The organism is Streptomyces sp. NPDC058308 (assembly GCF_042880275.1).
Classification (GTDB): Bacteria; Actinomycetota; Actinomycetes; order Streptomycetales; family Streptomycetaceae; genus Streptomyces.
Genome location: NZ_JBHVZA010000041.1, coordinates 1 through 53843, shown reverse-complemented (window position 1 = coordinate 53843; position 53843 = coordinate 1). Strand labels below are relative to the sequence as shown.

Sequence of the window (53843 nt, the reverse complement as noted above, 5' to 3'; positions counted from 1 at the left end):
TTGGCACGCTGTTGAGTTCTCAAGGAACGGACGCTTCCTTTGTACTCACCCGCAGAACAGTGTCTGGGGTTTTCCTCCGGGCGCTTCCCTTCGGTGTTTCTTTTTGTTCTTCGTTCTTGCGTTTCCGACTCTATCAGACTCTTTCGTGTCCGACTCCCTCGGTGCCTTTCCGGTTCCCGCTCCGGCCTTTCGGCTTTCGCGTTTCCCTTTCCGGCGGTTCCGACTTTATCAGGTCTTATTCGACTCTCTGACCACGTCCACCGCAGACATGCGGGAACGGACTCAGAGATAGGATCTGACGTGAAGGTTGCCGCCGGGACCGGGCGCTTACCGCGCCCCACGGCCTCAGGCAGGAGTCCGACTCTACATCGGGCATCGAGCAGGCGCAAATCGTTTGTGCACCTCCTCTACGTCCGCCAACCGGGACCTCTCATGCGGAACCGGGACTTCTTATGACTTACCCTTCTGAACAGTGCGTCGTCCATGACAGGTAGTGGCGGCGGCTGTGATTCTCCACCCCCTGGGAGGCATGCCATGACCAGTGTTTCGTCCCCGCTTGCAGGACGCGCCATCGGGCTCTCTGCTGTACCTGATCCCGTGTTCTCGGGTGCGATGGTCGGGCCTGGCACGGCTATCGATCCCGTGCGCGAGCCTTCCGAGGCCGTCTCTCCCGTGGACGGCATCGTCGTCTCTCTCCACCCCCACGCGTTCGTGGTGGTCGATGATCAGGGTCATGGCGTACTGACGCACCTCGGCATCGACACCGTGCAGCTCAATGGTGAGGGCTTCGAGCTCCTCGTCAACAAGGGCGACACCGTGCAGCGCGGCCAGGCCGTCGTGCGCTGGGACCCGGCCGCCGTCGAGGCCGCCGGCAAGTCCCCGGTGTGCCCGATCGTGGCGCTCGAGGCCACGGCGGAGTCCCTCTCCGAGCTCGTCGAGGACGGCGAAGTAAAGGCCGGCGACGCACTCTTCAGCTGGAAGTGACGTCATCGCCGTCGCTGACGGCAGGTACGACAACCACCGCGGCGGCTGGGCCCGCCGCACAACCGGAGACGGTGAGATGGAGACAACGCTGCGAGGCGTCGGTGTGAGCCACGGTGTGGCGATCGGCGAGGTTCGGCACATGGGTACGGCGGTTCTCGAGCCGCCGGCCAAGCAGATTCCCGCGGAGGAGGCCGAGCGCGAACAGGGGCGTGCTCGCCAGGCCGTGGAAGCTGTGGCGGCCGACCTGAACGCCCGCGGTCAGCTGGCCGGTGGCGAGGCCCAGGCGGTGCTCGAAGCGCAGGCCATGATCGCTCAGGACCCGGAGCTCATGTCCGACGTCGACCGGCGCATCACCGTCGGCAGCACGGCCGAGCGCGCCGTCTACGACGCCTTCTCCCACTACCGCGAACTGCTGGCCGGTGCCGGTGAGTACATGGCCGGCCGGGTGGCGGACCTCGACGACGTGCGGAACCGCATCGTCGCGCGGCTGCTGGGCGTGCCGATGCCGGGCGTCCCGGACAGCGACGAGCCGTACGTGCTGATCGCGCGTGACCTCGCGCCCGCGGACACCGCGCTGCTCGACCCGGCTCTCGTCCTCGGCTTCGTCACCGAGGAGGGCGGGCCCACCAGTCACAGCGCGATTCTCGCGCGGGCGCTCGGAGTGCCGGCCGTCGTCGCGCTGCCGGGAGCGGGTGAGCTCGTCGAGGGCACCGTCGTGGCCGTGGACGGCAGCACCGGTGAGATCTTCGTGGACCCGAGCGCCGAGAAGAAGGAGCAGCTCGAGGCTGCCGCCGCCGAGCGCAAGGCCGCGCTGGCCGCCGCGACCGGGCCCGGCGCCACGTCCGACGGGCACAAGGTGCCGCTGCTCGCCAATGTCGGCGGTCCCGCCGACGTGCCGGCCGCCGTCGAGGCGGGGGCCGAGGGTGTCGGTCTGTTCCGTACCGAGTTCCTCTTCCTGGACGACAGCACGAAGGCGCCGTCCGAGGAGAAGCAGGTCGACGCGTACCGCACGGTGCTGGAGGCCTTCCCCGAGGGCCGTGTCGTCGTGCGTGTGCTGGATGCCGGTGCGGACAAGCCGCTGGACTTCCTGACGCCGGCCGACGAGCCGAACCCGGCGCTGGGCGTGCGCGGGCTGCGGTCGCTGCTCGACCACCCCGACGTGCTGCGCACGCAGCTGACCGCGCTGGCCAAGGCCGCCGAGGGGCTGCCCGTCTACCTCGAGGTCATGGCCCCGATGGTGGCGGACCGCGCCGACGCCAAGGCGTTCGCGGACGCGTGCCGTGAGGCGGGGCTGCAGGCGAAGTTCGGTGCGATGGTCGAGATTCCGTCGGCCGCGCTGCGGGCGCGCTCGATCCTGCAGGAGGTCGAGTTCCTGTCGCTGGGCACCAATGACCTCGCGCAGTACGCCTTCGCCGCCGACCGGCAGGTGGGCGCTGTGTCCCGGCTGCAGGACCCGTGGCAGCCCGCGCTGCTCGACCTGGTCTCGCTGTCCGCCGAGGCGGCGAGGGCCGAGGGCAAGAGCTGTGGCGTGTGTGGCGAGGCGGCTTCCGACCCGCTGCTCGCGTGTGTGCTGACCGGTCTCGGTGTCACCTCTCTGTCGATGGGTGCGGCGTCCATTCCTTACGTGCGGGCGACGCTCGGCAAGTACACGCTGGCGCAGTGCGAGCGTGCCGCGTCGGCCGCGCGTGCCGCGGACAGTGCCGAAGAGGCCCGCAAGGCCGCGCAGGCGGTGCTTTCGGGCGAGTAACCGACCGCTCGGCTCTTTCGAGGGGCGCCCCACCAAGTCGGTGGGGCGCCCCTCGGCGTTCAGTGGGTGTGGCCCCCTTCGGGATCGCCTTCCTCGAGGTCGGGTGCCGCGCAGTAGTCGACGCCGGATTCCGGGGAGACGAGCTCTCCCGAGAGGGCGTCGGTGCAGTAGGCGTCGAAGACCTCGGCCGCGGTGAGGGGCTGGAGCCGTCCGCCGTTCATGCGCCAGCCCTGGACACGGTCGCGTGCGCCTTCGGCGCTGGAGCGCAGCACCATGCCGGCCGCGCGGTGGGTGGCGATGCCGACGGCCAGGACCGTGGCGAACTCCAGGGCTTCGGTGTCGTCGAGCAGGGCCCGGCCGTCGGCGGCGATCTCGACATGCAGTGCGGCGAGGAGTGTCTCGGGGTCGGAGGGCACGCTGCACACGAGATGCCGGGTGCCCGGGCCCGACGTGTCGAGGGCCCTGGTGATCAGTTCGGAGGCGCGGGCGAAGGCCGCTCGTCCGATGTCCTCGCCGCAGGTCGCGCAGGGACCCGTGCGGGCGAGCACCACCGTCGCGTACTCCCAGGTGGCTTGGCGGACCGCTTCGTCGACGAGGTCGGGGACGAGATCGGTGAGTGGCTGGCCCTCGTACGGAATGGAGGGGCCGTCCGAGGCCAGTTCCGCGGTGAAGCGGGTGCGGCTGGCCGGGGTGTCGGGGTTCAGGCCGCTCTCCGCGCAGAACTGTGCGTAGTCCTCGGGGTCGAAGAGGGCGACGGTGGTGTGCCTGCCCTGGGACGCGAGGGTCCTGAGGAGGCCCTCGACCTGTTGGAGGTAGGTCTCGTGGTCGTCGAAGGTGAAGGTGCGGTAGCGGCGCATGGCCGCGAAGTCCTCCTCGTCGGCCAGCAGGCCGATGGTTCCGGCGACTTCGCGGCGCAGTGCGCGTCGCATGGTGTCCTGCCGAGCGTGCGTCATGCTTCCCCCTGCATTCGGTCGATCAATGCTCACTCACAGTAACGAGGGGCACTGACAATCGCCGCTGAGCTGGGGAAAGGCCTGACGCTCAGGCGCGTTTGCGGGCCAGGTCCGCGTAGAAGTCGAGGAGTTCGATGCGGTCGACAGAGCCCGGGTTGACTGCTTTGTCCAGAGGTGTGCCCTGCAGGAGGCGCTTGACGGGGACCTCGATGCGCTTGCCCGTGAGGGTGTGCGGGATGCCGGGGACCTCGATGACCTCGTCGGGGACGTGGCGCGGCGAGAGCTGCTCGCGGATCGTCCGCTTGATGCAGTCGCGCAGGGTGTCGTCGAGGGCGGCGCCGTCGGCGAGATGGACGAAGAGCGGCATCCAGTAGCCGCCGTCGGGCTGTTCGACGCCGATGACGAGGGTCTCGCGGATCTCCGGGAGCCGTTCGACGGCTTCGTAGATGTCGGCCGAACCCATGCGTACGCCCTGGCGGTTGAGGGTGGAGTCGGAGCGGCCGTGGATGACGACCGAGCCCCGTGAGGTGAGGGTGATCCAGTCGCCGTGCCGCCAGACGCCGGGGTAGGTGTCGAAGTAGCTGTCGTGGTAGCGGGTGCCGTCCGGGTCGTTCCAGAAGTGGATGGGCATGGACGGCATGGGGTTGGTGACGACCAGTTCGCCGACCTCGTCGATGAGCGGTTTGCCCTGGGGGTCCCAGGACTGCAGGTCCGTGCCCAGGCAAGGAGCCTGGAGTTCGCCGATGTGGACGGGGAGGGTGGGCACGGCTCCGGCGAAGCAGGAGCAGACGTCCGTGCCGCCGCTGACCGATGCCGTCCACAGGCCGCCCGGGGTGTCGGCGAATTCGTCGTGCAGCCAGCGGAAGCCGTCGGGAGGCAGCGGGGACCCGGTCGTGGCGACGCACGCGACGCGGGAGAGGTCGAAGTCACGGGCGGGGTGGACGTCCGCCTTGCGGCAGGCCATCACGTACGCGGCGGAAGTGCCGAAGAGGGTGGCTCCGGTGCGCTCGGCGATGCGCCACTGGGCGCCGGTGTCGGGGTGGCCGGGGCTGCCGTCGTACAGGACGATCGTGGTGCCCGTCAGGAGGCCGGAGACGAGGAAGTTCCACATCATCCAGCCGGTCGAGGTGTACCAGAAGAAGCGGTCGTCGGGGCCGAGGTCGCAGTGCAGGCCGAGTTGCTTGAGGTGTTCGACGAGGATGCCGCCCTGGGACTGGACGATCGCCTTGGGCAGGCCGGTGGTGCCGGAGGAGTAGAGCACCCACAGGGGGTGGTCGAACGGCACCGCTTCGAAGGTGGGGGCCACGTCCGCCGAAGTGAGGGCCGACCATTCCAGGGCGCCTTCGGGTGCGTCCGTGCCGAGCAGCGGGATGTGGACGACGGCGCGGAGGCTGGGCAGTTCGGCGCGGAGCTCGGCGACGGTCTCGCGGCGGTCGTGCTGCTTGCCTCCGTAGCGGTAGCCGTCGACGGTGAACAGGACGACCGGTTCGACCTGCTGGAAGCGGTCCAGGACGCTGCGAGCACCAAAGTCGGGGGCGCAGGAGGTCCAGACGGCGCCGACGGCGGCGCTGGCAAGGAGGGCGACGACGGCCTGGGGGATGTTCGGCAGGTAGCCACTGACGCGGTCTCCGGGGCGTACGCCGAGGTCGCGCAGCTCCGCGGTCAGGGAGCCGACCTGGCGGCGCAGCTCGGCCCAGGTGACGGACTGCGGGTCGTGGCTCTCATCCACGTGGAGGAGGGCGGGGGTGCCCGCGCGCGCGGGGTCGTCGGCGGCTCGCAGTGCGTGCTCGGCGTAGTTGAGGGTCGCTCCGGGGAACCACTGGGCGCCCGGCATGGAGCGGTCGCCCAGCACGCGCGCGTAGGGCGTGGTGAAGCGGACGTCGAACCAGTCGGTGACGGCCTTCCAGAACGTCTCGAGCTCGGTCACCGACCAGCGGTGCAGCGCTTCGTAGCCCCCGTCGGCGGGGGCTCCGTAGTGCTCGGCCGCCCAGGCCTGGAAGCGGGTGACCTGCGCGGCGGCGATCCTCTCCGGGCTCGGCTGCCAGAGCGGCGCAGGGTTCGCTGAGGACGTCATGGGGCGGCTCCCGGACTGTACGCGTCGTATGCGTGGAGTGCGCACGTGCTGGGTGTGCGCGTGAACACGGCTGAAAGGGACGATGCCACGTGATCGACTTCCGCACCAGGGTGTTCCCCACACAGCCGACCCCGCGGGTATGTGTCGTCGCCCCAGGTGAACGGCAGTTGAACGCGGCACACACATGGCTTCTTCGGTGACAGGGTGAGCAGCATGAACGGTCATGACCTGGTGCGTTCGGTGAAGGCGGTCGGCATGGTCGGCACGGCGCAGGGATTGCGCACGGTGCGCTCCTCCTGGCGCAGGTGGCGGGCGGACTCGAAGGGGCTGGCGCCCCGGGGCACGGAACGGGCCCGGGTGCCGGGTGCTGTGACGGGGATGGAGCCGGCGCCCGGTGGTGGTGTGGTGCGTTTCGCGCGCTCGGAGCTGCGGGTGCGGGTGACGTCCGGCGGGGCGGTCTTCCTGGGCTGGGACGGGGCGGAGCCCGACCCGTCGTACGCGCTGTCGTGCCGGAGCCCCGAGCCGGATCCGCGGGCCGTCCTGGAGCCCGACAAGGAGGGTGGCTGGCGGGTCGTGTCGGAGCGGGCGACGGTCGTCGTCTCGCGGCACGGGGCGGTCGAGCTGCGCACGCCGGGCGGTGTGATGTTGCGGCGGGATCTGCCGCCGCGCTGGTGGGAGCCTGCCGAGGGGGGCGCGGGGCGCTGGCTGCAGCGGTCCGAGGTGGCGGCGGACGCACGGTTCTTCGGCCTGGGCGGGCGGTCCGGCGGCCCGCGGTTGCGGAACGGGACGTACCGGCTGTGGAACACCGATCCGGGCGGTTCCTTCGGGCCGGGCGACGATCCTCTGTACATCACGATGCCGGTGCAGATGGTCGTGGCCGACGCCGGCACGCACCTGGTCTTCCACGACAACTCGTGGGAGGGCGAGGTGTCGGTGCACGAGGGCGTGGAGGGTGCCGGTTCCGGTCACGACCGGGCTGGTGTGTGCGAGGTGCGGATGAGCGGCGGTCCGCTGCGGTCCTGGACGATGGTCGGTACTCCCGCGCGCGTGCTGCACTCCTGGGCGTCGCTCACCGGTCCGCCGGCGCTGCCGCCGTCGTGGGCGCTCGGGCACCATCACGCGCGATGGGGCTTCGGCAGCGAGCAGGAGGTGCGCCGGGTCGTGGCGGGCTATCAGGGACGCGGGCTGCCGTTGGACGCCGTCCATCTGGACATCGACCACTACGACGCGCACCAGGTGTTCACCGTCGACAAGGAGCGTTTCCCGAAACTGCCGCAGTTCGCGGACGAGTTGGGCAGGAGCGGGATCCGGCTGGTCTCGATCGTCGACCCCGCGGTGAAGTGCGAACCGGGCGTCGAGGTGTACGACAGCGGGACGGCGGCCGACGCGTTCGTGCGGGATGCCGCGGGGCGCCCGGTGCGCGGTGTCGTATGGCCTGGAGAGGCGGTATACCCGGATTTCACCGACCCGCGCGCGCGGGAGTGGTGGGGCACGCTCTACGAGGAGCGGCTCGAGCAGGGGTTCTCGGGGTTCTGGCACGACATGAACGAGCCGGTGTCGTTCGCCGCGTTCGGGGAGGCGACGCTGCCGCGGTCGGCACGGCACTCCATGGAGGGGCGCGGCGGTGACCATCGCGAGGCCCACAACGTGTACGGACTGGCGATGGCGCGCGCCGGGTACGAGGCGCTGCGCAGGCTGCATCCCGAAGAGCGCCCCTTCTTGTTCTCGCGTTCCGGGTGGGCGGGGATGCAGCGCTACGGAGGGACGTGGTCCGGCGATGTGTCCACGGGCTGGCCGGGGTTGCGGGCGTCACTGTCGCTGGTCCTTGGGCTCGGGCTGTGCGGTGTGCCGTATTCGGGTCCGGATGTGGGCGGGTTCGACGGCAGTCCGTCGCCGGAGCTGTATCTGCGGTGGTTCCAGCTGGGGGCTTATCTCCCGCTCTTCCGTACGCACGCGGCGATCACGGCGGGGCGGCGCGAGCCGTGGGAGTTCGGCGACGAGGTGCTCGGGCACGCGCGCGAGGTGCTGGTCGAACGCCGGCGCCTGCTGCCGTACTTCGTGACGCTGGCCCATCTCGCGCGGCGTACGGGTGCTCCGTATGTGCGGCCCCTGTGGTGGGGCTCTCCCGAGGACCGGGCGTTGCGGGACTGTGAGGACGCGTTTCTGCTCGGGGACTCGTTGCTGGTGGCGCCGGTGCTGGAGAGCGGTGCGGCGTGCAGGGCGGTCAGGCTGCCGAGGGGGCGCTGGTACGACACGGCGACCGGTATGGCGTACGAGGGGCCGGGGACGGTGCTCGTGGAGGCTCCGTTGGCGCGCATTCCGGTGTTCGCGCGCGCGGGCACGGTGCTGCCGGTGCGGGGGTGTGAAGGGGGTCTGGAGCTGGAGGCGTGGGCGCCCGCCCAGGGCGGCACGGGCGGCGGCCTCGTGGTCGCCGACGCCGGTGACGGGTGGGCGGAAGCGGAGCTGGAGCGGTTCACGACACGGTGGAGCGGGGGGAGTGTCGTGGTGGAGCGGGACGGCGACGCCGGGCCCGCACCGGGCCGTCCGGTGCGGGTGCGGGGCCTCGGCGGCGCGGCTGAGGTGTGATGGCGGCCCTCCGGAAGGCGGGCCGGGGCCCCGCAGGAGGGTCAGTAGCGGCCCTCGAACCACGCGCTTGCCGCCACCGTGTGCAGCGGGAAGGCGAGTTCGTCCGGTCGGCGCAGCACGTCCCAGCCTTCGGTCTCGTCGGTCGCCACGGACGCCGGCAGGTCGGCGGCGGGGCGTTCGGGGAGGAGGCCGAAGAGGAGCAGGTAGCCGTCGGGGGCGCTCATGGCGTCGGCGAGGCGGACGTCGCGGCTGTCCGCGCCGATGCCGGTCTCCTCCTTGAGCTCGCGGACGACGGCGTGGCGCCAGTCCTCCCTGTCGTCGATGAACCCGCCGGGCAGAGCGATGCCTCCGCGCGCGGGGGCGATGGTGCGGGTGATGACGACCAGGCCGGTGCCCTGGGTGTCGTAGACGGGCTGCAGGGCGACCGCCACGGGCAGCGGGTTGCGGTACGTCACCGCGCCGCAGGCGGCGCAGGTGCGGGCCCGGCCGGAGGGCTGGTCTTCGAAGAGGGCTCCACAGCGTGAACAGTGGGTGTTCGGAGGGGAGTTGGTGTGGTGTGGGGATGCGGACACGCCGCGGACTGTATCCGATCGCCGACGCGCCGGTCTTTCGCGGGTGCCCGGGGTCCTGGTAGACGCAGGGAGCATGACAGGACTTCTCCCCGCCTCGCGGAATCTCCCCTCTCTCCCGAAGCTCCCCGCCCTGCGGAATCTCGCCGTCTGCGCCGCCGCTCTGCTGGCCGTGGCCGCCGCCCCCTCCCCCGCGCACGCGAAGCCCGAGCCGAAGGCGCCCGAGGAGTTCGTCGCGCTGCGCGACGTGGACCCGACGATCATCCAGGAGATGCGCTACTTCACGCCGCACAACTTCGTGGGTGAGCCCATCGAGGGCTACCGGAAGCCGATGTGCATCCTCACCGAGCCCGCCGCGAAGGCGTTGCACAGGGCGCAGCGTGCTCTTCTGCGCAAGGGCTACTCCCTGAAGGTGTACGACTGCTACCGGCCACAGCGGGCCGTCGACCACTTCGTGCGCTGGGGCAAGGACCTCGGCGACGAGCGCATGAAGGCCGAGTTCTATCCGCGTGTCGACAAGTCGCGGCTGTTCGCGGACGGGTACATCGCCGAGAAGTCCGGGCACAGCAGGGGTTCGACGGTGGATCTGACCGTGGTGCGGCTTCCTGCGGTGCCGACCCGTCCGTACATCCCTGGTGAGCGGCTCACGCCGTGCTTCGGGCCGCGGAGCGAGCGCTTCCCGGACAACTCCGTGGACATGGGGACGGGCTACGACTGCTTCGACACGCTCTCGCACACCGACGATCCCCGGATCGCCGGAAAGCAGCGCGCCAACCGCGATGTCCTGCGGAACGTGCTCTCCAAGGAGGGCTTCGCCAATCTCCCCGAGGAGTGGTGGCACTTCACGCACAAGCCGGAGCTGTTCCCCGACACCTACTTCGACTTCCCCGTCTCGCGGAGCTCGCTGCGGGGGAAGTGAGGGCAGCTGCGGAGAGGGCGTCCGGGGCACCCCCGTCGGTCCCGGACACCCTCCCCCGGTACTCGGACGCAGGAGAGGGCTGTCCGGTTCACCGCGGCTCGGCCCCGTACCCCCTGACGGAATACGGTTGCCCGTGGCACACTTCTGACGTTCCGTCAGATCTGCTGCCTGGAGGAGCCTTGTCGCGTACGCACACACCCGTGGTGGCCAACTGGTTCACCGGGCAGGGTGACGACTTCCGTCTTCTGGGCACGCGCTGCTCGGCGTGCGCCTGCGTCTTCTTCCCCCGCGAGGACGGGTACTGCCGCAACCCCGGCTGCCGGGGCGGGGAGCTGGCCGAGGTGCCACTGTCGCGGCGCGGGCGTGTCTGGTCGTACACCGACGGCCGCTACCGGCCGCCCGCACCCTATGTCTCCGACCCGGAACTTCCCTGGCAGCCCTACACGTTGATCGCAGTGGAGCTGGCGGCGGAGCGCATGGTGGTGCTCGGGCAGTCGGTTCCCGGGGTCTCCGTGGCCGACCTGGAGGTCGGCATGGAGGTGGAGGTCGTGCCCGGCGTGCTGAACGAGGACGACGAGACGACGTGGACGACGTGGCACTGGCGGCCCGTGGGGGTGGGCGCATGACCGGCGAGGTGGCGGTGCTCGGCGCGGGCATGCACCCCTGGGGCAAATGGGGGCGCTCGTTCGTCGAGTACGGGGTGACGGCCGCGCGCGCGGCGCTCGTGGACGCCGGGATCGAGTGGCGGGACGTGCGCTCGGTCGTCGGCGCGGACACCGTGCGCGGCGGCTATCCCGGGTACGTGGCAGGGGCGACCTTCGCCAAGGCGCTCGGCTGGCAGGGCGCGCGCGTCGCGAGCGTGTACGCGGCCTGCGCGTCCGGCGCCCAGGCCATCAGCACGGCGCGTACGCAGATCCTCGCGGGCATGGCCGACGTGGTCCTGGTGGTCGGCGCCGACGCGGCCCCCAAGGGGTTCTTCCGGCCCGCAGGCGGGGACCGGGCGGACGACCCCGACTGGCTGCGCTTCCGGCTCCTCGGAGCGACCAACCCCGCCTACTTCGGGCTCTACGCACGCCGCCGGATGGCCGTGCACGGGGACACCCTTGAGGACTTCGCCCAGGTCAAGGTGAAGAACGCGGCCGCGGGCGCACTCAACGCGAACGCGCGCTACCGCAAGACCGTCACCACGCAGGAGGTCGCCGCCTCGGCCGTCGTGGCCGACCCGCTGCGGCTGCTCGACATCTGCGCCACCTCGGACGGCGCCGCGGCCCTGGTGCTCACCAGCATGGAGTTCGCGCGGCGGCACGGAGCGGCCGATCCGGTGCGGATCCGCGCGGTGTCCACGGTCTCGCCGACGTATCCGACCACGGTGCTCGATCTGCCGGACATCGCCACCGACTCGGCGGCGGTCGTGCCCCCGGCCGACGGCACGTTCCGCGCGTCCATCGCGCGGGCGGCGTACGACGAAGCGGGCATCGGCCCCGAGGACATATCGCTGGCCGAGGTCTACGACCTGTCGACCGCGCTGGAACTGCAGTGGTACGAGGACCTGGGGCTGTGCGGCGAGGGCGAGGGGGCCAAACTGCTGCGGGACGGGGCGACGGCGCCGGGCGGGCGCGTGCCGGTGAACACCAGCGGGGGCCTCGCATCCTTCGGTGAGGCCGTGCCCGCGCAGGCCATCGCTCAAGTCTGCGAGATCACCTGGCAGTTGAGGGGAGCCGCGGGGGCACGGCAGATCGAAGGGGCGCGCGTGGGGATCACCGCGAACCAGGGTCTGTTCGGCCATGGTTCCTCGGTCGTCGCGGTGCGCTGAGACCCGACGGCGGGGGCCGCGTCACCCCGGTCAACCGGTGCCGTCCGCGACCTTGACGCTCCATCACCATCGGTGAACACTTCCGGGTGTCAGTCGGCGTCGCCACTCCTCGGCCCCCCGGCGCCCAGAGCCTCTGTGCGCGCGAAGGGCCCGTGCGAAGGGCCTGGTCAACAGGTCATCCCCCATGGGCGGTACGGCTGTGACGGCACACTCGCCATGGGCGCCGGGCGGGGCGCGGGAGACTCCCTGCCTCCGGCTGCATCAGCCGGACGTATCCAGGCAGTAGTCGTGGGAAACGCACCCTGCACGGAGGACCGGGGCGCACCGCCCCGGGCGAGGGCCTAGGAGCCGCCATGTACTCGAACGGGGACGTCTTCGTCGGTGAGGTCATCGGCACCGCGATTCTGATTCTTCTCGGCGCGGGCGTGTGCGCCGCCGTCACGCTCAGCCATTCGAAGGCGAAGGCCTCCGGGTGGGTCGTCATCGCCTTCGGATGGGGCTTCGGTGTGCTCGCCGGCGCCTACACCGCGGGGCCGCTCTCCGGTGGCCATCTCAATCCCGCCGTCACGCTCGGCATCGCCATCGACACCGGCGACTGGGACCAGGTCTGGGTCTACGTGCTCGGGCAGATGGCGGGCGCGATGCTCGGCGCCGTCCTGGCGTACCTCGTCTACTTCGCCCAGTTCCAGGCCAACGTCACGCGCGGCGCGAAGGGCGACTCCGAAGGCGTGCACCAGCCGACGCCGACGCTCGGCGTCTTCTCCACCGTCCCGGAGATCCGGAACCCGGTCGCCAACATCATCACCGAGGTCATCGCGACCGTCGCGCTGGTGCTGCCGATCCTCGCCTTCGGCCTGACCAAGGGGCTCGGCGAGTCCGGCACGCAGACGCTCATCGTGGCCTTCCTCGTCGTCGGCATCGGTCTCTCGCTCGGCGGCCCCACGGGCTACGCCATCAACCCGGCGCGCGACCTCGGTCCGCGCATCGTGCACACGTTCCTGCCGATCCCCAACAAGGGCACGTCCGACTGGGGTTACTCCTGGATTCCGGTGGCCGGACCGCTGATCGGCGGAGCCCTCGCGGGCCTCATCTACAACGCAGCCTTCTGAGTCTTCTCACCAAGGGTCATCAAGGGGTAGCCATGCCGGACAGCTCCGAGAAATTCGTCGCCGCCATCGACCAGGGCACCACCTCGAGCCGCTGCATCATCTTCGACCAGGACGGCGCGATCGTCGCCGTGGACCAGCGTGAGCACCGCCAGATCTTCCCCAAGCCGGGGTGGGTGGAGCACGACGCCACCGAGATCTGGTCCAAGGTGCAGGCGGTGGTCGCGGGGGCGATCGCCAAAGCCGGGCTCCGAGCCGACCAGCTGAGCGCGCTCGGCATCACCAACCAGCGCGAGACCACGGTCCTGTGGGACCGCGCCACCGGCAAGCCCGTGCACAACGCGATCGTGTGGCAGGACACCCGCACCGCGGCGCTCTGCAACGAACTGGGCGGCGCGGACGGCCAGGACCGCTTCCGTGAACAGACGGGGCTGCCCCTCGCGAGCTACTTCTCCGGGCCCAAGGCCGCCTGGCTGCTCGACAACGTGCCGGGGCTCAGGGCGCGCGCCGAGCGCGGCGAGATCGCCTTCGGCACGATCGACTCCTGGCTGATCTGGAACCTCACGGGCGGCACCGACGGCGGCAAGCACGTCACCGACGTCACCAACGCGGGCCGCACCATGCTGATGAACCTGCAGACGCTCCAGTGGGACCAGTCGATCCTGTCGGCGATGAACGTGCCTGAGGCGGTCCTGCCGGAGATCAGGTCGTCGGCCGAGGTGTACGGGACGGCCGTGGGCCAGCTCTCCGGAGTGCCCGTCGCCTCCGCCCTCGGCGACCAGCAGGCAGCCGTCTTCGGGCAGGCCTGCTACGACACGGGGACGGCCAAGAACACGTACGGAACAGGCAGCTTCCTGCTGCTCAACACCGGCAACCGGCCCGTCGCGTCGAAGAGCGGGCTGCTCACGACGATGGGGTACAAGATCGGCTCCGAGGCGCCCGTGTACTGCCTGGAGGGGTCCATCGCCATCACCGGCGCCCTGGTGCAGTGGTTCCGCGACCAGCTCGGCATCATCCGCTCGGCCGACGAGATCGAGCCGCTCGCGGCGAGCGTGGAGGACAACGGCGGGGCGTACATCGTGCCGGCCTTCTCCGGCCTCTACGCCCCGTACTGGCGCTCCGACGCGCGCGGCGTCGTGACGGGACTGACCCGGTACGTCACCAAGGCGCACCTCGCGCGTGCGGTCCTTGAGGCGACCAGCTGGCAGACCCGCGAGGTCGTGGACGCCATGTACCAGGACTCCGGGGTGCGGATCACCACCCTCAAGGTGGACGGCGGCATGACCAAGAACAACCTGCTGATGCAGCACCAGGCGGACGTCCTCGGGGTGCCCGTGATCCGGCCCAAGGTCTCCGAGACGACGTGTCTGGGCGCCGCGTACGCGGCCGGTCTCGCAACCGGCGTGTGGAACGACCTCGACCAGCTCAAGACGCACTGGCAGCAGGACGTGGAGTGGACACCGCGGATGGATGCCGAGTCACGCGACCGTGAGTTCCACAACTGGCACAAGGCGGTGGAGCGGAGCTTCGGCTGGCTGGAGGACGGCGCGGGCTGACGGGCCGGGCCGAACGGACCTGCGGCCCGTACCCCGGTCGGCGGGGGTACGGGCCGCAGCGGTGGCCGCATGCTGACCGCGCGCTACGTAGTGGCCGGTTCCCGGGCCGCCGCGGCCAGCGCCATCGCGTGTTCGACGACGTCGATGAGGACCTCTTTGACGGTCTCGCGGTCGCGCGCGTCGCACATCACGACGGGCACTTCGGGGTCGAGGTCGAGCGCCTGGCGCACGGTCTCCGCAGGGTAACGGGAGGCGCCATCGAAGCAGTTGACGCCGACGACGAAGGGTATGGAGCGCCGCTCGAAGTAGTCGACGGCGGCGAAGCAGTCCTCCAGGCGGCGGGTGTCGGCGAGGACGACGGCGCCCAGCGCGCCGGTGGCCAGCTCGTCCCAGAGGAACCAGAAGCGGTCCTGCCCCGGCGTGCCGAAGAGGTAGAGGACCAGGTCCTCCCGGAGGGTGATGCGGCCGAAGTCCATGGCCACCGTGGTGGTGTGCTTGCCGGCGACACCGCTCGTGTCGTCGACGGGGCGGCCGGCCTCGCTGAGGGTCTCCTCCGTGCGCAGCGGCTTGATCTCGCTGACCGCGCCGACCAGCGTCGTCTTGCCGACGCCGAAGCCGCCCGCCACGAGGATCTTCAGCGTGACAGGCTCGACGGGGGCCTTGCCGCGCTCAGAACGCCTGAAGATCATCGCTCACTTCTCCTGGATCATTGGTGTCGCGAGGCGACGGTCCGTATCCGCCGCCGCCGGGGGTTTCGATCACGAGTACGTCGCCGGGGCCCAGGTCGGCACAGTCGCTGCCGGCGAGCTCCTCGACGGTGCCGTCCGCGCGTTCCACGCGGTTGGCGCCGAGCGCTCCGGGGGCGCCGCCCGCCATGCCGTACGGCGCGACCCTGCGGTGCTGCGACAGAGTGGAGACCGTCATCGGCTCGCGGAAGCGGATGCGACGCACGGCGCCGTCCCCGCCGCGCTGTTTGCCGCTGCCCCCGCTGCCCTCGCGTACGGCGAACTCCTCCAGGAGGACGGGCAGCCGCCACTCAAGGACTTCGGGGTCGGTGAGCCGTGAGTTGGTCATGTGGGTCTGGACGACGGACGCGCCGTCGAAGCCGTCGCCCGCGCCGGAGCCGGAGGCCACCGTCTCGTAGTACTGGTGGTGGTCGTTGCCGAAGGTGACGTTGTTCATCGTGCCGGAGCCCTCGGCCTGGACGCCCAGGGCGGCGTAGAGCGCGCCGGTGATGGCCTGGGAGGTTTCCACGTTCCCGGCGACGACGGCCGCGGGCGGCTCGGGCGAGAGCATCGAGCCGGGCGGCACGATGATGCGCAGGGGGCGCAGGCAGCCGTCGTTGAGCGGGATGTCGTCGGCGACGAGGGTGCGGAAGACGTACAGGACGGCGGCGTTGACCACCGCGAAGGGGGCGTTGAAGTTCGTGGCGAGCTGCGGTGACGTACCGCTGAAGTCGATGGTCGCCGAGCGTTCCCCGCGGTCCACGGTGACACGGACGTGGATCGTGGCACCCGAGTCGGTTTGATAGGCGAACTCGCCCTCTTCCAGGACGTCGATGACGCGTCGGACGGATTCCTCGGCGTTGTCCTGGACGTGCCGCATGTAGGCCTGGACCACGTCGAGGCCGAAGTCGTCGACCATGCGCATGACTTCGTCGACGCCCTTGCGGTTGGCGGCGATCTGGGCGCGCAGGTCGGCGAGGTTGGTGTCCGGGTTGCGCGAGGGGTGGGGGGCGTCGGTGAGCAGGGCACGGGTCTCGGCCTCGCGGAAACGGCCCTCTTCCACAAGAAGCCAGTTGTCGAAGAGGACGCCCTCTTCTTCGATGGTGCGGCTGTTGGCGGGCATGGAGCCGGGGGCGATGCCGCCGATCTCGGCGTGGTGGCCGCGCGAGGCGACGTAGAAGAGGATGCGCTCCCCCGAAGTGCCGTGCTCCCCCGGCCTGTCGAACACCGGTGTGATGACCGTGACGTCGGGCAGGTGGGTGCCGCCGTGGTACGGGTCGTTGACGGCGTAGGTGTCTCCGGGGCGCATGTTTGTGCCGCGCCGCTCGATGACCTCCTTCACGCTGGTGCCCATCGAGCCCAGGTGGACGGGGATGTGCGGAGCGTTGGCGACGAGGTTGCCGTCGGGGTCGAACAGCGCGCAGGAGAAGTCGAGCCGCTCCTTGATGTTCACCGACTGGGAGGTGGACTCCAGGCGGGCGCCCATCTGTTCGGCGATGGACACGAAGAGGTTGTTGAAGACTTCGAGGAGGACGGGGTCCGCGGTGGTGCTCGCGGTGGAACTCTCCGGTTCCGCGACGCGTTCCATGACCAGATGTCCCGCGTCCGTGGTCGCCGCCCGCCAGCCGTCGTCCACGACGGTCGTGGCACCGTCCTCGACGATGACCGCCGGCCCGGTGACCGTGTCGCCGGGCGGCAGTTCCGCACGGCGATGCAGGGGTACGTCGCGCCAGGCGCCGCCGGTGTGCAGGCGGACCCGGAGCGGGGCGCCGCGGGTCACCGTGCCCGCGAGGGCCGAGAGGTCGGGCGGTTCGGTGACCCCGGTGGCCTCCACGGAGAGGGACTCGACGACGACGGGCCGGTCGAGGGTGAAGGAGTAGGTGGCGCGGTGACGGTTCTCGAAGTCCCGGGTCATGGCGTCCGGGCCGGTGAGCTCCACGGTCAGGGCGGTGTCCGTGCCGTCGTAGCGGAGCTGGGCGCGGCGGGTGACGCGGATGCGGTCGGCCGGCACGTCCTCGGCGAGGAGTTCGTCGCGGGCGGCGCTCTCCAGGGCGTCGGCGGTCTTCAGGACGTGCGGCATCGAGGACGACGTCAGGGGCGCCTCCACGGACTGCTCGCGCATCGCCGTGGTGTCGGCGAGTCCGATGCCGAGGGCGGAGAGCACCCCGGCCATCGGCGGTACGAGGACGGTGCGGATGCCGAGCGAGTCGGCGACCATGCAGGCGTGCTGGCCGCCCGCGCCGCCGAACGTGGTGAGGGCGTAGCGCGTGACGTCGTGGCCCTTCTGGACCGAGATGCGCTTGACGGCGCCCGCGATGTTCGCCACCGCGACGCGCAGGTACCCCTCGGCGACCTGCTCGGGGGTGCGGTCGTCGCCCGTCGCCGCGCGGATCTCGTCGGCCAGGGCCGTGAAGCGCTCCCGGACGAGTTCGCTGTCGAGGGGCTGGTTCCCCTCGGGGCCGAACACCCGTGGGAAGTGGTCGGGTTGCACGCGCCCCAGGGCGATGTTGGCGTCGGTGACGGTGAGCGGTCCGCCGCCGCGGTAACTCGCCGGGCCGGGGGCCGCGCCCGCCGAGTCGGGGCCCACGCGGTAGCGGCTGCCGTCGAAGTGGAGCACGGATCCGCCGCCCGCCGCGACGGTGTGGATGTCGAGCATCGGGGCGCGCAGCCGGACCCCGGCGATCTGTGTGGTGAAGACCCGCTCGTACGCGCCGGCGTAGTGCGACACGTCCGTCGACGTGCCGCCCATGTCGAAGCCGATGACGCGGTCGAAACCGGCCAGGTGCGACATGCGGGCCATGCCCACGATGCCGCCCGCCGGGCCCGAGAGGATCGCGTCCTTGCCGCGGAACTGGCCGGCCTCGGCGAGCCCGCCGTTCGACTGCATGAACATCAGCCGTACACCGTCGAGTTCGTCGGCGACGTGCTGGACGTAGCGGCGCAGGACCGGCGACAGATAGGCGTCGACGACCGCGGTGTCCCCGCGCGGGACGAGCTTCATGAGCGGGCTGACCTCGCTGGAGAGCGAGACCTGGGGGAAGCCGGTACGGGCGGCGAGTTCGCCGACGGCCTGTTCGTGGGCGGGGTACAGGTGGCTGTGCACGCAGACCACCGCCACGGAGCGGATCCCGGCGTCGTACGCCTCCCGCAGTGGTCCCGCCAGGCCGTCCAGGTCGGGGGCGCGCAGGACGTCGCCTTCGGCGGTGACCCGCTCGTCGACCTCGATGACCCGGTCGTAGAGGAGTTCGGGCAGGACGATCTCGCGGGCGAAGATCTGCGGGCGGTTCTGGTAGGCGATGCGCAGGGCGTCGCGGAAGCCCCGGGTGATGACCAGGGCCGTGGGCTCGCCCTTGCGCTCCAGGAGGGCGTTGGTGGCGACGGTGGTGCCCATGCGGACGGCGTCGAGGTCCGCGGGGCCGCCGGCCCCGGCGCCGTCGAGCAGCTCACGGATGCCGGCGACCGCCGCGTCCCGATAGCGCGCGGGGTTGTCGGAGAGGAGCTTGTGCGTGCGGAGGCCGCCGTCCGGGCGGCGCGCGACGATGTCGGTGAAGGTGCCGCCCCTGTCGACCCAGAACTGCCAGCCAGTCACGTTCCCACTCCCGCTTCCGCGCTGCTCAGAGCGCCCGGAGGCCGCTGATCACGTCGCGCAGAATACTCTCGTCGGGCAGCTCGGCGGGGGGCACGGGGCGGGTCACGTGCACCAGTTCGTCCTCGACGAGGTCCCCGATGAGAACACGCACCACACCGATGGGCAGATCGAGCTCGGCCGCCAGCTCGGCGACCGACTGGGGCGTGTCGCGGCAGAGCTCGACGATGTGCACGTGCTCCGGAGACAGCGTCTGGTCGGCCTCCGGGACACCGGACGCCGCCCATGCCTCGGTGATGACGACCGCGATCAGGTCGAGCCGGTGCTGCCCGGTGCTCGTGGTGCGGCCGCGTGTCATCGCGTACGGCCGCACCACGGGGCCGGCGTCGTCGTCGAACCAGCGGGCCGTCTCCTGCGCTCCCGCTAATCTCCGCTTGGCCTCTGTCGTTCTCTGCGTCCCTCGACCGTCGTCAGTCATGACCTCCCACTACCCCCCGGCGGGCAGATCCGTGCGCGGAGCCGTCCCCAGATGCACGCCCACCCGCTTGACCAGCAACGTCATTTCGTACGCCACCAGGCCGACGTCGGAGTCCGCGTCGGCGAGGACCGCGAGACAGCTGCCGTCGCCCGCCGCCGTGACGAAGAGGAACGCGTCGTCGAGCTCGACCACGGTCTGGCGGACCCTGCCCGCCTCGAAGTGCCGCCCGACTCCCTTGGCGAGGCTGTGGAACCCGGAGGCGACGGCCGCGAGGTGCTCGCTGTCCTCCCTGGTCAGGTTCTTCGACAGGCCGGTCGGCAGGCCGTCGCCGGAGAGCACGAGTGCCTTGCGGATGCTGGCGACGCGCTGGACCAGATCATCGAGGAGCCAGTTCAGCTCTCCCCGCCCGCCGGTTGTCGTGGTGCGTGCGTCGGCATTCGGTGCGGTCATCGACCGTCCCCCTCGGATGTCGTTCCTGGTGCTGTGCCGTTCGTGGCATCGTCGCCCGCGGCGTTCTCGTCGCGGCCGCGCTGCCAGCCCCGCTGGAGCGAGGCCATGCGGCTGCGGACCTCTTCCGCGTCACGCTCCTCCGGCCGGGTCTCGGCGCGTTCGGGGCTGCGGTCGGGTCCGGCCTTCAACTGCGGGGCGAGACTGGCCTGCCGGACACGGCGGGGCAGTCCGCCCGGGGCGGTCGTGGGGGTGCTCCGGTCCTGCGGCGCGGAGCGGTGGCCGCGACGAGGGGGCTCGGGCGACGGGTCGTCGGCGGCCGTGACGTCCCGGTGCGGCGGGGACAGGTCGGGCCAGGCCGGCTGCTGCGGGCGCTCCGGGAGCTCGTCCTCGGCGGCCGGGGCCAGGGGCCTGTCCGCCGGGAACCGGCTGTCCTGGGTCCTGCCCTCCGGGAACCGGCTGTCCTGCGGCCTGCTGTGCGTCACCGGGCGGCCGTTCGAGCGGACCAGCTTCGGGGTCCTGCGGCGCGGCAGCGGCACGGGACCGCCGTGGGCCTCGTCGTCAGCGTCGTCGGCGTCGTCCAGGTGAGTGGGACCGGCGTCCAGCCGCGTCGGCTCCGCGCGGCCCGCCTCGCGGTCGTCGCGGGCCTGCTGGTGCTGTTCGCCCGGTGTGCCCGCCACCCGGCGGCGCGGCCGGAAGAGACCGCCGCGCTCGCTGTCCTCGTCGTCGAGGGCGCCGGGGAAGCGGTCCAGGTCCGCGAGGCCGACGGGCGCCTCCAGTTCGACGGGGCCGTCGATGACGGAGGCGGGCAGCCCCGGGAGCTGCACGGGCACCTGGGCGAGTGCCGCCGTGCGCTCGGCCGCCTTGTCGGGGCCCGCCACGGCGCCCTTGCTCTGCGGGCGGTCGAGCCGGTAGCCGCCGGTGTCGGGCGCGTCGTCGGTGAGCAGGGACTCGGGGATGAAGACGACGGCCGTCGTGCCGCCGTACGGAGAGGGCTGCAGCGAGACGCGGACGCGCTGGCGCTGCGCGAGCCTGCTGACCACGAACAGGCCGAGCCGGTCGGTGTCCGACAGCTCGAACTCGGGGGTCTCCGCGAGCCGCAGGTTGGCGTCGAGGAGTGCGTCGGGCGTCATGCCGAGGCCCCGGTCGTGGATCTCCAGGGTGAAGCCGTTGGCGACGTGCTCGCCGAGGACCTGCACCCCCGTGTGCGGGGGCGAGAACACCGTGGCGTTCTCCAGGAGTTCGGCGAGGAGGTGCGTGAGGTCGGCGACCGCGGGGCCGGTGACCGCGATGCGGGGCAGCCGGCGCACTTCGATGCGTTCGTAGTCCTCGACCTCGGCGACGGCGGCGCGGACGACGTCCATGAGCTGGACGGGCTTGCGCCACTGCCGCGAAGGGGCGGCTCCGGAGAGGATCACCAGGCCTTCGGCGTGCCGCCGCATGCGGGTGGTCAGGTGGTCGAGGCGGAAGAGGTCGGCGAGTTCGTCGGTGTCCTCGGTCCTGCGCTCCATGGTGTCCAGGAGGGTCAGCTGCTTGTGCAGCAGCACCTGGCTGCGGCGGGCGAGGTTGACGAAGACCTCGGAGACGCCGCGGCGCAGGTCCGCCTGTTTGACGGTGGCCTCGACGGCGGCGCGCTGCAGGGTGTTGAGCGCCTGCCCGACCTGCCCGATCTCGTCCTTGCCGAAGGTCAGCCTGGGCGCCTCGGTCTCCACGTCGACCTGCTCGCCGGCCGCCAGCCTGCGCAGCACGCCCGGCAGCCGGACGCCGGACGCCTCGTGGGCCTCCAGGCGCAGGCGGCGCAGGTCGCGGATGAGGCCGCGGCCGATGCGTACGGAGAGGAAGAGCGAGAACAGCAGCGCGAGCAGACCGAGCACACCGGCCGCGATGACCCGCACGATCACGCCGACGGCAGCGGGCTCGACGCGGTCCTGGAAGTTGTCGGTCGCCTCGATGTTCCGTTCGGAGAGCTGCTTGAGGACCCGGCCCGCCGTCTCGTCCCAGTGGCCGGACGTCACCACGTCCGGAGCGCGGGTACCGGCCTCGATGACATCGTTCTCGGCCTTGTTCAGCTGCTGGGCCTCGGTGCCGTTCCAGTAACGCTCGTAGCGGCCGCGGTCCTCCTCGGAGAGCTGCGCGAAGTTGACCTCGAAGAGGAGGGTGCGCTGCGCGCGGAGCTCGGTGACCTGCCGGATCTCCGCCTTGGTGATCCGGCCCGCGACGAGCGCCGAACCGATCACCGCGTCCTCGCGGGAGAGCAGTTCCCGCGCGCGGGTCGCGCCGACGAGCGCGCGGCCCTGCTGGTCGTACTCCATGTCGTCGAGACCGGAGTAGCCGTTCAGGGTGCTGAGCAGGTCGAAGTACGGGTCGATCAGCTTGGTGTACATGTTCAGGGCGCCGGCCCTGGTGATCGTGCCCTCCGCGACGCTCCTGCGCAGCGGCTGGATGCCGTCGAAGGCTTCCACGAGCTCGTCGAGCCGTTTCCGCGAGTCCCCGCCGACCCCGTCACGGACGTCCGGATCCTCGGCGTTGGCCCGGATCTTGGCGATCATTTTGTCGGTCGCCGTACGGCTGCGGCGCAACCCGGCCAGGGCGTCCGAGGCCCGCGGGTCGGCGAGATAGACCAGAGTCTGGCGGCGCTCCTGCTGGATGACGCGCGCTGTGTCCTCGACCGGGAAGGCGAGCTTGTCGACGACGTTCACCGTGTCGATCAGGCTCAGCGCCTGGCGCCCCGTGATGACGGTGGCGAAACCCCAGATGGCGGTCAGGGAGAGCAGCGGCACGAGCAGCAGCGCCACGATCTTCCGGCGGATGGACTTCCCGCGAAAGCGCATGGCCTCCCCCAGATCGGCCCCCTGAGGCCGTTGCACGGGCCAGGGGCACACATGTGCGTCAACAAACGGCGCGAGCCTACTACTGACTCACGGGCAACTCGAAGGCACATCCGAACGCTTTTCAGCCGTGACGCGAAAGAGGCGTCCCCAGTTGTCCCTCCATTACGGGAGATTGCGACCCAGCATGTGGCACGTATTGCCCGGGCCCATCCGCCTTTCCCCGCAGGCCAGTTGGCCGGTTTTCTTCGCTCCGCGGAACCGGGGCGGGAATCTTTCGGATCTCCCGTTCGTCCAAGAGGAAGAGAGTCGCGGTGCACGGGACACGTCGTCGGACAGCCGACATAAAGGGCAGTAAAACGGGCAGCCACTGGTGAGTTGGGTCCGGTGGACGGCCAGAGGATGTGTCCCGCGTGTTCCATGAACGGCCGCGAAGCAGTGGGGGGAGTGACGAAATGAAGGGCACGGCGGAGCGCCAAAGGGTTCAGCGGACTCCGGCTCAGCAGGCTCCGGTTCAGCGAGGCCCGGCTCAGCAGGGGCCGACTTCTCAGCGGACGGCTGACCAGCGTCCGGTTCCGCAGGGACAGGGGTACGAACAGGCGGCGCAGCGGCCGCCGTTGTGGGTCGAGGAGCCCGCCCGCAAGAGGCGGCTGCCTGATCCGGTACGGACGGCGGCGGTGCGGGCCGTGATCATAGTGGCGGTCACCCTCGTGCAGGCGATGATCGCCGTCCTGGCCGCCCTCGCGGGTTCCTGGCTCTCCTTCCCCATGGCCCTTAGCAGCGTGGTCAGCACGGTCGTGGCGACCTGGGGCGTGCTCGACGTGTGGGTGACCCGCCAGGTGTGGAACCAACGGCACGGAGTGGTGTCGGTGCCGAGCAGCACGGCGCGGCGGCTGCGTCGTGAGCGGCGCCGGGCGCGCCGTCAGACCAGAGCGGCGGCGCGCGGCAAGGAGCGCATACCAGGGCGCGGCGGATCGGGGCAGTTGTCGCACCCCTGAGAGCGTGTGGGGAACGGCGCGGGCTTCGGCTGCCCTGAGAGTCCGTGGGGAACGGCGCGGGCTTCGGTTGCCCTCAGACCCCCGCGGGCTCCGTCGCGCGTCCCGCAGGATCCGGCGTCCGGGCGGCCGCGAGTTCCCGCCGCTTCTTCATGAAGGACCGGGCCCGGTCGACCGCGAGGACCGCCGTGGTCCGGCCCGCGCGCTCGTAGACGGCGAGGAATCCGCCCTCCTCCAGGACGTCCGGCGAGCCCTCGACGACGCGTACGGTGTCGCCGTCGCCGCGCCGCCCCGCGCACTGCACACGGGAGCCGTACTGATCCGACCAGAAGTACGGCAGGGGGCGCACCGCCTGCGCCGTGCGCCCGGCGAGCAGGTTCGCCACGGCGACGCGGGGCTGTTCGGTGGCGCTCGTCCAGTGTTCGGCACGGACCCCGCCCACCCGGGCCACGTCCCCCACCGCGACGACCTGGGGCAGCGCGGTGGCACAGCCGTCGTCGCACAGGACGCCGGCGTCCACGGCGAGCGGCGAGCCCGCGAGCCAGCCGGTGTTGGGGGCCGCCCCGATGCCGACGACGACCACATCCGCGGGCAGCAGCCGGCCGTCGGACAGCTCCACGGCGGTGACGGCGCTTCCCGTGGACCGCAGCCCTCTCACGCCCACGCCCGAAAGGAGGCGTACGCCGCCGCGGGCATGGAGCCGTGCGCACACCGAGGCCATCTCCGGACCGAGTTGGGCCGCGAGCGGCAGCGGCGCGGCCTCGACGACCGTGACCTCGTGGCCGAGCACCACGCACGAGGACGCCGTCTCGGCCCCGATGAAGCCCCCGCCGATCACCACGACGCGCCGCGGTCCACGGGTCAGCTCCGCCCGCAGGGCGCGGGCGTCGTCCAGGGTGCGCAGACTGTGGACGCCCGCGAGCGAGGGCCCGGGCAGGCGCCGCGCCGACGCGCCGGTGGCGATGACGACACCGTCGCCCGCCAGGGTGCGGCCGTCGTCGAGGACGACCGTGCGGCCGCGCGCGTCGAGGGCGCGCGCACGGGTGCCGAGGACCCACTCGGCGGCGAGCTCCGCCGTCTCCTCCTCGTCACAGAGGGCGAGTTGGTGCTCGTCCCCGCCGCCGGTGAGGAAGTCCTTGGACAGGGGCGGCCGGTCGTACGGGGGATACTGTTCCGCGCCGACGACGGTCAGGTTGCCGTCGAACCCCTGGGCGCGCAGTTCCCGCGCCGCGTACAGTCCGGCGAGCGAGGCACCCACCACGATGACGGTCCTCATGCCGCGGATCCCTTCTCGGCGGCTCCCGCTTCGGTGGCGATGCGGACGTCGGTGTCGAGGCTGACATGGACCACGCCGTCCTCGACGTACACCTGGTGGGTGCGTACCGGACGGCGCGCGGGCAGGCACGTGGGCCTGCCGGTCCGGAGATCGAATGACGCGGCGTGCAGCGGGCATTCGACCAGGCAGCCCTCCAGCCACCCCTCCGACAGGGAGGCGTTCTGGTGGCTGCACGTGTCATCGATGGCGAAGAGCTCGCCGTCGGCGTTGAACACCGCGACGGGCGGCGTGGTGTCGAGGCGGACGGACTCGCCCGCGGGGAGGTCTGCAAGGCGGCATACGGGGATCATGGGCCCCCCTCTGGTGTCGTTCGGCCCGGTCCCGGCCCCTCTGGGGGCCACGACCCTTCGGTAACATGATGTTTCGCATGGCGCACGAGGGAGCGCTATGCGCAACAGAATCCGGGTGGGGTGCCCATCGCGTCAAGGGCTTCCCGACAACGCGGCTTCAACAGGCCGCCAGGTGGTGAGAGTTCAGATATGACGGGCGAGCGGAAACAGGCTGATCAGAACAGGGCGCCGGACGGGAAACCGCGGGAGAGGCAGCCGAAGGGGGCGGCCGGATCCGTCCAGTCCGTGGACCGCGCGGTGAGTGTTCTGGAGATCCTCGCGCGGCACGGGGAGGCCGGAGTCACCGAGATCGCCGACGAGTTGGGCGTCCACAAGTCGACGGCCTTCCGGCTCCTCGGGGTGCTGGAGAACCGCGGCCTGGTCGGCCAGGCGAAGGACCGCGGGAAGTACTTCCTGGGTGCGGGTGTACTCCGCCTCGCGGGGGCGGCGGCAGTGCGCATGGACATCTCGCAGGAGGGCGGCCCGGTCTGCCGCGAACTGGCGGACGAGGTGGGCGAGACGGTCAACATCGCGGTCCTGGACGACGACGCAGCGGTCAACATCATGCAGGCCCGGGGGCCCGCCTCGGTGACCGCGCAGAACTGGCTGGGCCGACGCACCCCGCTGCACGCGACGTCCAGCGGAAAGGTGCTGCTCGCGCACCTGCCGACGACGCTGCGCGAGGGCCTGATGGCCCGCGCCCTGCCGCGCCTGACCGACCGCACGGTGACCGGCACGGCGGCGTTGCGCGGCGAGCTGGAGACGGTGGCCGAGCAGGGCTTCGCCGTCGCCGTCGAGGAGTTGGAGGTGGGCCTCGCCGCCGTGGCCGCGCCGGTGCGCGCGCACGACGGCAAGGTGATCGGGGCGCTCAGCGCGTCGGGCCCGGTCTACCGGCTGACCGAGGAGCGGCTCACCGAACTCGCCAAGCGCACCGTAGCGGCGTCCGTCGAGCTCTCCCGACGGATGGGGTACGGCTTCTGAGCATCGGCCCGCCGCCGGTCCGCGACCCGGGGCGCGGGCGCCCGGAGGCATCCGCCGGGAGAGCGCCGCAGCGTACGGACGTCTGAGGGCGGGGCCGGGAAGTTCCGGCCCCGCCCTCCTGTGCGCCGCCTGCTCCCCGGGCGCTCCCACGGAATTGCGAAGGCTTGACTCCACCCTCTTGACGGCCTCTTGATGGCATTCCCAGTATGTCTCCCATAGCGCAACCGAACGTGCAGTACGCAACAACACAGCCACGCCGTGCGCAACAGCAGAGGAGTCTGGCCGTGCCCCACGAGGTCCGTGCCGTCGTCGCCCCGAAGAAGGGCGCACCCGTCGAGGTGCAGACGATCGTCGTGCCAGATCCCGGCCCCGGAGAGGTGCTCGTCTCCGTGCAGGCCTGCGGGGTCTGCCACACGGATCTGCACTACCGGGAGGGCGCGATCAACGACGACTTCCCGTTCCTGCTCGGCCATGAGGCGGCCGGCACCGTCGAGGCGGCCGGCGCCGACGTCGAGGGCCTCGTCCCCGGCGACTGCGTCGTGATCGCCTGGCGCGCGCCCTGCGGGGCCTGCCGGTCCTGTCTGCGCGGCCGCCCCTGGTACTGCTTCGACTCGCGCAACGCCGCGCAGCCCATGACGCTCCTGGACGGCACGCCACTGAGCCCCGCCCTCGGCATCGGCGCCTTCGCCGAGAAGACGCTGGTCGCCGCCGGACAGGCGGTGAAGGTCGACCCGGCGGCCCGCCCCGAGGCCGTCGCCCTGATCGGCTGCGGTGTGATGGCCGGGTACGGGGCCGCGGTGAACACCGGCGGCGCGGGCCGCGGCGACACCGTCGCCGTCATCGGCTGCGGCGGCGTCGGGAACGCCGCGGTCGCCGGGGCGTCCCTGGCCGGAGCCCGCCGGATCATCGCCGTCGACATCGACGACGCGAAACTGGACGGGGCGACCCGGTTCGGCGCGACGCACACCGTCAACTCCCGCGGCACGGACCCGGTCGAGGCGGTCCGGCACCTGACCGGCGGCCACGGCGTCGACATCGCGATCGACGCGGTCGGTACCCCGGCCACGTACAAGCAGGCCTTCTACATGCGTGACCACGCGGGCGTGCTGGTCCAGGTCGGGGTGCCCGGCCCGGAGATGTCGGTCGATCTGCCGCTGATCGACCTCTTCTCGCGCGGCGGCGCCCTCAAGTCGTCCTGGTACGGGGACTGCCTGCCCACCCGGGACTTCCCGATCCTCGTCGACCAGTACCTCAGCCGCCGCCTGGACCTCGGCGGATTCGTCTCCGAGACCATCGCGCTCGACCGGGTGGAGGAGGCGTTCGCGAGGATGCGGCGGGGCGAAGTGCTGCGGTCGGTGGTGGTCCTGTGAGCCCCGGCCGCGCCGTTGGGCCCCGCGTGGTCGTCATCGGAGCGGGCATCGTCGGCTGCTCGCTCGCCGACGAGCTGACCGCCCGCGGCTGGAGCGACGTCACCGTCCTCGACCAGGGCCCGCTGCCCGCGCCGGGCGGCTCCACCTCGCACGCACCGGGCCTGGTCTTCCGGACGGGCCCCTCCAAGACGCTGACCGCGTTCGCCGCGTACACCGTGGAGAAGTTCAACTCCCTTGCGATGGACGGCCTCCCGTGCTTCGCCCCGGTCGGCGGCCTGGAGCTCGCCACCACGCCGGAGCGCTGGGCCGACCTGCACCGCAAGGCCGGTCTCGCCGCGTCCTGGGGCGTCCGCGCCGAGCTCGTCGGCCCCGCGCGCTGCAAGGAGCTGTGGCCCCTCGTCGACGAGAGCCAGGTGTACGGAGGGCTGTACACGCCCGAGGACGGTCTGGCCCGCGCCGTGCCCGCCTGCCGGGCGCAGCGGGAACGGGCACGCGCGCGTGGAGCACGCTTTCTCGAACGGCACACCGTGACGGGCATCGAGCGGGACGGCGGCCGCGTCACCGCCGTCGTCACCGACCGCGGCACGTTCCCCGCCGACCACGTCGTCTCGGCGGCCGGGTTCTGGGGGCCGGTGATCGGGCGGCTGGCGGGTGTCGGCATACCCCTGCTGCCGCTCGCCCACCAGTACGTGAAGACGTCGCCCCTGCCCGAGCTCGCCGGGCAGGGCGGCCCGCGGCCGGAGGCCTCCCTGCCGATCCTCCGCCACCAGGACCGCGACCTGTACTTCCGTGAGCACCACGACCGGATCGGCATCGGCTCCTACGCCCATCGCCCGCTGCCCGTCGACCCGTTCACCGTCCCCGCGTACGACGACGCCGAGGACATGCCGTCCTCCTGCCCCTTCACCGAGGAGGACTTCGCGCCGAGCTGGCAGGACTGCCAGAAGCTGCTTCCCGCGCTGAAGGGTGCGGAGATCGCGGAGGGCTTCAACGGCGTCTTCTCCTTCACGCCCGACGGCATGCCGGTGCTGGGCGAGTCCCGTGCGCTGCGCGGCTTCTGGCTGGCCGAGGCCGTCTGGGTCACGCACTCCGCGGGGGTCGCCAAGGCGGTCGCCGAGTGGATGGTCGAGGGACGGCCCTCGCTCGACCTGCACGAGTGCGAGCTGACGCGCTTCGAGGACGCGCAGCGCTCCCCCGCGTACGTGGCCGAGCGCGGGGCGCGGCAGTTCGTCGAGGTCTACGACGTCATCCACCCGCTCCAGCCGATGGACGGGCCGCGGCCCCTACGGGTCAGCCCCTTCCACGCCCGCCAGCAGGAGCTGGGCGCGGTCTTCCTGGAGGGCGGCGGCTGGGAGCGCCCGCACTGGTACGAGGCCAACGCGCCGCTGACCGAGGGCATCGAGGTGCCGGAGCGCGACGCCTGGTCGGCCCGCCACTGGTCCCCCGTCGCGGCGGCCGAGGCGCGCGCCACCCGCGAGCGGGTCGCCCTTTACGACATGACGCCGCTGCGCCGCCTGGAGGTCACGGGCCCCGGCTCCCTGGCCTTCCTCCAGCGCATGACCTCCAACAACCTGGCCAAGAGGCCGGGTTCGGTCACGTACACGCTGCTCCTCGACGAGGCGGGCGGCATCCGTTCCGATCTGACCGTGGCGCGGCTCGCCCCGGACCGCTTCCAGATGGGCGCCAACTCGCCGGCCGACCTCGACTGGCTGCTCCGCCATGCCCCCGACACGGTCCACGTCAGGGACATCACCTCGGGGACCTGCTGTATCGGCGTCTGGGGGCCGCTGGCCCGCGCGCTCGTCCAGCCGCTCACCCGTGCCGACTTCTCGCACGAGGCGTTCGGCTACTTCCGGGCGAGGGAGACATACATCGGGCACGTCCCGGTGACCGCCCTGCGCCTGTCGTACGTCGGTGAGCTGGGCTGGGAGCTGTACACCACCGCCGATCTCGGGCTCCGCCTCTGGGACACGCTGTGGGAAGCGGGCCGCGCGCTCGGGGTGATCGCGGCGGGGCGCTCCGCCTTCAACAGCCTGCGGCTCGAGAAGGGCTACCGCGCGTGGGGCCACGACATGACCACCGAACACAACCCCTACGAGGCGGGCGTCGGCTTCGCGGTCCGCATGAACAAGGGTGATTTCGTGGGGCGTTCGGCGCTCGAAGAGGTCGGGGAGCCGACCCGCAAGCTCACGGCTCTGCTCCTCGACGATCCCGCCGCCGTCGTCCTCGGCAAGGAACCCGTGTATGCCGACGGCGCCCCGGCCGGGTACGTCACCAGCGCCTCCTACGGGTACACCCTGGGCCGCTGCGTCGCGTACGCCTGGCTGCCGCCCCTGGCGGCGGGCGCCGGCGTGCACGTCGAGTACTTCGGCGAGAAAGTGCCCGCGACGGTCACCGAGGAGCCCCTGTTCGACCCGGAGATGACCCGCATCCGCCGCTAGCCGCCTGGAGGCACCGGTGTCCCCCACCTACGACGTGATCGTGATCGGCCTCGGCGGCATGGGCAGTGCCGCCGCGCACCACCTGTCCGCACGCGGGGCCCGCGTCCTCGGCCTGGAGAAGTTCGGCCCGGTGCACAACCGCGGCTCCAGCCACGGCGGTTCCCGCATCACCCGGCAGTCCTACTTCGAGGACCCCGCGTACGTACCGCTGCTGCTGCGCGCGTACGAGCTCTACGACCGCCTCGAACGCGACACCGGCCGCGCCGTCGCGACCCTGTGCGGCGGCGTGATGCTCGGCCGGCCGGACAGCCGCACCGTCTCCGGTTCACGCCTCTCCGCCGAACAGTGGGACCTGCCCCACGAGATGCTCGACGCCAAGGAAATCCGCCGCCGCTTCCCCACCCTCACCCCACGGGATGACGAGGTGGCCCTCTACGAAGCGCGGGCCGGTCTCGTCCGCCCCGAGAACACCGTGGCCGCGCATCTCCAGCTGGCCGCGCGGCAGGGGGCCGACCTGCACTTCCAGGAGCCGATGACACGCTGGGAGCCGTACCGGGGCGGGGTCCGCGTGCACACCGCCGAGAACACCTACACCGCGGGCCAGTTGGTGATCTGCCCGGGCGCCTGGGCCCCCGGGCTCCTGACCGACCTAGGGGTGCCGTTCACCATCGAGCGGCAGGTCATGTACTGGTTCCGGCCGACCGGCGGCGAGCGCCCCTTCACCGCGCAGAACCATCCGGTCTACATCTGGGAGGACGCGGAGGGCGTCCAGGTGTACGGCTTCCCCGCCATCGACGGGCCCGGCCTCGGCGCGAAGGTGGCCTTCTTCCGCAAGGGCACACCCTGCACTCCGGAGACCATCGAACGGACCGTCCACGACCAGGAGGTCGCCGCCATGGCCGAGCAGGTGGGGCGGCTGATCCCGGACCTGCCCGGCCGCTTCCTCAAGGCCGCCACCTGCATGTACTCCAACAGCCCCGACGAGCACTTCGTCATCACTCGCCATCCGGCGCACCCCGGATCGGTCACCGTCGCGGCCGGGTTCTCCGGGCACGGCTTCAAGTTCGTACCGGTGGTCGGGGAAATCCTCGCCGACCTGGCGCTCGACGGCGTCACCGGGCATCCCATCGACCTCTTCGACCCCAGCCGCCTCACCGCCACGCCCGCCTGAGGGGTACGAGACCCGCCTGAGGAGTACGAGAACCGTGCCGACGACCCCCTTGCCGCCGAGTCTCATCGCGACCCTCCCCGGCCACTACTACACCGACCCCGGGATCTTCCGGCAGGAGCAGGAACGCGTCTTCGAAGCGCTCTGGTTCTGCGCCGTGCGCGCCGCCGACCTCGACCGGCCGGGCGCGTTCCGCACCGTGCAGGTCGGCCGCGAGAGCGTCCTTGTCACCCGCTCCCGCACCGGTGAGCTGCGGGCGTTCCTCAACGTCTGCAGGCACCGCGGCGCCCGCCTGTGCACCGAGGAGTCCGGCCAGGTGCGCCGCGCCCTCCGATGCCCGTACCACGCCTGGACGTACGACCTGGAAGGACGACTGATCGCCGCGCCCGACCTGGTGACCATGGAGGGCGTGGACCGCGAGGCGTACGGCTTGGTGAAGGTGGCCCTGCGGGAGTGGCTCGGCTACGCCTGGGTGTGCCTGGCCGACGAACCGCCGTCCTTCGAGGAGACCGTCATGGGCGCCGCGGTCGAACGGCTCGGTGACGCCGCCTCCATCGAGCGCTACGGCACGGAGAAGCTCGCGCTCGGCAGACGCGTCACCTACGACGTGCGCGCCAACTGGAAGCTGATCGTCGAGAACTTCATGGAGTGCTACCACTGCGCGACCATCCACCCCGAACTGACCGACGTCCTGCCGGAGTTCGCCGACGGGTTCGCCGCGCAGTACTACGTGGGGCACGGCGCCGCGTTCGGCGAGGACGTCGGCGGGTTCACGGTGGACGGCAGCGCGGGCTTCGGCCGGCTCCCCGAGGTCCGCGACGACCAGGACCGCCGCTACTACGCGATCACCGTGAAGCCGACGGTGTTCGTCAACCTCGTCCCCGACCACGTGATCCTGCACCGGATGTTCCCGATGGCCGAGGACCGCACCGTCGTCGAGTGCGACTGGCTGTACGCACCCGACGTCGTCGCGTCCGGCGCCGACCTGTCGCACTCCGTGGAGCTCTTCCACCGCGTCAACACGCAGGACTTCGCGGCCTGCGAGCGCACCCAGCCCGCGATGGCGTCACGCGCCTACCGCGCGGGCGGGGTGCTTGTGCCGACCGAGCACCACATCGGGCTCTTCCACGAGTGGCTGACGAAGCAGCTCGCTACGGAGTGACCGGGTCGGCCTGAGGGGCGGGCCGCTTGTACATCCGTGTTGCGGTGATCTCCCCATGGACCGTCTCGCCGGCTGGGTCGTCGGGGTCTCGCTGCGGCAGCCCCGGGCGCAGGTGCTCCTCGACGCTGATGTACTTCAGGCCCGCCCGTAGGTCCGCGTCGTTCCGCAGGCGGATGACCAGCGGGAACTCGGCGAGCGCCGTGGTGTCGAAGAGGCCGGTCGTGTAGAGCAGCTGCACGCCGAGCGCGTCGGAGACGGCCCGCTGGAGCTCCAGGAGGTACGTCGCGTTGGCACGGCCGATGGGGTTGTCGAGGAAGAGCGTGCCGGCGTGCCGGTGCTTGTCGCGGCCCCGGTCGTTGCTGCGCAGCGCGGCCATCGTGCAGTACAGGGCGATGGCCGCGGTCAGCAGCTGGCCGCCGGAGAACACGTCGCCCATCTGTCCCACCGGGACGCGCTCGGCGCGCAGCACGGCGTCCGGCTTGAGGATCTCGACGGCGATACCGCGCGGCTCCAGGGCGGCCTGGACTCCGCGCAGCAGCAGGGTCATGCCGTCGCGCCGCATGTCGGAGTTCTTCTTCACGGCGGCGCGGGTGGCCTCGTCGATGACCTCGCCGAGCCGTTCCACGAGTGTGGCCTGGTCGGGCTCGTCGAAGCGGACCCGCAGGAACTCCTGGCCCGACCACTCCCCGAGCCCCTCGGGCAGGCGGGAGAGGCGCTGGGCGGACCTCAGGGTGGCGAGGGCGGACTCGACGAGGCCACGGAGGCGGTCGACGATGCTGTCGCGGTTGCGCTCAAGCTGCTCCAGCTCGTCGGTGAGGACGCGGAGCCGGGGCGCGAACGCGTCGGCCCACTTCTTGGCGTGCTCGGGGAGCGCGGACGCGGGCAGCTCACGGATCTGCTGGCGGGCGGGGGTGCGCACCTGCTCGTACCGGGTCGAGTTCGCGTGGCGCACGAGGATGTCGCTCGCCTCGCGGACGGCGGACTCGGCCGTCGACAGGTCGGCGGCGCAACCGCGCAGGGAGCGGCGAGCCTCCGCTGCGGAGTGGCGCGCCTCTTCGAGGGAGCCGGGGTAGCTCTCGGGGGCGTCTTCGGACTCCTCCTCCTGGTGCTCGCGCAGCAGGTCCCGCAGCTGAGCGGCGGTCTCGTCGAAGCCGCCGGCCGCGTCCTCGGTGACGCGGTGGGTGTGCAGCAGGGCGGCGTGGGCCTCCTTGGCGCGGCTGAGCGCCTCGGTGTGCGCGGCCAGTTCGCCGTTGGCGGTGCGCAGGAGCGCCTGGGCCTGCTCGGCGTCGGCGGGGACGAGCTCCTCGGGGAGCTCGGTGTGGGCGCCGCCGTCCTCGGGGGCGAGCCGCTCGGCCTCGCCGCGCAGTCGGCCGAGTGTCTCGCTGGCGGTGGCCGCCCGGGCCTCGAGGAGCTGGACCTGGGCCTCCGCGCGCGCGGCGGCCGCCTGCCGGGACGGGCCGTCGGAGCCGTCGGTGCCTTCGAGGAGCAGGGCCGCGCGGGTGCGGACCTTGTTGCTGAGCCGGTCGAGCTCGGCGAGGGCGGCGCTCTCGTCGCTCTCGGCGTGGGCCTGCTCGGCGCGGAGGTCGGCGCCGACGCCCACCTTCTCGTAGAGCTGGGAGGCCGCGCGGTAGGCCTCGCGCAGGGCGGGCAGCGACGCCTTCGGGGTGTCGCTCTCCTCCGGTACCTCCTCGGGGGCGCCGGCGATCTCGGCGCGCTCGGCGCGCAGCGCGCGGGCGGTGCGGCGGGCGTCGTCGGCGGCGCGCTGGGCGGCGCGCCGGTCCTCGTCGGCGGCGCGGGCACGGTCCAGGCAGGTCTGGGCGCGGGCCTCGGACTCGACGGCGTCGTCGGCCAGTTCGCGCAGCTTGGCCTGCCAGCCGGCCCGCTCCCGGAGCCGGAAGGCGAGGCCCGCGAGGGCGTCGGCGGCGCGCCGGGCGCGCTGGGCGGCCTCCTGGCGCTCGTCACGCACGCGTGCCGCCTCGCCCGCCGCCTCGTCGGCCTCGGCGCGCGCGGTGCGGGCCTCGGCGAGCTCGGCCTCGGCCTCCTCGGCGAAGGCGCGCGCTTCCGCGGCCGCGGTGGCGAGCTCGTCGAGGCGGCCGCTCGGGCAGCCGCCTCGCCAGGAGGCGAGCCGCGCGGCCAGCTCGCGGTCCTTGGCGAGCCGGACGGCGAGCGCCCGGATCTCCTCGTCGCGCTGTGCGGCCCGCGCGCGCAGCGCCTGGCGCTCCTCGTCGGCGGCGTGTTCGTCGTGCATGGCCGGGTTCGGCGGTACGAGGAAGACGCCGCTGTCCGTGCTCTGCTCGCTCGGGGTGGGGGCGAGGAGGGCGGCGGCGGTGCCCACGGCCACGGCGGAGCGGGGCAGCAGTGCGGCGTCCGCGAGGGCCTCGCGGGCGCGTGCGTGCGTGTCGGGCTCGGTGATGACCACGCCGTCGACCAGCTCGGGGCGGGCGGCGAGCACGCGTGCGTGGTCGGCGGGGTCGACGGCCTGTGCCAGGTAGCGCCAGCCGGGCAGCGCGGGGATGCCGTGCTCGCCGAGGAACTCGACGGTGGCGAGGACGTCGGGACCCGGCGGAAGGAGTCCGCCGTCGCCGAGGGCGCCGAGGATGCGGGAGTCGTCGGCGGCGGCGGTGCGCAGGTCGAACAGCTGCCGCTCGGCGGAGGCGACGCCCTCTTCGAGGAGGGCCCGCAGGTCGTCCGCCGAGCGGTCGAGCTCCGCGACGGTGAGGGCGCCGTCCGCACCGGTCTCGGCGGGCTCGGCCCCCCGGCGGGGCCGCGGCACCCCGCCGCCTCCGGTCGGCAGGCTCAGGAGCTCGGCAAGCCGCTGGTCCCCGGCGATGGACTCGGCGGCGCGGCGCTCCGCGTCGTGGGCGGCCTCGGCGGCGGTCGCGGCGTCCGAGGCACGGGCCGCGGTCAGCTCGGCGCGGGCCTCGGCGGCGGCCGTCTCCTTGGCGTGGTCGGCGGCCCGGCGGGCGACCTCGCGGGCGGTGTCCCAGGCGGCGACGGTGGTCTTCTCGGCGTCGCTCGCGGCGAGGGCGGAGCGGGCCGGGTCGGCGTCGGGGGCGGTGTCGTCGAGCCAGCCCGCGCGGACGGCCTCCGCGGTCTCCTGCTCGACCTCGGCGAGCCGCTGCTTCAGGTGGCCCGCCTCGCTGCGGGCACGCTGTGCCTCGGTGGCGGCGGCGGTGGCGTCGCGGTGCGCGCTCTCGCCGCTCTCCTGGAGGGCGGCGGAGCGTTCCTCCTCTTCGTTCGCGTGGTTCTCGGCCCCTTCGGCGGCGGCGTGCAGGGCGCGCACCAGGTCCGAGGCGGCCTGCGCGCGGGCGGCGAGCGCGGGCGCCGCGTCGCGCTCGGCCTCGCGGATCGCGACGGCCACGCGTGCGGAGCGGTCGGCGGCCGCGCGGTGCCGCAGGACGGCTTCGGCGGCCTGCCAGGCGGCGTGCAGGGTGCGGGCGTCGGCGAGCTCGCGGCGCTGCGCGGCGGCGGCCTTCTCGGCGACGGTGAGCGCCAAGGAGGCGTTGCGGTAGGCCAGTTCGGCGGAGATCAGGGCGCTTTTGCCGCGCGCCTGTTCGGCCTCGGTGACGGTGTGGGCGGCGCCGGTGACCCGCTCGGCGAGTTCGGCGGCGCGGCCCCGCTCCTCGACGGCGCGCGCGGAGAGCCTGCGCGCCAGGGTCCTCGTGCGGCGCTCGGCTCCCGCGTGCACGTCACGCGCGCGTGCCCGGGCGTCGGCGGCGTCGACGATGCGGCCGAGCAGGTCGACGGAGCCCGCGGTGAAGTCCCGTTCGGCGATCAGTTCGGCGCGGCGGCCGAGCTTGTTGCCGAAGCCGTGGACGAGGTCGGCGAGGCCGTCCGTGTCGCGGGTGTCGGTGACGGCGCGCAGCAGCAGGTCGGTGAAGTCGGAGTCCTTCTTGACGGCGAAGAGGCCCGCGGCCTCGCCTTCGTCGGCGTTCATCTCCCGCTGGTAGCGGAAGAGTTCGGGGTCGAGGCCGAGGTCGCCGAGGTGTTCGTTCCAGCGGTCGTGGATCTCTTCCCAGTGCACTTCGAGGTGGGGGTAGGCCTTCACCGCCTCGGTCATGGCGTCGCGGAAGCCCTTCATGGTGCGCCGCCGGCCCTGCGCGCCCGAGGCGCCCTCCACCGAGGGACGCACGGCGGTGGACTCGGCGACGGGCAGCGAGTCCAGGCTCAGGCCGGGGCCGGGCCGGAAGGAGTACCAGGCCTCGGCGAACTTCCGCGGGTCGTTGGAGACCTGCCGCCCGCGCCACTCGCTGACCTTGCCGACGACGACGCACTCGCCGGTCAGGGTGTGCTGCCACTCCAGGGCGACGTGCCCGCAGTCGTCGGCGAGCAGGAACTTGCGCAGCACGCCGGAGCTGGCGCCGCCGAGGGTGTTGCGGTGGCCCGGCAGCATCACCGAGAAGATCAGCTTGAGCAGGACGGACTTGCCGCCGCCGTTCTCCAGGAAGAGCACTCCGGCGGGCGCGGGGCGGCGCGGCGGGCCGACCGGCTCGTCCTCGAAGAACTCCGCCTGGGTGGGCGCGGGGTCGGGCACCTCCGCGCCGACGCCGCGCAGGTCGAGCACCGTGTCGGCGTAGCGCGCACCGGCCGGACCGATGGAGTAGAGGCGGACCCGGGACAGCTCGTACATGGCGGCGGACTCTCGTCGTAAGTCGTGGAACGGCAGGAAGGTGGCGGGGCGGGGCGGGGTCAGGAGTGGAACGGCAGCCCCGCGTCGGCGGCCAGCTCCAGGTCGTCGGTGTCTTCGGGGGGCAGCAGGGTCGCCGAGCCATCCGTGACCGGCACGACGCCGAGCTCCAGGAGCTCCGCCATGGCCGCGCTGCCCGCCATGTCGCGGACCTGGAGCTGATAGCGGGCGGTGGTGCGGTACGTGCCTCCGGAGTCGTCGCCCGTGCGCTGCAGGAAGCCGGATTCGGTGAGGAAGGCGGCGGCCTTGCCGACGATGCCGGTGGTCGAACCGGCGAGGCGGCGGGCGTCCTTGGTGGCGCCGGTCGAGCTGCGGCGCGCCCAGATCCGCCAGGCGGCTTCGAGGCCCGGGGCGTCGGTGGCGGGGTCGGTGTTCTCGCCGTGTTCCTCGGCGCGCTCCTCCAGGCGGTGGCAGGCCTGGCGTACGAACGCGTCGACGCCGTTGACCGTGACCCGGCCGACGTAGCCGTCGTCGGCGAGGTCCTCGGGGCGCGGGAACGCCATGGCGGCGACGGCGAGATGGGCGAGGCCGTGCAGGAAGCGGTCGGTGGAGTCGGTCGCCGCGCGGCGGGCGTAGTCACCCATGCGGACGGCGAAGACGGAGTCCTCCGCGGCGGTCACGGCCATCCCCGCGCGCGGGGACACCTCCAGGACGACGAGCCCGAGTCCGGTGGCGACGGCGTCGGCGAGCCGGGCGAAGGGCGGGTCCTCGCGGTAGCGGCGGAGCAGTTCGGCGTACTCCTGGTCGCGGGCGGGCTGCAGCTTGGGCTGCAGCCCGAACGAGACGAGCCGCGCGGCGTCGGCGGCGTCGGCCGGGGTGACGGGCGCGGGGGCGGCGGGCGCCGCCGTGGGGTCCGGCTCGCCCCACGCGGCGTGCTCTGCGGGGTGGTCGGTCACGGCGTGTGCTCCTTGTGGGGGTGGTGCGGGTGGGCGCCGGTGCGGCGCGTGGGGGTCTCGGTCATGGTCACGCCGCTTCCGTCCGTCCGGCCGCCATGCCGACGGCGTCCAGGAGGGCCGTACCGACGATGAGGTCGGCGCCGCCGAACTCCTCGTCGTCGAGCTCAGTACCGTCGTCGACGGCGAAGAGGAGCTTCTCCTCGCCCTGGCGGTAGGCGGTGCCGACCGGCGGGCTGGCCGCGTGCACGGCCAACAGGGCGACCAGGTAGGGCAGTTCGGGGTCGCGGCGGCGGGCGTCGGCGAGGAGGCCGGAGAGCCGGCGCGGCGCGTCTGCGGGCAGGTCGAGCAGTTCCATGGCGCTCGCGAGCTGCTCCTCGCTGAAGCGGCTGTCGTCCGGGGTGGCGATGAGCTCGGGCTCGGGCATCTCCGCGCCGAGGTGCTCGCGCTCCATGGGCGGCGTGAGCAGTATGTCGACGAGGTCGCCCACGCGGACGGAGACGGGCGTGCGCAGCCCGGTGCCGCGCGCGAAGAAGGCGTCCGTCACGCGGATCGCCTGCTCGGCGGGGAGCGGCAGGAGGGGCGCGACCAGCTGCCCGTACAGGTCGAGACCCGAGCGCGCGGTGGGGGCGGCGAAGGCCTGCCGGTCCTGCTCGGCGCGGAACAGCGGGCCCGCTTCGAGGAGTCGGGACTGGAGCTGCGTGTGGCGGCGGATGCAGTCCTTGACGATGTCGACCAGCTCGGCGGCGCGGCGCTTCTGCTCGGGGTCCTCGGACTCGTCACGGGCCTTGCGGATGTTGGTCAGGATGGCATTCTCGTGGCGGTAGCGGTCGGCGACGTGGTCGAGCGCCTCCGCGATCATGTCGGGGACGGCGCGGAGCCAGTCCACCGCGCGGACGTTGCGCCGGGTCGCGTCGAGGGCCTTGCGCAGGGTCTCCGAGTACTGCACGGTGCGGTAGCGCGCCTGCTCCGCGGCGAGCTGGGCGTCGGCGAGGCGGCCGCGGCTGATCAGGACCTCCAGCTTCACCTCGGCGGCGATCTGGGCGCTGGTGACGTCGGTGTCCAGGGCGCCGACCAGGACGTTGACCGCTTCGTCGGTCGTGCGCAGGTAGACACCGCCGCCGTAGCCCGCGACCTCTTCGAGGAGCTTGAAGTCGTAGTCCCTGCGGACATACGTGCCGTCGGGCGCGAAGGTGCCGTACACCGCGCGGAAGCCGCGGTCGACGCTCCCTACGTTGATCAGGTTCTCCAGGACCCAGCGGGCCACCCGCTCGTGCTCGGCGGCCGGGCGCCGGGGGGCCTGGGCGGCGACGCGCGGGAGCAGCCTGGCGACGATCTGCTCGTGGTCGGCGCCGGTGTCGAAGTCCATGTTCAGTGTGACGAGGTCGATGGCGGACAGGGCCACCTCCGCCATCGCGTACACCGTGTACTCGCCCGCGAGGTTGGTCTTGCGCACGTCGAGGTCGTGCAGTGGAGCCGTGCAGGCGAGCGCGCGCAGGCGGCGCGCCAGGCCCTCGTCGGCGGCCGGGCCCAGAGCGGGCCTCGGCCCCGCGCTGAGCTGGGGCGGAGCGGTGTCCGTAACGGCAGGCGAAGTCACGGTGCACAGACTAGGTCCTCGGTCTGACAACGGTCGAAACGGCGCAGAAGCGACCGGCTCAGCCGCCCCCGCCGACGCGGCGCCCGTACACCTCGACGAGGCCTTCGAGCGAATCCTCGAGATAGCCGGCGAGCAGGTGTTCGGCCTGCCCGGCGTCTCCGGCCCGCAGTGCGGCGAGGATCCGCTTGTTGCGTTCGAGGTAGGGCTCGTGGAGGCGGCGCGGGTCGTCCACCACGTGGAAGGCCAGGCGCAGTTCGGCGAGGACGCTGCGCATGAGCTCGTCGGTGCGGGCGCTCCCGGCGAGGGCGACGAGTTCCCGGTGGAAGTGGATGTTGGCGGTGGAGACACCCCGCCACTCCTTGTCGGCGGCCGCGCGGACACCGGCCGCGACGGCGTCCGCCACCGCGTCGAGAGCGAACGGCGGCTCACCGAGACCGCGCACGACCGCGCACTCCACGATCCTGCGCGTGCGGTAGATGTCCTGTACGTCCTCCACCGTGAGGATCCGCACGAAGACGCCGCGATTGAGCTGGTGCTCCAGGAGCCGTTCGTGCGTGAGCAGCCGGAAGGCCTCCCGCAGGGTGTTGCGGGAGACGCCGAGCGCCCCGCCGATGCTGTCTTCGGAGAGCCGCGTCCCGGGTGGGAAGTAGCCCTCGGCGATGCGGCTCCGGAGGATGTCCGAGACCCGCTCGGCCGTACTGGTGCGCCCCAGAAGCGCACGGTCGTCGGCCAGTCCGCTCACGTCAGCCATCCCCTCAGCCGGCTCCTGGGCCAGCCCCTCAGCCATGCCCGGATTCAATCGCAGAGCGAAGAACGAGACAACACAGGTATTGAGGGATCGTTCAACGATCCTCTACCTTGTCGGGCACGGCTCGTTCCGACGGCTCGTTCCCACACTCGTTCCCACCGCTCGTCCCACGGCTCGTTCCGACGGTCCGGAAACGCACGCTCCAGCACCCCCCGTCCCTCATCTGCGAGGTGCCCATGAGCACGACCCCACCACCCCGAACCGCCCCGGCCGGCCCCCGTCCCGACCAGGGCGGACTTCCCGACGACAGCGGCGCGTTCGGCTGGCTGCGCGCCCTCGGGCCGCGCGGCCGCCGTGCCTTCGGCGGCGCCTTCGGGGGCTATGCCCTCGACTCGTACGACTACTTCACGCTGCCGCTGAGCATGGTGGCGCTCTCCGCGTACTTCGGCCTCGACAGCGGGCAGACGGGCCTGTTCACCACCGTCACGCTCGTCGTCTCCGCCGTGGGCGGCGCCGTCGCGGGCGTGGTCGCCGACCGGATCGGCCGCGTCAAGGCACTGATGATCACGGTCGTCACCTACGCGGTCTTCACCGTCGCCTGCGGCTTCGCGCCCAACTACGAGACGCTGCTGGTCTTCCGTGCCCTCCAGGGGCTCGGGTTCGGCGGCGAGTGGGCGGTCGGTGCGATCCTCGTCGCCGAGTACGCCACCGCCAAGAACCGCGGCCGGACCCTGGGCGCGATCCAGAGCGCGTGGGCCGTGGGCTGGGGGCTCGCGGTGATCGTCTACACCGTGGTGTTCCAGTTCCTGGACGACGACGTCGCCTGGCGCGTGATGTTCTGGACCGGCGCGCTGCCCGCGCTCCTCGTGATCTACGTGCGCCGCAACGTGCACGACGCCCCGGAAGCCGCCGCGGAACGGCGCAAGAGCTCCGACCAGGGATCGTTCACGGCCATCTTCAAGCCGGGGCTGCTGCGCGTCACGTTCTTCGCGGTACTCCTGTCCACGGGTGTGCAGGGCGGCTACTACACGCTGGCCACCTGGGTGCCGACGTACCTGAAGGGCGAACGGGGTCTGACCGTCGTCGGCACCGGCGGCTATCTGACCTTCCTGATCTCCGGCGCCTTCATCGGCTATCTGACCGGCGGCTACCTCACCGACAAGCTCGGCCGGAAACGGAACATCACGCTCTTCGCGTTCCTCTCCGCGGCCAGCGTCCTCGCGTACACGCACATCCCGGACGGCGCCAACGGCCTTCTCCTTGTGCTCGGTTTCCCGCTGGGCTTCTGCATGTCGGCGATCTTCAGCGGCTTCGGCTCGTTCCTCAGCGAGCTCTATCCGGCCGCCGTGCGCGGTACGGGACAGGGCTTCACGTACAACACGGGCCGCGCGGTCGGCGCCGTCTTCCCCACCATGGTGGGCTTCCTCGCCGACAGCTGGGGCGTCGGCGGCGCGCTGGTCTTCGGAGCGGTCGGGTACGGCCTCGCCGTCATCGCGCTGCTCGGCCTCCCCGAGACACGAGGGAGGGAACTCCTGTGACCCGCGGCGCCAAGGAGGCCCGCGCGGCGTCCCGTTCGGGCGAGACGGGCCCCACCGCCGAACCGGACGACATCCCGGTGTTCTGGGCCTGCGGGGTGACACCGCAGGCCGTGGTGATGGCGTCACGGCCACCGTTCGCCCTCACGCACGCGCCGGGCCGGATGTTCCTCACCGACGCCCGGGACGAGCAGTACCGCGTGGTCTGACCGCCCGGCCACCGAGAACCCCAGGAGACCCCCAGCAGATGAGCACCACCTCGATCGATCTCAACGCCGACCTCGGCGAGGGCTTCGGCCGCTGGCACCTGACCGACGACGACGCGCTGCTGTCCGTCGTCACCAGCGCCAACGTGGCCTGCGGGTTCCACGCCGGGGACGCCGTGACCATGCGCCGGGTGTGCGACCGCGCCGCCGAACGCGGAGTGCGCGTCGGCGCGCAGGTCTCCTACCGCGACCTGGCGGGGTTCGGACGGCGCGCCATGGAGGTGCCCGCCGCGGAGCTGGCCGCCGAAGTGGCGTACCAGATCGGCGCCCTGGAGGTGTTCGCACGCGCGGCGGGCACGCGCGTCTCGTACGTCAAGCCGCACGGAGCGCTCTACAACCGCGTCGTCCACGACGAGGAGCAGGCCCGCGCGGTCGTCGACGGCGTGCTGCTCGCCGACGCCTCGCTGCCCCTCCTGGGGCTGCCCGGATCGCGTCTCCTGGAGACGGCGGACAAGGCCGGACTCCCGGTCGTCACCGAGGCGTTCGCGGACCGCGCCTACACCGACGAGGGCACATTGGTTCCACGGACCCGCCAAGGAGCGGTCATCACGGACCCGGACACCGTCCTCGCACGGTCCGTCGGCATGGCCCGCTCCGGCGTCGTCACCTCCCACGGGGGCCGTGAGATCGCGGTCCGCGCGCGGTCGCTGTGTCTGCACGGCGACACGCCGGGGGCGGTGGGCCTGGCCCGCCGGGTGCGCGCCGAGCTGGAGGGCGCGGGCGTCCGGGTGGAGGCCTTCGCGTGAGGACCCTGCCCGTCGGCGACCGGGCCCTGCTCGTCGAACTCGCGGACGGCACCGAGGCCCAGGCGCTCCACGCCGAGCTGCTGCGCCGCCGTGCGACGGGCGCCCTGCGGGTACGGGAGATCGTGCCCGCCGCCCGCACCGTGCTCCTCGACGGCCTCGACGAACCGGGCCGGGTCGGGGCGGAGCTGCCCGGCTGGGAGATCCCGCCGCTGCCCCCGCGCGCGGGGGCCGTCCTGGAGATCCCGGTGCGCTACGACGGGCCGGACCTCGCGGACGTGGCAGCGCACTGGGGCGTACCGGTGCGCGAGGTGGCGCGCATCCATGCGGCGGCCGAATTCCGCGTGGCCTTCTGCGGGTTCGCGCCCGGCTTCGGCTACCTGACCGGGCTGCCGGGGCACTACGGAGTACCGCGTCGGGACACGCCTCGCACGTGCGTACCGGCGGGCAGCGTCGCCCTCGCCGGGCCGTACACGGGCGTCTATCCCCGCGCTTCGCCCGGCGGCTGGCAGCTGATCGGCTCGACGGACGCCGTCTTGTGGGACCACGCGCGCGTGCCCGCCGCGCTGCTCTCCCCAGGCGTACGCGTCCGCTTCGTACCGGAAGCCCTGCCGGACCCGTCGGACACATCGGACCCGTCGGACCCGTTGGCCACGCCGGACCCGTCGGACACACCGGACCCGTCGGACACACCGGACCCGTCGGACGCACCGTCCGCACCGGAGGCCCGATGACCGACCGAGCCTTCGCCGTCGTGCGGGCCGGGGCGCTGACCACCGTGCAGGATCTCGGGCGCCCCGGGCACGCCCACCTCGGGGTGCCGCGCTCGGGTGCCCTCGACCCGCCCACCGCACGCCTGGTCAACCGCCTGGTCGGCAATCCGCCCGGCGCCGCCGTCCTGGAGACCACCCTCGACGGCTGCGCCGTGCGCCCGCGCCGTCCCGTGACGGTCGCGGTCGGCGGCGCGCCCTGCCCCGTGACGGTGGCGGGCCGCCCCGCGCCCTGGGGAGCGCCGGTCCGCGTGCCCGCGGGGGCACTCCTGGAGATCGGCACCGCGCTCTGCGGAGTGCGGTGCTACGTCGCGTTCGACGGGGGCGTGGCGGTGGACCCGGTGCTCGGCAGCCGCTCGTCGGACCTGTTGTCCGGGCTCGGGCCGCCCCCGCTCGTGGACGGCGCGGTGCTGCCCCTGGGGAGCCCCAGCGGCACGTACGCGCGCGTGGACACCGTCCCGCAGCCCGCGCCGCCCCGGGAGCTGGTGCTTCGGGTGTCGCTCGGACCACGTTCTGACTGGTTCACTCCGGCGGCGCTGCGCACGCTCACCACGCGCGCGTACCGGGTGTCCGCGGCGAGCAACCGCATCGGCCTGCGCACCGAGGGCCCTGCCCTGGAGCGGGCCAGGGAGGGCGAACTGCCCAGCGAGGGCATGGTCCTCGGCGCCGTCCAGGTGCCGCCGGACGGCAGGCCCGTCGTCTTCCTCGCCGACCACCCGACCACCGGGGGCTACCCGGTGGTCGCGGTCGTCCGCGAGGCCGACCTGGCCGCGGCGGCCCAGGCACGCCCGGGCACGCCGCTCCGCTTCGTCGCCGCGGGACCGCGCTGAACCGGCGGCCCCGGCCGGGGTGGTGTGACGGATCCACGGGCGCGCCCCGTTCCACACGGGAGCGTCCCGTTCTACACGGGCGCGTCCGGACCGATCCTGCTGCGCACCGCGGTCTGTACCTCGTCCTCCTCGGCGGGGTCAGCGGCGAGCCTCCGGAGCCGGTTGACCACCCGGGCGTCGCCGGTCTCCGCGTGCCGTGCGGCGACCTCGCGGGTGGACTCCTCGCAGTCCCACAGGCACTCGACGGCGAAGCCGGCGGCGAAGGAAGGGTCGGTGGCGGCCAGCGCGCGGGCGGCGCGGCCACGGAGGTGGGAGGAGGCGGTCTCGCGGTAGACGTGCCGCAGCACGGGGGCGGCGCAGGCGATGCCCAGGCGTCCCGCGCCGTCGACGAGGGTCCACAGCGTCGGCGCGTCGGGCCCCTCGCCGCGGACGGCTTCGCGGAGCGCGGCCAGGACGAGCTTGCTGTCCTGCGCACCGCCCCGGCAGGCGAGCATGCGCCCGGCGGCGGCGCCCAGGGCGTCGGGGCGGTAGGCCCAGCGCCGGGCCCGCTCGACGGTGGCGACGCTCCGCATCCGTTCGAAGGCGTCGGTCGCGGCTTCGGTCACCGCCTGGGACGGGCCCTTTGCGGCGAACTCGATGAGGTCGAGGGCGGCGGGGTCGTGGGTGTCGGCGAGATAGCGCAGGGCGGTGCCGCGCGCTCCGTCCGAGCCGGTGCGGGCGGCCTCGATGATCTCGGGCCGGTCGTCGGGACCGGCGACGGCGGTCAGGCAGCGGGCGGCGGGCACGTACAGCACGACGCCCCGTTCGAGCCCTTCCTGCGCCCAGTCGAAGACGGCCTGGACGCTCCACCCGGGACGTGGTCCCGAGGGCCGCATCTGGCGCTGCCAGCGGTCGAAGGAGCCCTGTTCACGGGCGGCGCGCACCCGGGCGCCGATATCCGCGCGGGGGTCCTCTTCCCAGAGGCGCCAGGGCCTGGGTTCGTAGGCGTCGCGGACGGCGGCGGCCAGTTCGGCCTCGCCCTCCGCGTCGGGGGCGAATCGGGCGAGCACCGGGGCGGCGAGGGCGCGCAAGGCCGCGTCGTCGTCGCGCAGCGCCAGCTCGTCGAGGGCCCACGCCCAGTTCGAGCCGAAGGCCGCGTACCTCCGCAGCAACTCCAGGGCGTCCTGTCTGCCGTACGAGGCGAGGTGCCCGAGGACGGCCAGGGCGAGGCCGGTGCGCGAGTCGTCCGTGTTCAGGACGTCCTCGGCATCGAAGAGGTGCCGCTCGATCTCGCCGAGCCCACCGTGCAGGTCGAGGTAGAGACGGGCGTAGTAGAGCGAGCGGTTCTCCACCTGCCAGTCGTGGCGTGGATCGCTCAGCACGCAGTGGTCGAGGGCGGCGAGTGCCTCGGAACGTGGGGCGGTGAGCGCGTGCAGCGTGCCGTCGCCGCGGCCCCTCTGCAGCAGGCCGAGCAGCGTACCGCTGGGCGCTATGACCGGATCGAACATGGGAAACAGCCTCACATCAAGCGTCGACGCAACCGGGAATCACGCATTACCTGGCCGTGCGCCAACACGTCGGGCCGCCCGCCGTCTCTTGCTTGTCGAAGACCATCTTCCTCTGCCTCTCGTCCATGGCCCAGGGGATCCCGGACGGGAGGTCCGGGGGCGGGCCGCTCACGGGCCACGCGGCGCGGCACCATCTGCCCCGCCGTCGCGTCCGTGAATCACGTCGTCATGATGACCCGGCGGTCAGGTCCGCCGCGACCACATTTCCAGCGCCCCCGTTGCTGCTGGTCAGGTACCCGGTTCAGGCGGCCCCGAACAGCTGAAGCAGCTCCGCCTTTCCGAACATCCGCGCGGTGTCGACCGCCGACGGCGTCCCCGCGGCAGGATCCGCGCCACCGTCGAGGAGGGCCCGGATCACGTCGTCCTCGCCCTTGAAGACCGCCCCGGCGAGCGGTGTCTGCCCGCGGTCGTTGGCCCGGTTGGTGTCCGCGCCGCGCTCCACGAGGGCACGGACCGCCCCGGCGTGCCCGTGGTAGGCCGCCAGCATCACCAGCGAGTCGCCGCTGTCGTTCGTGAGGTTCGCCGGTACGCCCGCGTCGACGTAGGCAGCGAGCGCCGCGGCATCCCCCTGGCGGGCCAGATCGAAGATCTTGGTCGCCAGCTCCACGACCTCGGGGTCGGGGGCTTCGCTCATGGGGGCGTCCGCCTTTCTGGGTGCGCTGCCGGTGCAGCCGTACGAGTGAATCGACAGGGTACTGCCCCGGTGGACACATGACGCGGCCCACCCGAGGCAAAGATCACGGCGGGAGCGGGAGGCCGCGCCGCCGGCTCCCATCCAACCCGTGCGGGGTGCGCCATTCAGGCGAAATCCCCATTAATTAACCCATTTGCACCTTTTATCGTATGGATACATGCTGTGAACCTGGAAGAACTCATGGTGACTGTCCCCACCAACCAGGAGAACCGTCATGATCCTTTCCATCTCGGGCGTCGTGCTGCTCGGAATCATCGTCTTCCTCTTCTTCCGCAAGGACGGACTCAAGGCGTCGCACGCGGTGGTCTGCACGCTCTTCGGCTTCTTCATGGCGGGCACCGCCATCGCCCCGAGCATCAAGGCGGGCAGCGCGAGCCTGGCGAGCCTCCTGGGCGGGATCAAGTTCTGACGCACCCGCTTCCCGTACGCACCTCCAGGAGACAGACGTGGCAAGGCGCCCCCTCCCCCGCATCCTGAGCAACGGCACCGCATCCATCGCCCGGAGCCGGGAGCTGGCACGCTCGGCCGCCGACAACGCCACCGATGTTCTCCACCCGCTGATCACGATCGCCCGGGGTCTGCGCCGGCTGGCGGCCGCCGGCCGGCGCAGATGGACCGACACCCCCAAGGACAAGCGCGGTCCCCTGCTGTTCCTGGTGGCCTCCGTGATCCTGGTCGTGGCGCTCGTCCCCTACGGGCCGCTGCTCGCCGCCGCCTCCCTGATGGCGGCGGCCGCGTGGACGGGCCGCGAGCGCACCGCCGAGGAGCCGACCGGCCCGGACGACACGCAGGTTCAGCGGCTGCAGTGCCTCTACGAAGCACTCGTCCCGTACTTCTCCGTCGCCGAGGACCCCGCCCCGCTCTTCGCGCACGGCGGCGAATGGGACAAGGCCCTCAGCGACTACGAGTTCGACGACACCGGCCGGATCTCCCGGCTGGTGGTGCGCTACCCCGCGTACTTCACGGACGGCGAGGCCGAGTCCCGCGCGCGGATCGAACAGTTGCTGCACGCCAAGTCGGGCCGCGGCCGCGAATACCACTTCGCGTGGGACGAGGAGAGCAACCAGCTCACCGTCTCGGTGCTGCCACCGCTGCCCACCGACATCGCCGCCCAGCGCTTCGTCACGGCTCCCGGAGAGACCGTCCTCGGGTTCACCGACGAGACCGGCGTCCAGCGCACCCTGCCGGTGACCGACGGCGCGGCGCAGCGCGACGTGCCCCCCGTCGTCTGGCGCACCGGAACGCGCTCCACCGAGCCCCACCTGCTCATCGCGGGCCAGCCGGGCAGCGGCACGACGACGCTGCTGCGCTCCATCGCCCTGCAGGCCCTGCAGTACGGCGACATCCTCATCGTTGAGGGCAGCGGCACCGGGGACTACGCCTGCCTGACCGGCCGCGGCGGGGTCCTCGCCGTCGAGTGCGGGCTCACCGGCGCCCTCGCCAGCCTCGAATGGGCCGCGCACGAGACCGAGCGGCGGCTCATCTCGGCGAACCGCGCCCGGCAGGCGGGCCACCCGCCGCCGGAGGACACCAAGCGCCCCCTGTGGCTCCTCCTCGACCGCCCGAGCGCCCTCGGCCACCTCGCCGCGGCCGACGGGCGCAGGGACCCCCAGTCACTGCTGCAGGTCCCGCTGCGGCACGGCAGGGCGGCCAATGTGACGGTCGTGGTCGCGGATCAGCTGGACAACCTGGAAGCGCTGAGCGACGCCGTACACCAGCACACCCGCGCGCGCGTGCTGCTCGGGCCCGCCACGATCGACCAGTTGGAGGAGGTCCTCGGGGTCCCGCCCCACACGACTCCCGCGTCGGAGGTCCCGCCCGGCCGTGGCTACGCGCGCCTCGGCACGGGGCAGGTGCACCGCCTCCAAGTGCCCGCGACACCCGATCCGTACGACGACGCGACCAGCGAGGCGCACCGTCAGGCGGTCATCGAACTCCTGCCCGAGCGGGTCACCCCGCCGGACGCGGCGGACACCACCGCCACGGAGCCCCTTCCCGAGGCCACGGAGGCGGAGCCGGTCCCCTCGGACACCGCCCCTCGGACCACGGAGGCGGAGCCGGTCCCCGCGGAGGGCTGAGCGTCAGGAGTAATCACGCGACAAAGGGATGCGTGACCTGTGCCCCCGCGCCCGCGCCCGTCTCCACCAGACGGGCCGCCGCGGCCAACCGCGCCGCCGCCTCATCGGCCACCGCTCCCCCGACGGTGAACGGCAGCCGCACATACCCCTCGAAGGCCCCGTCCACCCCGAAGCGCGGCCCCGACGGAACCCGCACGCCCACCCGCTCGCCCACTTCGGCGAGCCGCGACCCCGAAAGACCCCCGGTGCGCACCCACAGGGTGAGGCCGCCCCTGGGCACCTCGAACTCCCAGCCGGGCAGCTCGCGGCGGACGGCGGCGACCAGCGCGTCGCGGTTCTCCTTGGCCTGCTCCCTGCGCACGTCCACGGCGGCCTGCCAACCGTCGGTGTTGAGCAGCCAGTTCACGGCGAGCTGTTCGAGGACAGGGGTGCCGAGGTCGGCGTACGCGCGCGCCGCGACGAGGCTGCGGATCACGTCGGGCGCGGCCCGCACCCAGCCGATGCGCATGCCCGCCCAGAAGGCCTTGCTCGCCGAGCCGACCGTGATGACGGTGGAGCCCGCGGGATCGAACCCGCAGACGGGCCGCGGCATGGCGAGATCCTCGTCGAGCCCGAGTTCGCTCATCGTCTCGTCGACGACGAGGACCGTGCCCGCCGAGCGGGCCGCCTCGACGAGCTGCCTGCGCTGGTCCTCGTCCGCGAGCGCGCCCGTGGGGTTGTGGAAGTCCGCGACGACGTACGCGAGCCGGGGCGCCGCGTCGCGCAGGACCTGGCGCCAGCGGTCCATGTCCCAGCCCCGGAGCCCCTCGGCCATGGCGACGGGCACCAGGCGGGCGCCCGCCTCACGCATCAGCTGGAGGATGTTGGCGTACGAAGGGGACTCCACGGCGATGCGTTCGCCGCGGCCCGCGAAGAGGTGACAGATCGCGTCGATGGCGCCCATCGCGCCGGTGGTCACCATGATCTGTTCGGGCATGGTGGGGATCCCGCGCGCGGTGTAGCGCTCGGCGAGCATCTCGCGCAGCGCGGGCAGACCGGCGGGGTAGTCGCCGTGTGTGTGGGCGTACGGCGGCAGGGCTTCGAGGGCGCCCTGGACGGACCGGGTGAGCCAGGGCTCGGGAGCGGGCAGCGCGGCACAGCCCAGGTCGATCATGGAGCCGAGCGCCTCGGGCGGCAGCGGTTCGAGCCCGCGCGCGGGGAGGGGGTTTCCGGCCGGGACGGCGGTCCAACTGCCGGCCCCCCTGCGGGACTCCAGGAATCCCTCGGTGCGCAGCGCCTCGTAGGCGGCTGCGACGGTGGTCCGGCTGACGGCGAGGGCGAGGGCGAGTTCGCGCTCGGCGGGCAGGCGCGCGGCGACCGGGACACGGCCTTCGAGGACGAGCAGTCGGATGCCGTCGGCCAGGGCGCGGTAGGCGGGCGGGCGCCGGGTGCCGGTGCCCACGGAGCGGTCCTGCTGGGAGGCGAGAAGCCGGGCGAGCTGCGTCGAACCCATCGCTGAAGTCCACTGAGCCATGATTCCCAGTCCACCTTCCCCGAATTGGCCATGGTTGCGGTCCTGTACCAAGCCACAGGGTGTCATGTGTCGGGCCACCAGCACTACACGGGGGAGCGTTCCTTGTTCGGCACGAAGCCACGTACGAAGCCACGTACGAAGCCACGTACGAAGCCACGTATGAAAGCGCGTACGCGGCCACGCATGAAGCCGCGCCTCGCGACACGGCTGGTCCGGCTGTACGCGGGCCTCTCCCTGTACGGCGCGAGTTCGGCGCTGATGGTCGCCGCGGGCCTGGGTCCCGAGCCGTGGAACGTGCTCAACCAGGGCCTGTCCGAGCTGACCGGTCTCTCCATCGGCACCGTCTCGATCGTGGTGGGCGCCGCGGTGCTCCTGCTCTGGATCCCGCTCCGCCAGCGCCCCGGGCTCGGCACGGTGTCGAACGTGTTCGTCTGCGGCCTGGCGATGGACGCCACCCTGGCGCTGCTGCCGGACGCGCACGCGCTCGCCGTCCGCGTTCCGCTGCTTGCCGCCGGGATCGTCCTCAACGGAGTGGCGACCGGGCTCTACATCACCGCCGCCTTCGGCCCGGGCCCCCGGGACGGTCTGATGACCGGCCTGCACGCCCGCACCGGGCGCTCCATCCGCCTGATCCGGACCTCGATCGAGGTGGCCGTCGTCGCCACGGGCTTCACGCTCGGCGGCACGGTGGGGGTGGGCACGGTGCTCTACGCCCTGGCGATCGGCCCGCTCGCCCAGTTCTTCCTGCGCCGCTTCGCCACGCCCGCGTCGGCCCCCGCAGCCCGCGCCGGGCAGATCGTGGCCGCCGGCGGACCCTCGGAGCAGGCGATACTGCAGCGGTGACCCCGCGCGTACGCCACCCCTACCTCGATCATCCGGGCCCGCTCGCCCTCGCCCACCGCGGCGGCGCGGCGGACGGCCTGGAGAACACCGCCGCGGCCTTCCGGCGCGCCGTCGACCTCGGCTACCGCTACATCGAGACCGATGTGCACGCCACGGCCGACGGCCGGCTCGTCGCCTTCCACGACACGACGCTGGACCGGGTGACGGACGCGGCAGGACGCATCATCGACCTCCCCTGGAGCGAGGTGCGCCACGCGCGCGTGGCGGGCAGCGAGCCGGTGCCCCTCTTCGAAGAGCTTCTGGAGTCGTTCCCCGAGGTGCGCTGGAACGTCGACGTCAAGGCGGAGCCCGCCCTGCTGCCGCTGCTCGACCTGATCCGCCGCGCCGGCGCCTGGGACCGCGTCTGCGTCGGCTCGTTCTCCGAGGCACGTGTGGCCAGGGCCCAGCGCCTGGCGGGCCCGCGCCTGGCCACCTCTCTGGGCACGCGGGGCGTGGCGGCACTGCGCATGCAGTCCTACGGAGTGCCTGCCGCCCTGCGCCGCTCCGCGGTCTGCGCCCAGGTGCCCGAGACGCACGGCAGGGTCCGGGTGGTCGACCACCGCTTCGTGAGCGCAGCCCACGCGCGCGGGCTGCAGGTCCACGTCTGGACGGTCAACGACCCGGAGCGGATGACGGCCCTGCTCGACCTGGGTGTGGATGGCATAGTTTCCGATCACATCGAGACGCTGCGCGGGGTGCTCAAGGACCGGGGGACCTGGGTCTGACCGCCCGGGGGACGGCGTCGCACCACGGGGAACAGCGAGGTCACGGGTGGGTACCGACACCGTGAAGGCAGTGGCGACCGACGACGCGGTCGCCGGACGACGACGCGAGCAGCGGGGCTGGTACTTCTACGACTGGGCGTGCTCGGTCTATTCGACGAGCGTCCTGACGGTGTTCCTGGGGCCCTATCTCACGGAGATCGCCAAGGCGGCCGCGGACCCGGAGGGGTACGTGCACCCGCTGGGCATCCCGGTCCGCGCCGGCTCCTTCTTCGCGTACACGGTGTCCGCGTCGGTGCTCGTGTCGGTCTTCGTCATGCCGCTTGCGGGGGCGGCCGCCGACCGCACCGGCCGCAAGAAGCCGCTCCTCGCGGTCGCCGCATATCTGGGGGCGGCCGCCACGGCGGGCATGTTCTTCCTGGACGGCGACCGCTATCTCCTCGGCGGCTTCCTGCTGATCGTCGCCAACGCCTCGCTCGCCGTCTCGATGGTGCTCTACAACGCCTATCTGCCGCAGATCGCCCCACCGGAGGAGCGCGACGCGGTCTCCTCGCGCGGCTGGGCCTTCGGCTACGCGGCGGGCGCCCTCGTCCTGGTGGCGAACCTCGTGCTCTTCCTCGGCCATGAGGGCTTCGGCGTCTCGGAGGCGACCGCGGTCCGGATCTGTCTGGCGTCGGCGGGTGTGTGGTGGGGCGCGTTCACCCTCGTACCCCTGAAACGGCTGCGGGATCGCGGGGCGCCGCCGCGCGGGGCGGGCGCGCCGGCCCGCGGCGGCCGGCAGCAGCTGCGGGAGACGGTGCGGGACATGCGCCGCCACCCCCACACCCTCGCGTTCCTGCTGGCGTACCTCGTCTACAACGACGGGGTCCAGACCGTGATCTCGCAGGCCTCCGTCTACGGCTCGCAGGAGCTGGGCCTCGATCAGTCCACGCTGATCGTCGCGGTCCTGCTCGTGCAGCTTCTCGCGGTCGCCGGGGCGCTGGCCATGGGACGACTCGCCCGGACGTACGGCGCGAAGCGCACCATCCTCGGCTCCCTCGCCGCCTGGACGGTGACGATCGGGGCCGGGTACTTCCTGCCCGCCGGCGCGCCCGCGTGGTTCTTCGTGCTCGCCGCGGGAATCGGTCTGGTCCTCGGCGGCACGCAGGCCCTGTCCCGGTCGCTGTTCTCGCATCTGGTGCCGCGGGGCAAGGAGGCCGAGTACTTCTCCGCGTACGAGATCAGCGACCGGGGCATGGCCTGGCTCGGACCGTTGATCTTCGGCCTCACGTATCAGCTCACGGGAAGTTACCGGGACGCGATCGTCTCGCTCGTGGCGTTCTTTTTGCTTGGTTTCGTCCTGTTGTCGCGGGTACCTGTACGGCGTGCGGTGCGCGACGCGGGCAATCCCGTGCCGCATCGGATTTAGCAACTGAAGGCAAAGGCCGGTAGTGTACGCGTTTGGCCTACCAGGCGGACCGTTACTGCGAGCTGAAGAATCAGAAACGCTGGGTGACATCTGCTGCCAGATGTGACAAACCGGGCACTGGTGGGTACAACAAGGGGCGGCATACGACGGCGACGCATGACCCTGAACGGGAATCTTTACCGCCGACCGGACGTTGACCGGATGACGACGACAGCGACACCTGTCCTGTGGGCGACAAGCCCGGGAGGCACGATTCATGAGTGAGCGAGCTCTTCGCGGTACGCGACTCGTGGTGACAAGCTACGAGACCGACCGCGGCATCGACCTGGCTCCGCGCCAGGCCGTGGAGTACGCATGCCAGAACGGACATCGTTTCGAGATGCCGTTCTCGGTCGAGGCGGAGATCCCGCCGGAGTGGGAGTGCAAGGTCTGCGGGGCCCAGGCACTCCTGGTAGACGGCGACGGACCTGAGGAGAAGAAGGGCAAGCCGGCGCGTACGCACTGGGACATGCTCATGGAGCGCCGTACCCGAGAGGAACTCGAAGAGGTCCTGGAGGAGCGCCTGGCGGTCCTCCGGTCGGGCGCCATGAACATCGCGGTGCACCCGCGTGACAGCCGGAAGTCCGCCTGACGGCGGTCGTCCGCGCACCGCACAACGCAGTACAGCACGACGCAGTACAAGCAGTATGAAGAGGGGCGGGGGGGGGGGCGGGTGGGGCGCCGTGGCGTTGGGGGTCGGCGTCGCGGGCGCGCCCTGCGGCTGGGGCATCGCGAAGG

Annotated in this window: 41 protein-coding genes and 1 pseudogene; 25 read left to right on the top strand and 17 right to left on the bottom strand. The window is 72.3% G+C overall.

Annotated features, from left to right (window positions below; all coding sequences use genetic code 11):
- Nucleotides 1–534 precede the first annotated feature (534 nt).
- Entirely contained in the window at nt 535–984 is a 450-nt protein-coding gene (locus ACFVYL_RS34825; protein ID WP_389723269.1) for a PTS glucose transporter subunit IIA, read from the top strand.
- Between the two features lie 76 nt (nt 985–1060).
- Entirely contained in the window at nt 1061–2731 is a 1671-nt protein-coding gene (gene ptsP, locus ACFVYL_RS34820; protein ID WP_389723266.1) for a phosphoenolpyruvate--protein phosphotransferase, read from the top strand.
- 59 nt (nt 2732–2790) lie between these two features.
- On the opposite strand, the gene ACFVYL_RS34815 is transcribed toward ptsP, so the two are convergent.
- Together ACFVYL_RS34815 and ACFVYL_RS34810 are read right to left on the bottom strand one after the other, a co-directional pair.
- Entirely contained in the window at nt 2791–3684 is an 894-nt protein-coding gene (locus ACFVYL_RS34815) for a hypothetical protein (RefSeq protein ID WP_389723263.1), read from the bottom strand.
- Nucleotides 3685–3772: 88 nt separating this feature from the next.
- Entirely contained in the window at nt 3773–5758 is a 1986-nt protein-coding gene (locus ACFVYL_RS34810) for an acetoacetate--CoA ligase (protein WP_389723261.1), read from the bottom strand.
- Nucleotides 5759–5971: 213 nt separating this feature from the next.
- Between ACFVYL_RS34810 and ACFVYL_RS34805 the strand changes: the two genes are divergently transcribed.
- Entirely contained in the window at nt 5972–8344 is a 2373-nt protein-coding gene (locus ACFVYL_RS34805) for a glycoside hydrolase family 31 protein (protein ID WP_389723258.1), read from the top strand.
- Between the two features lie 41 nt (nt 8345–8385).
- Here the strand turns inward: ACFVYL_RS34805 and ACFVYL_RS34800 are convergent, their stop codons facing one another.
- The gene (locus ACFVYL_RS34800; RefSeq protein ID WP_389723255.1) at nt 8386–8916 is read right to left on the bottom strand and encodes an NUDIX domain-containing protein; all 531 of its coding nucleotides are present in this window, start codon (nt 8914–8916) and stop codon (nt 8386–8388) included.
- A gap of 73 nt (nt 8917–8989) precedes the next feature.
- Between ACFVYL_RS34800 and ACFVYL_RS34795 the strand changes: the two genes are divergently transcribed.
- The 5 genes from ACFVYL_RS34795 to glpK all read left to right on the top strand — a co-directional run bounded on the left by ACFVYL_RS34795 (nt 8990) and on the right by glpK (nt 14307).
- On the top strand, nt 8990–9832 hold the full coding sequence (locus ACFVYL_RS34795) for a M15 family metallopeptidase (RefSeq protein ID WP_389723253.1): 843 nt from the start codon (nt 8990–8992) through the stop codon (nt 9830–9832).
- 200 nt (nt 9833–10032) lie between these two features.
- Nucleotides 10033–10458 carry a Zn-ribbon domain-containing OB-fold protein gene (locus ACFVYL_RS34790; RefSeq protein WP_389723272.1) on the top strand — a complete coding sequence of 142 codons (426 nt, stop codon included), beginning with the start codon at nt 10033–10035 and terminating at the stop codon, nt 10456–10458.
- Nucleotides 10455–11645 carry a lipid-transfer protein gene (locus ACFVYL_RS34785; RefSeq protein WP_389723250.1) on the top strand — a complete coding sequence of 397 codons (1191 nt, stop codon included), beginning with the start codon at nt 10455–10457 and terminating at the stop codon, nt 11643–11645. The genes ACFVYL_RS34790 and ACFVYL_RS34785 overlap by 4 nt, the downstream gene beginning before the upstream one ends.
- Before the next feature lie 353 nt (nt 11646–11998).
- Nucleotides 11999–12754 (top strand): MIP/aquaporin family protein, encoded by a 756-nt coding sequence (locus ACFVYL_RS34780; protein ID WP_389723247.1) that lies wholly within the window; start codon nt 11999–12001, stop codon nt 12752–12754.
- A gap of 32 nt (nt 12755–12786) precedes the next feature.
- Complete coding sequence (glpK, locus tag ACFVYL_RS34775; protein WP_389723244.1) at nt 12787–14307, top strand: glycerol kinase GlpK; 1521 nt, start codon at nt 12787–12789, stop codon at nt 14305–14307.
- An 83-nt stretch (nt 14308–14390) separates the two neighbouring features.
- On the opposite strand, the gene ACFVYL_RS34770 is transcribed toward glpK, so the two are convergent.
- From ACFVYL_RS34770 to ACFVYL_RS34750, 5 genes are read right to left on the bottom strand one after another with little or no spacing between them, the layout of a single operon-like run.
- Nucleotides 14391–14996 (bottom strand): ATP/GTP-binding protein, encoded by a 606-nt coding sequence (locus tag ACFVYL_RS34770; RefSeq protein WP_389723241.1) that lies wholly within the window; start codon nt 14994–14996, stop codon nt 14391–14393.
- Nucleotides 14977–18621, bottom strand: coding sequence for a hydantoinase B/oxoprolinase family protein (locus tag ACFVYL_RS34765; RefSeq protein ID WP_389723239.1), 3645 nt, complete (start codon nt 18619–18621; stop codon nt 14977–14979). Before ACFVYL_RS34765 ends, ACFVYL_RS34770 begins: the two co-directional genes overlap by 20 nt.
- Before the next feature lie 25 nt (nt 18622–18646).
- Nucleotides 18647–19096 (bottom strand): DUF742 domain-containing protein, encoded by a 450-nt coding sequence (locus tag ACFVYL_RS34760; RefSeq protein WP_389723236.1) that lies wholly within the window; start codon nt 19094–19096, stop codon nt 18647–18649.
- A gap of 9 nt (nt 19097–19105) precedes the next feature.
- The gene (locus ACFVYL_RS34755; RefSeq protein WP_361726875.1) at nt 19106–19546 is read right to left on the bottom strand and encodes a roadblock/LC7 domain-containing protein; all 441 of its coding nucleotides are present in this window, start codon (nt 19544–19546) and stop codon (nt 19106–19108) included.
- The gene (locus tag ACFVYL_RS34750) at nt 19543–22374 is read right to left on the bottom strand and encodes a nitrate- and nitrite sensing domain-containing protein (RefSeq protein WP_389723233.1); all 2832 of its coding nucleotides are present in this window, start codon (nt 22372–22374) and stop codon (nt 19543–19545) included. The genes ACFVYL_RS34755 and ACFVYL_RS34750 overlap by 4 nt, the downstream gene beginning before the upstream one ends.
- 452 nt (nt 22375–22826) lie before the next feature.
- On the opposite strand from ACFVYL_RS34750, the gene ACFVYL_RS34745 reads away from it, so the two are divergent.
- Entirely contained in the window at nt 22827–23369 is a 543-nt protein-coding gene (locus ACFVYL_RS34745) for a hypothetical protein (RefSeq protein WP_389723231.1), read from the top strand.
- Nucleotides 23370–23442: 73 nt separating this feature from the next.
- On the opposite strand, the gene ACFVYL_RS34740 is transcribed toward ACFVYL_RS34745, so the two are convergent.
- Nucleotides 23443–24642, bottom strand: a complete 1200-nt coding sequence (locus ACFVYL_RS34740; protein WP_389723228.1) for an NAD(P)/FAD-dependent oxidoreductase — start codon at nt 24640–24642, stop codon at nt 23443–23445.
- Entirely contained in the window at nt 24639–24992 is a 354-nt protein-coding gene (locus ACFVYL_RS34735) for a bifunctional 3-phenylpropionate/cinnamic acid dioxygenase ferredoxin subunit (protein ID WP_389723225.1), read from the bottom strand. Before ACFVYL_RS34735 ends, ACFVYL_RS34740 begins: the two co-directional genes overlap by 4 nt.
- A gap of 189 nt (nt 24993–25181) precedes the next feature.
- Between ACFVYL_RS34735 and ACFVYL_RS34730 the strand changes: the two genes are divergently transcribed.
- From ACFVYL_RS34730 to ACFVYL_RS34710, 5 genes are all read left to right on the top strand, one after another.
- A complete protein-coding gene (locus ACFVYL_RS34730) occupies nt 25182–26012 on the top strand; it encodes an IclR family transcriptional regulator (RefSeq protein ID WP_389723222.1) in 831 nt (276 codons plus the stop codon).
- A 284-nt stretch (nt 26013–26296) separates the two neighbouring features.
- Nucleotides 26297–27382: an S-(hydroxymethyl)mycothiol dehydrogenase gene (locus tag ACFVYL_RS34725; protein WP_389723219.1), complete on the top strand. Its 1086-nt coding sequence runs from the start codon at nt 26297–26299 to the stop codon at nt 27380–27382.
- 26 nt (nt 27383–27408) lie between these two features.
- Complete coding sequence (locus ACFVYL_RS34720) at nt 27409–29823, top strand: FAD-dependent oxidoreductase (protein WP_389723216.1); 2415 nt, start codon at nt 27409–27411, stop codon at nt 29821–29823.
- A gap of 16 nt (nt 29824–29839) precedes the next feature.
- Complete coding sequence (gene solA, locus ACFVYL_RS34715) at nt 29840–30994, top strand: N-methyl-L-tryptophan oxidase (protein ID WP_389723213.1); 1155 nt, start codon at nt 29840–29842, stop codon at nt 30992–30994.
- Between the two features lie 34 nt (nt 30995–31028).
- Nucleotides 31029–32153 (top strand): aromatic ring-hydroxylating dioxygenase subunit alpha, encoded by a 1125-nt coding sequence (locus ACFVYL_RS34710; RefSeq protein ID WP_389723210.1) that lies wholly within the window; start codon nt 31029–31031, stop codon nt 32151–32153.
- Here the strand turns inward: ACFVYL_RS34710 and ACFVYL_RS34705 are convergent.
- From ACFVYL_RS34705 to ACFVYL_RS34690, 4 genes are all read right to left on the bottom strand, one after another.
- Entirely contained in the window at nt 32143–36783 is a 4641-nt protein-coding gene (locus ACFVYL_RS34705; protein ID WP_389723206.1) for a hypothetical protein, read from the bottom strand. The genes ACFVYL_RS34710 and ACFVYL_RS34705 overlap by 11 nt on opposite strands.
- A 59-nt stretch (nt 36784–36842) precedes the next feature.
- Entirely contained in the window at nt 36843–37736 is an 894-nt protein-coding gene (locus tag ACFVYL_RS34700) for a hypothetical protein (RefSeq protein WP_389723203.1), read from the bottom strand.
- Between the two features lie 67 nt (nt 37737–37803).
- Nucleotides 37804–39330, bottom strand: a complete 1527-nt coding sequence (locus ACFVYL_RS34695) for a hypothetical protein (protein ID WP_389723200.1) — start codon at nt 39328–39330, stop codon at nt 37804–37806.
- 58 nt (nt 39331–39388) lie between these two features.
- A complete protein-coding gene (locus ACFVYL_RS34690; protein ID WP_389723197.1) occupies nt 39389–40081 on the bottom strand; it encodes a GntR family transcriptional regulator in 693 nt (230 codons plus the stop codon).
- A 233-nt stretch (nt 40082–40314) separates the two neighbouring features.
- Between ACFVYL_RS34690 and ACFVYL_RS34685 the strand changes: the two genes are divergently transcribed.
- The 5 genes and pseudogenes from ACFVYL_RS34685 (at nt 40315) to ACFVYL_RS34665 (ending at nt 44222) form a co-directional block, all read left to right on the top strand.
- A complete protein-coding gene (locus ACFVYL_RS34685) occupies nt 40315–41616 on the top strand; it encodes an MFS transporter (RefSeq protein WP_389723194.1) in 1302 nt (433 codons plus the stop codon).
- 56 nt (nt 41617–41672) lie between these two features.
- Nucleotides 41673–41822, top strand: a pseudogene (locus tag ACFVYL_RS34680) (D-glutamate cyclase family protein); the annotation flags it as partial.
- 38 nt (nt 41823–41860) lie between these two features.
- Nucleotides 41861–42625 (top strand): LamB/YcsF family protein, encoded by a 765-nt coding sequence (locus tag ACFVYL_RS34675; protein ID WP_389723191.1) that lies wholly within the window; start codon nt 41861–41863, stop codon nt 42623–42625.
- The gene (locus ACFVYL_RS34670) at nt 42622–43356 is read left to right on the top strand and encodes a carboxyltransferase domain-containing protein (protein ID WP_389723188.1); all 735 of its coding nucleotides are present in this window, start codon (nt 42622–42624) and stop codon (nt 43354–43356) included. The genes ACFVYL_RS34675 and ACFVYL_RS34670 overlap by 4 nt, the downstream gene beginning before the upstream one ends.
- On the top strand, nt 43353–44222 hold the full coding sequence (locus ACFVYL_RS34665) for a biotin-dependent carboxyltransferase family protein (RefSeq protein WP_389723186.1): 870 nt from the start codon (nt 43353–43355) through the stop codon (nt 44220–44222). The genes ACFVYL_RS34670 and ACFVYL_RS34665 overlap by 4 nt, the downstream gene beginning before the upstream one ends.
- A 71-nt stretch (nt 44223–44293) precedes the next feature.
- Here ACFVYL_RS34665 and ACFVYL_RS34660 read toward each other — a convergent pair whose 3' ends face one another.
- Nucleotides 44294–45709, bottom strand: coding sequence for a HEAT repeat domain-containing protein (locus ACFVYL_RS34660; RefSeq protein ID WP_389723183.1), 1416 nt, complete (start codon nt 45707–45709; stop codon nt 44294–44296).
- A gap of 301 nt (nt 45710–46010) precedes the next feature.
- A complete protein-coding gene (locus ACFVYL_RS34655; RefSeq protein WP_389723180.1) occupies nt 46011–46403 on the bottom strand; it encodes an ankyrin repeat domain-containing protein in 393 nt (130 codons plus the stop codon).
- Nucleotides 46404–46677: 274 nt separating this feature from the next.
- Between ACFVYL_RS34655 and ACFVYL_RS34650 the strand changes: the two genes are divergently transcribed.
- The gene (locus ACFVYL_RS34650) at nt 46678–46872 is read left to right on the top strand and encodes a hypothetical protein (RefSeq protein ID WP_389723177.1); all 195 of its coding nucleotides are present in this window, start codon (nt 46678–46680) and stop codon (nt 46870–46872) included.
- 37 nt (nt 46873–46909) lie between these two features.
- Nucleotides 46910–48541 (top strand): hypothetical protein, encoded by a 1632-nt coding sequence (locus ACFVYL_RS34645; RefSeq protein ID WP_389723174.1) that lies wholly within the window; start codon nt 46910–46912, stop codon nt 48539–48541.
- A 13-nt stretch (nt 48542–48554) separates the two neighbouring features.
- Here the strand turns inward: ACFVYL_RS34645 and ACFVYL_RS34640 are convergent, their stop codons facing one another.
- Entirely contained in the window at nt 48555–50054 is a 1500-nt protein-coding gene (locus tag ACFVYL_RS34640) for a PLP-dependent aminotransferase family protein (RefSeq protein ID WP_389723171.1), read from the bottom strand.
- Nucleotides 50055–50237: 183 nt separating this feature from the next.
- On the opposite strand from ACFVYL_RS34640, the gene ACFVYL_RS34635 reads away from it, so the two are divergent.
- The 4 genes from ACFVYL_RS34635 (at nt 50238) to ACFVYL_RS34620 (ending at nt 53697) form a co-directional block, all read left to right on the top strand.
- Nucleotides 50238–50897, top strand: coding sequence for a YitT family protein (locus ACFVYL_RS34635; RefSeq protein ID WP_389723168.1), 660 nt, complete (start codon nt 50238–50240; stop codon nt 50895–50897).
- Nucleotides 50894–51661 carry a glycerophosphodiester phosphodiesterase gene (locus tag ACFVYL_RS34630; protein WP_389723165.1) on the top strand — a complete coding sequence of 256 codons (768 nt, stop codon included), beginning with the start codon at nt 50894–50896 and terminating at the stop codon, nt 51659–51661. Before ACFVYL_RS34635 ends, ACFVYL_RS34630 begins: the two co-directional genes overlap by 4 nt.
- Nucleotides 51662–51707: 46 nt before the next feature.
- The gene (locus tag ACFVYL_RS34625) at nt 51708–53066 is read left to right on the top strand and encodes an MFS transporter (protein WP_389723163.1); all 1359 of its coding nucleotides are present in this window, start codon (nt 51708–51710) and stop codon (nt 53064–53066) included.
- A 256-nt stretch (nt 53067–53322) separates the two neighbouring features.
- Nucleotides 53323–53697 (top strand): RNA polymerase-binding protein RbpA, encoded by a 375-nt coding sequence (locus tag ACFVYL_RS34620; protein WP_030360404.1) that lies wholly within the window; start codon nt 53323–53325, stop codon nt 53695–53697.
- Nucleotides 53698–53843 lie beyond the last annotated feature (146 nt).

Bases quoted from the DNA above. Each gene is read 5' to 3' on its own strand.
- ACFVYL_RS34825 (WP_389723269.1), top strand. From the start codon at position 535: ATGACCAGTGTTTCGTCCCCGCTTGCAGGACGCGCCATCGGGCTCTCT.
- ptsP (WP_389723266.1), top strand. From the start codon at position 1,061: ATGGAGACAACGCTGCGAGGCGTCGGTGTGAGCCACGGTGTGGCGATC.
- ACFVYL_RS34815 (WP_389723263.1), bottom strand. From the start codon at position 3,684: ATGACGCACGCTCGGCAGGACACCATGCGACGCGCACTGCGCCGCGAA.
- ACFVYL_RS34810 (WP_389723261.1), bottom strand. From the start codon at position 5,758: ATGACGTCCTCAGCGAACCCTGCGCCGCTCTGGCAGCCGAGCCCGGAG.
- ACFVYL_RS34805 (WP_389723258.1), top strand. From the start codon at position 5,972: ATGAACGGTCATGACCTGGTGCGTTCGGTGAAGGCGGTCGGCATGGTC.
- ACFVYL_RS34795 (WP_389723253.1), top strand. From the start codon at position 8,990: ATGACAGGACTTCTCCCCGCCTCGCGGAATCTCCCCTCTCTCCCGAAG.
- ACFVYL_RS34785 (WP_389723250.1), top strand. From the start codon at position 10,455: ATGACCGGCGAGGTGGCGGTGCTCGGCGCGGGCATGCACCCCTGGGGC.
- ACFVYL_RS34780 (WP_389723247.1), top strand. From the start codon at position 11,999: ATGTACTCGAACGGGGACGTCTTCGTCGGTGAGGTCATCGGCACCGCG.
- glpK (WP_389723244.1), top strand. From the start codon at position 12,787: ATGCCGGACAGCTCCGAGAAATTCGTCGCCGCCATCGACCAGGGCACC.
- ACFVYL_RS34770 (WP_389723241.1), bottom strand. From the start codon at position 14,996: ATGATCTTCAGGCGTTCTGAGCGCGGCAAGGCCCCCGTCGAGCCTGTC.
- ACFVYL_RS34760 (WP_389723236.1), bottom strand. From the start codon at position 19,096: ATGACTGACGACGGTCGAGGGACGCAGAGAACGACAGAGGCCAAGCGG.
- ACFVYL_RS34755 (WP_361726875.1), bottom strand. From the start codon at position 19,546: ATGACCGCACCGAATGCCGACGCACGCACCACGACAACCGGCGGGCGG.
- ACFVYL_RS34750 (WP_389723233.1), bottom strand. From the start codon at position 22,374: ATGCGCTTTCGCGGGAAGTCCATCCGCCGGAAGATCGTGGCGCTGCTG.
- ACFVYL_RS34745 (WP_389723231.1), top strand. From the start codon at position 22,827: ATGAAGGGCACGGCGGAGCGCCAAAGGGTTCAGCGGACTCCGGCTCAG.
- ACFVYL_RS34740 (WP_389723228.1), bottom strand. From the start codon at position 24,642: ATGAGGACCGTCATCGTGGTGGGTGCCTCGCTCGCCGGACTGTACGCG.
- ACFVYL_RS34735 (WP_389723225.1), bottom strand. From the start codon at position 24,992: ATGATCCCCGTATGCCGCCTTGCAGACCTCCCCGCGGGCGAGTCCGTC.
- ACFVYL_RS34730 (WP_389723222.1), top strand. From the start codon at position 25,182: ATGACGGGCGAGCGGAAACAGGCTGATCAGAACAGGGCGCCGGACGGG.
- ACFVYL_RS34705 (WP_389723206.1), bottom strand. From the start codon at position 36,783: ATGTACGAGCTGTCCCGGGTCCGCCTCTACTCCATCGGTCCGGCCGGT.
- ACFVYL_RS34690 (WP_389723197.1), bottom strand. From the start codon at position 40,081: ATGGCTGACGTGAGCGGACTGGCCGACGACCGTGCGCTTCTGGGGCGC.
- ACFVYL_RS34685 (WP_389723194.1), top strand. From the start codon at position 40,315: ATGAGCACGACCCCACCACCCCGAACCGCCCCGGCCGGCCCCCGTCCC.
- ACFVYL_RS34675 (WP_389723191.1), top strand. From the start codon at position 41,861: ATGAGCACCACCTCGATCGATCTCAACGCCGACCTCGGCGAGGGCTTC.
- ACFVYL_RS34665 (WP_389723186.1), top strand. From the start codon at position 43,353: ATGACCGACCGAGCCTTCGCCGTCGTGCGGGCCGGGGCGCTGACCACC.
- ACFVYL_RS34660 (WP_389723183.1), bottom strand. From the start codon at position 45,709: ATGTTCGATCCGGTCATAGCGCCCAGCGGTACGCTGCTCGGCCTGCTG.
- ACFVYL_RS34655 (WP_389723180.1), bottom strand. From the start codon at position 46,403: ATGAGCGAAGCCCCCGACCCCGAGGTCGTGGAGCTGGCGACCAAGATC.
- ACFVYL_RS34650 (WP_389723177.1), top strand. From the start codon at position 46,678: ATGATCCTTTCCATCTCGGGCGTCGTGCTGCTCGGAATCATCGTCTTC.
- ACFVYL_RS34640 (WP_389723171.1), bottom strand. From the start codon at position 50,054: ATGGCTCAGTGGACTTCAGCGATGGGTTCGACGCAGCTCGCCCGGCTT.
- ACFVYL_RS34635 (WP_389723168.1), top strand. From the start codon at position 50,238: ATGAAGCCGCGCCTCGCGACACGGCTGGTCCGGCTGTACGCGGGCCTC.
- ACFVYL_RS34620 (WP_030360404.1), top strand. From the start codon at position 53,323: ATGAGTGAGCGAGCTCTTCGCGGTACGCGACTCGTGGTGACAAGCTAC.